This is a genomic window from Pseudomonas sp. A-RE-19, from assembly GCF_019956555.1.
Lineage (GTDB): Bacteria > Pseudomonadota > Gammaproteobacteria > Pseudomonadales > Pseudomonadaceae > Aquipseudomonas.
Genome location: NZ_JAHBDQ010000010.1, coordinates 112,607 through 157,013, shown reverse-complemented (window position 1 = coordinate 157,013; position 44,407 = coordinate 112,607). Strand labels below are relative to the sequence as shown.

At 59.6% G+C, this 44,407-nt stretch carries 36 protein-coding genes and 1 pseudogene (1 of these 37 only partly in view); 13 read left to right on the top strand and 24 right to left on the bottom strand.

Annotation, left to right across the window (positions count from 1 at the left end; translation table 11 throughout):
* The first annotated feature begins 208 nt into the window (after positions 1 to 208).
* Positions 209 to 1,096, top strand: a complete 888-nt coding sequence (rarD, locus tag KGB14_RS08080) for an EamA family transporter RarD (protein WP_223485523.1) — start codon at positions 209 to 211, stop codon at positions 1,094 to 1,096.
* Positions 1,097 to 1,311: 215 nt separating this feature from the next.
* On the opposite strand, the gene KGB14_RS08075 is transcribed toward rarD, so the two are convergent.
* Together KGB14_RS08075 and KGB14_RS08070 are read right to left on the bottom strand one after the other, a co-directional pair.
* On the bottom strand, positions 1,312 to 1,830 hold the full coding sequence (locus KGB14_RS08075) for a glycine cleavage system protein R (protein ID WP_223485521.1): 519 nt from the start codon (positions 1,828 to 1,830) through the stop codon (positions 1,312 to 1,314).
* 331 nt (positions 1,831 to 2,161) lie between these two features.
* Positions 2,162 to 2,434 carry a hypothetical protein gene (locus tag KGB14_RS08070; protein WP_223485519.1) on the bottom strand — a complete coding sequence of 91 codons (273 nt, stop codon included), beginning with the start codon at positions 2,432 to 2,434 and terminating at the stop codon, positions 2,162 to 2,164.
* Between KGB14_RS08070 and KGB14_RS08065 the strand changes: the two genes are divergently transcribed.
* Entirely contained in the window at positions 2,417 to 4,594 is a 2,178-nt protein-coding gene (locus KGB14_RS08065) for a malate synthase G (RefSeq protein WP_223485517.1), read from the top strand. The two genes, KGB14_RS08070 and KGB14_RS08065, sit on opposite strands and share 18 nt — an antisense overlap.
* A gap of 140 nt (positions 4,595 to 4,734) precedes the next feature.
* Here KGB14_RS08065 and KGB14_RS08060 read toward each other — a convergent pair whose 3' ends face one another.
* Complete coding sequence (locus tag KGB14_RS08060) at positions 4,735 to 5,181, bottom strand: response regulator (RefSeq protein ID WP_223485515.1); 447 nt, start codon at positions 5,179 to 5,181, stop codon at positions 4,735 to 4,737.
* A gap of 266 nt (positions 5,182 to 5,447) precedes the next feature.
* On the opposite strand from KGB14_RS08060, the gene KGB14_RS08055 reads away from it, so the two are divergent.
* From KGB14_RS08055 to KGB14_RS08045, 3 genes are all read left to right on the top strand, one after another.
* Positions 5,448 to 7,388 carry a putative nucleotidyltransferase substrate binding domain-containing protein gene (locus KGB14_RS08055; RefSeq protein WP_223485513.1) on the top strand — a complete coding sequence of 647 codons (1,941 nt, stop codon included), beginning with the start codon at positions 5,448 to 5,450 and terminating at the stop codon, positions 7,386 to 7,388.
* The gene (locus tag KGB14_RS08050; RefSeq protein ID WP_223485511.1) at positions 7,385 to 8,092 is read left to right on the top strand and encodes a PolC-type DNA polymerase III; all 708 of its coding nucleotides are present in this window, start codon (positions 7,385 to 7,387) and stop codon (positions 8,090 to 8,092) included. Before KGB14_RS08055 ends, KGB14_RS08050 begins: the two co-directional genes overlap by 4 nt.
* A gap of 202 nt (positions 8,093 to 8,294) precedes the next feature.
* On the top strand, positions 8,295 to 8,924 hold the full coding sequence (locus KGB14_RS08045; protein WP_223485509.1) for a glutathione S-transferase: 630 nt from the start codon (positions 8,295 to 8,297) through the stop codon (positions 8,922 to 8,924).
* A 210-nt stretch (positions 8,925 to 9,134) separates the two neighbouring features.
* On the opposite strand, the gene creD is transcribed toward KGB14_RS08045, so the two are convergent.
* The 4 genes from creD to KGB14_RS08025 form a co-directional block, all read right to left on the bottom strand.
* The gene (creD, locus tag KGB14_RS08040; RefSeq protein WP_223485507.1) at positions 9,135 to 10,505 is read right to left on the bottom strand and encodes a cell envelope integrity protein CreD; all 1,371 of its coding nucleotides are present in this window, start codon (positions 10,503 to 10,505) and stop codon (positions 9,135 to 9,137) included.
* A 114-nt stretch (positions 10,506 to 10,619) separates the two neighbouring features.
* The gene (gene creC, locus KGB14_RS08035) at positions 10,620 to 12,038 is read right to left on the bottom strand and encodes a two-component system sensor histidine kinase CreC (RefSeq protein ID WP_223485505.1); all 1,419 of its coding nucleotides are present in this window, start codon (positions 12,036 to 12,038) and stop codon (positions 10,620 to 10,622) included.
* On the bottom strand, positions 12,038 to 12,718 hold the full coding sequence (gene creB / locus KGB14_RS08030) for a two-component system response regulator CreB (RefSeq protein WP_223485503.1): 681 nt from the start codon (positions 12,716 to 12,718) through the stop codon (positions 12,038 to 12,040). The genes creC and creB overlap by 1 nt, the downstream gene beginning before the upstream one ends.
* A gap of 59 nt (positions 12,719 to 12,777) precedes the next feature.
* Positions 12,778 to 13,284, bottom strand: coding sequence for an ATP-dependent zinc protease (locus KGB14_RS08025; RefSeq protein WP_223485501.1), 507 nt, complete (start codon positions 13,282 to 13,284; stop codon positions 12,778 to 12,780).
* A gap of 256 nt (positions 13,285 to 13,540) precedes the next feature.
* Between KGB14_RS08025 and KGB14_RS08020 the strand changes: the two genes are divergently transcribed.
* On the top strand, positions 13,541 to 14,425 hold the full coding sequence (locus KGB14_RS08020) for an acyltransferase (protein ID WP_223485499.1): 885 nt from the start codon (positions 13,541 to 13,543) through the stop codon (positions 14,423 to 14,425).
* Between the two features lies 1 nt (position 14,426).
* On the opposite strand, the gene KGB14_RS08015 is transcribed toward KGB14_RS08020, so the two are convergent.
* Positions 14,427 to 15,035 carry a DUF2780 domain-containing protein gene (locus KGB14_RS08015; protein ID WP_223485497.1) on the bottom strand — a complete coding sequence of 203 codons (609 nt, stop codon included), beginning with the start codon at positions 15,033 to 15,035 and terminating at the stop codon, positions 14,427 to 14,429.
* Positions 15,036 to 15,262: 227 nt separating this feature from the next.
* On the opposite strand from KGB14_RS08015, the gene KGB14_RS08010 reads away from it, so the two are divergent.
* Positions 15,263 to 15,685 carry a DUF3757 domain-containing protein gene (locus KGB14_RS08010; RefSeq protein ID WP_223485496.1) on the top strand — a complete coding sequence of 141 codons (423 nt, stop codon included), beginning with the start codon at positions 15,263 to 15,265 and terminating at the stop codon, positions 15,683 to 15,685.
* Positions 15,686 to 15,749: 64 nt separating this feature from the next.
* Here KGB14_RS08010 and fdhA read toward each other — a convergent pair whose 3' ends face one another.
* The 8 genes from fdhA to KGB14_RS07970 all read right to left on the bottom strand — a co-directional run bounded on the left by fdhA (position 15,750) and on the right by KGB14_RS07970 (position 25,919).
* Entirely contained in the window at positions 15,750 to 16,949 is a 1,200-nt protein-coding gene (gene fdhA, locus KGB14_RS08005; protein WP_123719614.1) for a formaldehyde dehydrogenase, glutathione-independent, read from the bottom strand.
* Between the two features lie 167 nt (positions 16,950 to 17,116).
* Positions 17,117 to 17,974, bottom strand: coding sequence for a formyltetrahydrofolate deformylase (purU, locus tag KGB14_RS08000; RefSeq protein WP_223485493.1), 858 nt, complete (start codon positions 17,972 to 17,974; stop codon positions 17,117 to 17,119).
* 156 nt (positions 17,975 to 18,130) lie between these two features.
* Positions 18,131 to 18,763 (bottom strand): sarcosine oxidase subunit gamma, encoded by a 633-nt coding sequence (locus KGB14_RS07995; protein ID WP_223485491.1) that lies wholly within the window; start codon positions 18,761 to 18,763, stop codon positions 18,131 to 18,133.
* 165 nt (positions 18,764 to 18,928) lie between these two features.
* Complete coding sequence (locus KGB14_RS07990) at positions 18,929 to 21,946, bottom strand: sarcosine oxidase subunit alpha (protein WP_223485489.1); 3,018 nt, start codon at positions 21,944 to 21,946, stop codon at positions 18,929 to 18,931.
* Positions 21,943 to 22,272 carry a sarcosine oxidase subunit delta gene (locus tag KGB14_RS07985; RefSeq protein WP_033053963.1) on the bottom strand — a complete coding sequence of 110 codons (330 nt, stop codon included), beginning with the start codon at positions 22,270 to 22,272 and terminating at the stop codon, positions 21,943 to 21,945. Before KGB14_RS07985 ends, KGB14_RS07990 begins: the two co-directional genes overlap by 4 nt.
* A 14-nt stretch (positions 22,273 to 22,286) precedes the next feature.
* Positions 22,287 to 23,537: a sarcosine oxidase subunit beta gene (locus KGB14_RS07980; RefSeq protein ID WP_007947735.1), complete on the bottom strand. Its 1,251-nt coding sequence runs from the start codon at positions 23,535 to 23,537 to the stop codon at positions 22,287 to 22,289.
* 23 nt (positions 23,538 to 23,560) lie between these two features.
* Entirely contained in the window at positions 23,561 to 24,814 is a 1,254-nt protein-coding gene (glyA, locus tag KGB14_RS07975) for a serine hydroxymethyltransferase (protein WP_223485487.1), read from the bottom strand.
* A 388-nt stretch (positions 24,815 to 25,202) separates the two neighbouring features.
* Entirely contained in the window at positions 25,203 to 25,919 is a 717-nt protein-coding gene (locus KGB14_RS07970) for a TraX family protein (RefSeq protein WP_223485485.1), read from the bottom strand.
* A gap of 131 nt (positions 25,920 to 26,050) precedes the next feature.
* Between KGB14_RS07970 and KGB14_RS07965 the strand changes: the two genes are divergently transcribed.
* The 5 genes and pseudogenes from KGB14_RS07965 to KGB14_RS07945 all read left to right on the top strand — a co-directional run bounded on the left by KGB14_RS07965 (position 26,051) and on the right by KGB14_RS07945 (position 30,648).
* Positions 26,051 to 27,091: a low specificity L-threonine aldolase gene (locus KGB14_RS07965; RefSeq protein ID WP_223485483.1), complete on the top strand. Its 1,041-nt coding sequence runs from the start codon at positions 26,051 to 26,053 to the stop codon at positions 27,089 to 27,091.
* 229 nt (positions 27,092 to 27,320) lie between these two features.
* Positions 27,321 to 28,145, top strand: a complete 825-nt coding sequence (locus KGB14_RS07960; RefSeq protein WP_223485481.1) for an SDR family oxidoreductase — start codon at positions 27,321 to 27,323, stop codon at positions 28,143 to 28,145.
* Positions 28,146 to 28,314: 169 nt separating this feature from the next.
* Positions 28,315 to 28,799: pseudogene (locus KGB14_RS07955) on the top strand (Hcp family type VI secretion system effector).
* A gap of 104 nt (positions 28,800 to 28,903) precedes the next feature.
* Positions 28,904 to 30,265: a hypothetical protein gene (locus KGB14_RS07950; RefSeq protein WP_223485478.1), complete on the top strand. Its 1,362-nt coding sequence runs from the start codon at positions 28,904 to 28,906 to the stop codon at positions 30,263 to 30,265.
* Positions 30,262 to 30,648 (top strand): hypothetical protein, encoded by a 387-nt coding sequence (locus tag KGB14_RS07945; RefSeq protein WP_223485476.1) that lies wholly within the window; start codon positions 30,262 to 30,264, stop codon positions 30,646 to 30,648. Before KGB14_RS07950 ends, KGB14_RS07945 begins: the two co-directional genes overlap by 4 nt.
* A gap of 505 nt (positions 30,649 to 31,153) precedes the next feature.
* Here KGB14_RS07945 and gbcB read toward each other — a convergent pair.
* Positions 31,154 to 32,254, bottom strand: coding sequence for a glycine-betaine demethylase subunit GbcB (gbcB, locus tag KGB14_RS07940; RefSeq protein ID WP_223485474.1), 1,101 nt, complete (start codon positions 32,252 to 32,254; stop codon positions 31,154 to 31,156).
* Between the two features lie 282 nt (positions 32,255 to 32,536).
* Between gbcB and gbcA the strand changes: the two genes are divergently transcribed.
* Positions 32,537 to 33,832, top strand: coding sequence for a glycine-betaine demethylase subunit GbcA (gbcA, locus tag KGB14_RS07935; RefSeq protein WP_223485472.1), 1,296 nt, complete (start codon positions 32,537 to 32,539; stop codon positions 33,830 to 33,832).
* A gap of 108 nt (positions 33,833 to 33,940) precedes the next feature.
* Here the strand turns inward: gbcA and KGB14_RS07930 are convergent, their stop codons facing one another.
* The gene (locus KGB14_RS07930; RefSeq protein WP_223485470.1) at positions 33,941 to 35,191 is read right to left on the bottom strand and encodes a metallophosphoesterase family protein; all 1,251 of its coding nucleotides are present in this window, start codon (positions 35,189 to 35,191) and stop codon (positions 33,941 to 33,943) included.
* Between the two features lie 26 nt (positions 35,192 to 35,217).
* Complete coding sequence (locus KGB14_RS07925) at positions 35,218 to 37,086, bottom strand: hypothetical protein (RefSeq protein ID WP_223485468.1); 1,869 nt, start codon at positions 37,084 to 37,086, stop codon at positions 35,218 to 35,220.
* Positions 37,087 to 37,226: 140 nt separating this feature from the next.
* On the bottom strand, positions 37,227 to 40,679 hold the full coding sequence (locus KGB14_RS07920) for a GMC family oxidoreductase N-terminal domain-containing protein (protein ID WP_223485466.1): 3,453 nt from the start codon (positions 40,677 to 40,679) through the stop codon (positions 37,227 to 37,229).
* A gap of 1,009 nt (positions 40,680 to 41,688) precedes the next feature.
* A complete protein-coding gene (locus KGB14_RS07915) occupies positions 41,689 to 42,255 on the bottom strand; it encodes a GNAT family N-acetyltransferase (RefSeq protein ID WP_223485464.1) in 567 nt (188 codons plus the stop codon).
* A 145-nt stretch (positions 42,256 to 42,400) separates the two neighbouring features.
* A complete protein-coding gene (locus KGB14_RS07910) occupies positions 42,401 to 43,171 on the bottom strand; it encodes an electron transfer flavoprotein subunit beta (RefSeq protein WP_223485462.1) in 771 nt (256 codons plus the stop codon).
* Positions 43,172 to 43,186: 15 nt separating this feature from the next.
* Positions 43,187 to 44,407 carry an electron transfer flavoprotein subunit alpha/FixB family protein gene (locus KGB14_RS07905; RefSeq protein ID WP_223485460.1) on the bottom strand — a complete coding sequence of 407 codons (1,221 nt, stop codon included), beginning with the start codon at positions 44,405 to 44,407 and terminating at the stop codon, positions 43,187 to 43,189.
* On the bottom strand, position 44,407 holds a 1-nt sliver of the coding sequence (gene dgcB / locus KGB14_RS07900) for a dimethylglycine demethylation protein DgcB (protein ID WP_223485458.1). The gene runs 1,949 nt beyond the window's last position; only 1 of the gene's 1,950 nt is visible here; its start codon lies beyond the right edge, outside the window; the stop codon is cut by the window's right edge — 1 of its three bases falls inside, at position 44,407. Before dgcB ends, KGB14_RS07905 begins: the two co-directional genes overlap by 1 nt.

The window sequence follows — 44,407 nt, the reverse complement described above, 5'->3', positions numbered from 1 at the left end:
CGGGAATAGGCTGGTCTGGTTTCGTGGTTCACCTTGGATATACGCCACAGCAAAAATGCCCCGTATCTTTCAATACGGGGCATTTTCTTGAATCGTTGCGCAAATGGCTAGGTTTTCACACAGTCTGGAAGGCTGCGATCTTTTTGCTTTTCAAACACGACACATCTATACAATCCCCTCTTTGTTAGCTGCCTAAGCAAGGATTCTCATGCAAGCCGCCAACCTGCGTCGCGGGTACATTCTGGGCCTGAGTGCCTACATCATCTGGGGACTGTTCCCGCTCTACTTCAAAGCCATCGCCAGCGTGCCCGCCGTGGAGATCATCATCCACCGAGTACTCTGGTCCGCGCTGTTCGGCTCTTTGCTGCTGCTCGTCTGGAAGCATCCCGGCTGGTGGCGCGAGCTGCGTGAGAACCCGCGACGGTTGGCGATCCTGGCGCTGAGCGGCACGCTGATCGCGGCCAACTGGCTGACCTACGTCTGGTCGGTGAACAACGGGCGCATGGTCGAAGCCAGCCTCGGTTACTACATCAACCCGCTGGTAAACGTGTTGTTGGGGATGCTGATCCTCGGCGAACGGCTGCGGCGCATGCAATGGATCGCGGTGGGTCTGGCGGCGGTCGGTGTTGCGCAGCAAGTGTGGCAAGTCGGTAGCCTGCCGTGGGTGTCGCTGGTGCTGGCATTGACCTTCGGCGTCTACGGACTGATCCGCAAGCAGGCACCGGTCAAGGCGCTGCCAGGGCTGGTGGTGGAAACCTGGATGCTGGTACCGATTGCCGTCGCCTGGCTGCTGTTCAACCCGACCGCGACCAGCGCGCAAGCCGCATTCTGGACCAGTTCCGAAGCCTGGTGGCTGGTGGCGGCCGGTCCGGTGACGCTGGTGCCGCTGGTGTGTTTCAACGCCGCCGCCCGGCACTTGCCCTACACCACCCTCGGTTTTCTCCAGTACCTGGCACCGACGCTGGTGTTGTTGCAGGCCGTTCTGCTGTTTGGCGAACATTTGTCGTCCAGCACGCTGGTGGCGTTCATCTTTATCTGGGCAGGTCTGGCGGTTTACAGCGTCGACGCGTGGATAAGTCTGCGCCGCCGTCGCTGATCAGAAAACATACAACCCCCTACAGGCCACGTCTCCCGTGGCCTGCATCCATTCTTCCCAAGGTTATCCACAGTGTGATCCCCGGCGTTTGTGCGCAAGTCACTGAAACTGCTGGTTTTTTGATCAGATCCTGAAGAGCCCCGACCGGCGTGGGCTGGCGGGGAGTCTCTACAGGTTATCCACAGGCAGGTGCACGTATAACTTGGATAACCTTTTCAAGGTTCGCTGCGCAGCACCAGTTCGACCATCAGATCATCCGCCAGGGTTTCCAGACGCGACTGCAGCACGTCCAGAGACAAGGTCAGTGGCACCGCAAGAATCGCCTCGGCATGGAACAGCGGCTCGCTGCTCATCGGCGCCGGACGCACTTCGGTCACCAGCCGCTCCAGGTTCACGCCCTGCTCACTCAGCAGACGCGTAATGTCTCGCACAATGCCCGGCCGATCATTGCCCACCAGTTCCATGGCAATCGGCTTCCAGGTGCAGGACTGTTCAATGCCGCTTTCGGCGATCAGTACGCGGATGCCCTGGACCGACAGTCCTTGCAGGGCGTCTACCAGTTCATCGTAGGCTTCGGCCGGCACACCCACCCGCAGAATCCCGGCGAACTGCCCGGCCATGCGCGACATGCGGCTCTCCAGCCAGTTGCCGCCGTGCTCGGCAATGCATTGGGCAATGCGCTCGACCTGCCCGGGTTTGTCCGGAGCGAATACAGTGAGTACGAGATGGTTCATGGCGCAGCCCTCTGGTCATGACTTTTGTTATAGAAAAACAAGTATAGGCAAGGGTTGATCTTGCGCTGACTCGGCTGACGTCTTCGCGGGCAAGCCTCGCTCCTACAGGGTCGAGGTAATCCACAATCATGGAAACGACGCGGACCTGTAGGAGCGAGCGGTGCGGCGATCCGACTTGCCCGCGAATGGGACGCCACCAATCATCCTGCCAAACCATAAATCGTGTACAAGTTTTTATATTTAACTGGAACAATCCAATAGTTTTTTGAGAACATCCCGTGCCCCGACGTGACCGCAATGCGTCATGGGGTCGCAGAACGACGTAATTAGTCTAATTTTCACAACCGCAATTCATCATGTAGTATGCCGCAGCGCACACTACATAACGCTGGATCGATGTCTGCCGCAGGTGCCGCCGCAACCCTGAAAGCCCTGTCAGCAAGGCCGCAAAGCCGTTGATCGGATCGAACCCAGCCGCCAGCAATGGCATGTACTGGTAGAAGGGTTTGTGGTTTAAATGGCCAGAGGCTTCATTGTTAAATTGAAGAGCTGAAAAGCGAAATAGCTGAGCAGAGTGAGGCAAGCAATGACTGAACACGTTCAAGTCGGTGGCCTGCAGGTCGCCAAAGTCCTGTTCGACTTCGTGAACAACGAAGCCATTCCCGGTACCGGCCTCACCGCCGATAAGTTCTGGGCCGGTGCCGACAAGGTCATCCATGACCTGGCACCGAAGAACAAAGCCCTACTCGCCAAACGCGATGATTTCCAGGCACGTATCGATGCCTGGCACCAGGCTCGTGCAGGTGTTGCGCACGATGCGGTGGCCTACAAAGCCTTCCTGCAAGACATCGGTTATCTGCTGCCAGAAGCGGCTGATTTCCAGGCAACGACGCAAAACGTCGATGACGAAATCGCCCGCATGGCCGGTCCACAATTGGTGGTACCGGTGATGAACGCGCGCTTCGCGCTCAACGCCTCGAACGCCCGCTGGGGTTCGCTGTATGACGCGCTCTACGGCACCGACGCCATCAGCGAAGCGGATGGCGCGGAAAAAGGCAAAGGCTACAACAAGGTTCGCGGTGACAAGGTCATTGCCTTCGCCCGTGCGTTCCTCGACGAAGCGGCGCCATTGGCTGCCGGCTCCCATGTCGACTCCACCGGCTACAAGATCATTGATGGCAAACTGGTTATCGCGCTCAAGGGCGGCAGCAATACCGGCCTGCGCAACGATGCCCAACTGGTCGGTTTCCACGGCGATGCAGCTGCACCGACCGCGATCCTGCTGAAGAATAATGGCCTGCACTTCGAAATCCAGATCGATGCCAGCACCCCGGTCGGCCAGACCGACGCGGCCGGCGTCAAAGACATCCTGATGGAAGCCGCGCTGACCACCATCATGGACTGCGAAGACTCGGTCGCCGCCGTCGATGCCGATGACAAAGTGGTGATCTACCGCAATTGGCTCGGCCTGATGAAAGGCGATCTGTCGGAAGAAGTCTCCAAGGGCGGTCAGACCTTTACCCGCACCATGAACGCCGATCGCACTTACACCGCCCTCGATGGCAGTGAGCTGAGCCTGCACGGTCGCTCTCTGTTGTTCGTGCGCAACGTCGGTCACCTGATGACCATCGACGCGATCCTCGATAAGGATGGCAACGAAGTACCGGAAGGCATCCTCGACGGTCTGGTCACCAGCCTCGCGGCGATCCACAGCCTCAACGGCAACAGCTCGCGCAAGAACAGTCGTACCGGCTCGGTCTATATCGTGAAGCCGAAGATGCACGGCCCGGAAGAAGCTGCGTTCACCAACGAGCTGTTCGGTCGCATCGAAGAAGTACTCGGTCTGGCGCGCAACACTTTGAAAGTCGGGATCATGGACGAGGAACGCCGTACCACGGTGAACCTCAAGGCCTGCATCAAGGCTGCCAGCGAGCGCGTGGTGTTCATCAACACTGGCTTCCTCGACCGTACCGGCGATGAAATCCACACCTCCATGGAAGCCGGCCCGATGGTGCGCAAGGCCGACATGAAGGCTGAGAAGTGGATCAGCGCCTACGAGAACTGGAACGTCGACATCGGTTTGAGCACTGGCCTGCAAGGTCGCGCCCAGATCGGTAAAGGCATGTGGGCCATGCCAGACCTGATGGCCGCGATGCTCGAACAGAAAATCGCTCACCCGATGGCCGGCGCCAACACCGCCTGGGTTCCCTCGCCGACCGCCGCCGCGTTGCACGCGCTGCACTATCACAAGGTTGACGTGTTCGCCCGTCAGGCCGAGCTGGCCAAGCGTGCTCGTGCTTCGGTGGACGACATCCTGACCATTCCGTTGGCGGTGAACCCGCAGTGGACTGCGGAACAGATCAAGAACGAACTGGACAACAACGCCCAGGGCATTCTCGGTTACGTGGTGCGCTGGATCGACCAGGGTGTGGGCTGTTCGAAAGTGCCGGACATCAACGACGTCGGCCTGATGGAAGACCGCGCGACGCTGCGTATTTCCAGCCAGCACATCGCCAACTGGCTGCGCCATGACATCGTCACCCAAGACCAGGTCATGGAAAGCCTCAAGCGCATGGCGCCGGTGGTTGACCGTCAGAACGCCAGCGACCCGCTGTACCGCCCACTGGCGCCAAACTTCGACAGCAATATCGCCTTCCAGGCGGCGGTCGAACTGGTGATCGAAGGCACCAGACAGCCGAACGGCTACACCGAGCCGGTTCTGCACCGTCGTCGTCGTGAGTTCAAGGCTGCCAATGGCCTTTGAGTAAACGCTGACGTCGGACATGAAAAAGCCCTGATCGAGAGATCAGGGCTTTTTATTTGAAGCAAAAGCAAAAGATCGCAGCCTTCGGCAGCTCCTACGTGCCCGTTGGGCGCTGCCGCAGGCTGCGATCCTTTAGCGGTTCACACATCCATCCCCAGCTCATGCTTGACCAGCTCAAGCAGTTTGCCGCTATCGATGGGCTTGAGCAGAAAGTCCACCACATGCAAATGCATGGCTTCGATCGCGTCTTTCACGTCAGCGTCGCCAGAGACGATGATGATCGGCATCGCCGCACGCACCGACTCCCGCACCTGACGGATCAAATCCAGACCATCGACGTGCCCCATTCGCAGGTCGGTAATCACCAGCCCGATCGATGGCTTCGTCTCCAGCAGTTTGAGCGCCGTTTCGCCACTGGCGGCCGTCATGCAGTGAATGCCATCCAGCCCCAGAATCTCCGACAGCAATTCCCTGGAGTCCTTATCGTCGTCGACGATCAGTACCCGCTGCGGCGGCAAGTCTGGTTCCAACATGACGGCACTGAGCGCCTCGCGCTCGGCATCACTCAAAATATCGTGATCGGACATGGCTTTCTCAACGTTTTCGATTCGATCCCCGGCACAGTGGTCAGACATCGCTCGGCAGAGCTTCAATGTGCACTTCGTCGGAAACTATTCCAATAGACAATGTAGGAGGTTTTTCCCACAGTTGTGTCAGACATTTCCCATATTTCGGCGGCTGCACTGCCTACCTAGACTTACGTCCAATGGGCACCCTGCCCTCAGGGGCCGACCATGCCCTGTAACGATCTGACACAACGATCCGACACAACAATCAGAAAAAGACTGCGGTAATGGTTATGAGTAAAGCGGACGCCTTCACCCAGGCAGGGAAAACCGCGGTGTTGCAGAACATCCAGGGCACTGTGCAATTCCTACAGCGCTTCCCGCCGTTCAATCAGATGGAAAACGCCCACCTGGCCTATCTGGTCGAGCAATGTCAGCTGCGTTTTTATGCCCCCGGCGAGAGCATCATCAAACCGGCGGACGGCCCGGTGGAGCATTTCTACATCGTCAAACAAGGCCGAGTCGTGGGCGAACGTCCGCACACTGCCAAGGGCGGGACCGAAACCACCTTCGAAATCACCACCGGCGAGTGTTTTCCCCTCGCCGCGCTGCTGGGTGAGCGAGCGACCCGCACCGAACATCTGGCGGCCGAAGATACCTTTTGCCTACAGCTGAACAAGCTGGCGTTCATCAAGCTGTTCGCACTTTCCAGCCCGTTTCGCGACTTTGCCCTACGCGGCGTCAGCAGTTTGCTGGATCAGGTCAACCAGCAAGTCCAGCAAAAAGCCGTGGAAACCCTCGGCACTCAATACTCGCTCAATACCCGGCTGGGTGAATTGGCCATGCGTCACCCCGTGACTTGCAGCCCGATCACCCCCCTGCGTGAAGCCGTGACGCTGATGCACGACCAGCAAGTCGGCAGCATTGTGGTGGTCGATGAGCAAAAAGCGCCGCTGGGCATTTTCACCCTGCGCGACTTGCGACATGTGGTGGCCAACGGCACCAGCGATTTCAATGAAGCCATCGAAGGGCACATGACCCGGGCGCCGTTTTATCTGACGCCGGACCACAGCGCCTTCGACGCCGCGATTGCCATGACTGAGCGCCACATCGCCCACGTCTGCCTGGTCAAGGATCAGCGCCTGTGCGGCGTGGTCTCGGAACGCGACCTGTTTTCCCTGCAAAGGGTCGATCTGGTGCATCTGGCGCGGACTATTCGCAGTGCCCACAAGCTGGAAAACCTGGTGGCGATGCGCGGCGAGATCGGTCAATTGGTGGAGCGGATGCTGGCCCACGGCGCGTCCTCGACCCAGATCACCCACATCATCACCCTGCTCAACGACCATACCGTGTGCCGGGTGATCGAACTGGTGCTCGCCGAGAAAGGCGATCCCGGCGTGCCGTTCAGTTGGCTGTGTTTCGGTAGCGAAGGCCGCCGCGAGCAGACGCTGCACACCGATCAGGACAACGGCATTCTGTTCGAAGCCCGAGACGCGGCCCACGCCGCCGAGATTCGCGGCAAGTTGCTGCCCATCGCCCAGCAGATCAATCAGAACCTGGCGCTGTGTGGTTTCACTTTGTGCAAGGGCAACATCATGGCTGGCAACCCCGAGCTGTGTTTGTCCCGGGCCGAATGGGCGCGACGCTTTGCGGCATTTATCCGCGAGGCGACACCGGAAAACCTGCTGGGGTCGAGCATCTACTTCGACCTGCGCGTGGTCTGGGGCGACGAGCGAGGCTGCGAGCAACTGCGCCGGGGGATTCTCGATCAGGTCGGCGACAACCGGTTGTTCCAACGCATGATGGCCGAAAACGCCCTGCGCAACCGTCCACCCGTGGGACGCTTCCGCGAATTCGTCCTGGCGCGCAAAAATGGCGAGAAAGCCACGCTCGACCTGAAGCTTCAGGGCCTGACCCCTTTCGTCGACGGTGCTCGCGTGCTGGCCCTGGCCCACGGTATCGACGCCAACAATACCCTGGAGCGCTTTCGCCAATTGGTGGACAAAGAGGTCATCGAACGGTTGGACGGCGCCGCCTATGAAGAGGCGTATCACTTCATCCAGCAAACCCGCATGCAGCAACATCAGCTACAGACCCGAGAGAATTTGCCCTACTCCAACCGCGTCGATCCCGACAGCCTCAATCATCTGGACCGACGCATCCTGCGTGAATCCCTGCGCCAGGCCCAACGCCTGCAAAGCAGCCTGACCCTGCGGTATCAGTTATGAGCCTGTTTTCATGGCTGCGGCCGGCAAGCCCTGTTTTGCCCGGCGAACTGCAACAGCGTCTGGAGCGCTTGCCTGCCGCGGCCGATCTGGGCGATTGCAGCCTGCGCGAGCAACGCTGGGTGGTACTCGACCTGGAAACCACCGGGCTGAACCTGAACAAGGATCGGCTGCTGTCCATCGGCGCGGTAGTGATCGAGGACGGGGCGATCGATTTCAGCCAGCAGTTCGAACGCACGCTGCAATGCAGTGAACTCAAACTCGGCCCCAGCGTGTTGATTCACGGTCTGGGCCCAAGCGCCATTGCCGCCGGCAGCGACCCCGCGCAGGCCTTGCTCGAATTCATGGAGTTTGTCGGCGACAGTCCGGTGCTGGCCTTTCATGCACCGTTCGACCAGCACATGCTGGGGCGCGCGCTGAAGGAGCATCTGGGCTACAAGTTGCAGCATCCGTTTCTGGACGTGGCGGACATCGCACCGCTGCTGTGCCCCCAGGCGCACTTTCGCGAGGCCGGGCTGGACGAGTGGATCGACTGGTTCAAGCTGGAGGTCTTCGAGCGGCATAACGCCAGTGCCGATGCCTTGGCGACGGCGGAACTGGTGTTGATTTTGTTCAGCCGGGCACGGCAGCAGCAGATTCATAGCCCGTTGAATTTGCAGCAGCGGCTGAGTCAGTGGAAGCGGCGGCGGCAAGCCCCGTCTTTTTAAGTTTTATGGCGCCTGTTCTGGCGCCTTCGCGGGCAAGCCTCGCGCCTACAGGTTGTGTGTCGTGCGCCAATTTCGTGAACGACACAAAAACCTGTGGGAGCAAACTCCTACACTTCGTTCCATGCTCAGCCGTGAGCTTGCGCTTGAGCTCAAGCATTAAAGCGCTATGCTGCCGACACTGCCCATGATCGAGATCGTCGCCATGTCCGTCCCCAGCATGACCTTGTTCCACAACCCCGCGTCGCCCTTCGTTCGCAAAGTCATGGTGCTGCTGCACGAAACCGGGCAAACGAACCGCGTGGCGCTGCAAGCCAGCCAGCTCACGCCGGTCAGCCCGGATCCGGCCCTCAATAAAGATAACCCGCTCGGCAAGATTCCAGCCCTGCGCCTGGCCGACGGCAATGTGATCTATGACAGCCGGGTAATCCTCGACTACCTCGATCACCAGCACGTGGGCAATCCGCTGATTCCTCGCGACGGCTCGGCACGCTGGCGGCGCCTGACCCTGGCCTCTCTGGCTGACGGGATCATGGATGCCGCAGTGATGATTCGTTATGAAGTGGCCCTGCGCGTCCCGGAAAAGCACTGGGACGAGTGGCTCGACGGACAGCGCGACAAGATTCGCCGCGCCCTGGCACTGCTGGAGGCCGACGCGATTGCCGAGCTGACCAGCCATTTCGATGTCGCGGCGATCAGTGTGGCCTGTGCCTTGGGTTACCTGGATCTGCGCCATCCGGATCTGGAATGGCGCAAAGAGAATCCGAAGCTGGCAGAGTGGTATTTCGAAGTGAGTCAGCGGCCTTCGATGATTGCGACGATGCCCAAGGTTTAGATTCTCGGCAACTGTGTAAACCTCATCGCGAGCAGGCTCGCTCCCACATTTGATCTTTGGTATGCACAACCTTTGTGTTCACTGGAGATCTTTTGTGGGAGCGAGCCTGCTCGCGATGGCACCACACCGGATCCAACGGAAACAACCCCGCAATCCGCGTCGCCAACACCTCACCCACCCGCTGATCCTCGCGCAACCCCAATGACCGGCTCATTCCACGGCTCCAATATCAAAGGCCAGCGGCTTGACGGTTTTCTGCCCGATCCCGTACCAGTCCAGCTTGCGGGTCAGCACCATGAACACGCCCAGCAACCCGAATAACAGCAGCGAGCCCATCAACAGCGCGTAATCCTCGGCACTCAGCAAGCCATAGAGCAAGCCATACAACGCCGCCAATCCTGCCGAAAAACTCAAACCGTGACGCACGCTGCGCAGCACATGGCAGACATAAAAACCGATCAACAACACACAGCCACTCGCCGACAGCAGATACGCCAGGGCAAAGCCGATGTGCTCGGACAGCGACAGCAGCAACAGGTAGAAAAACGCCAGCGCCACGCCCACCAGTGCGTATTGCACCGGGTGTACCGCCTGGCTTTTCAGCACTTCGAAGAGGAAGAAACCGGCGAAGGTCAGGACGATGAACAGCAACGCGTATTTGATCGCCCGGTCGCTTTTCAGGTATTGGTCCACCGGGTCGATGAAACTCACGCCGAAGCTGCGACCGTTGAACGCCTTGCACTGGCCGCCAGACACGCAACTGTTCAACGCTTCTTGCAGGTTGGTGGAGAAAAACGAGGTCTGCCAATTGGCGGTGAAGCCCTGATCGGTGATTTCACGCTGGGCCGGCAGGTAGTTACCGATGAAGCTTGGATGAGGCCAATTGGCGGCCAGTGAAACCTTGCTGGTCTTGCCCACCGGGAGAATCTGCAACTGGCCGGTGCCTTGCAGGCGCAAGTCGAAACCGAAGGCCAATTCCGTAGCCTGTTGGGTGTTCAGCGCTGGCAGCGTCACGTGTACACCCTCACCCAACCAGCCCACCTGGCTACCCGGTACAAAATCCAGGCTCTGGCCATTGAGTTCGAGTTTCAGCGCATTCTCGATACCGCGAATGTCACTGATGCCAACGGCCAGGAACGGTTGATCGAAGCGGTAATCAGCAAAATCCTCCTTGATGCCCAGTTGCGCCGGGACCGAGAAATGCCCGCTGATGCGGTTGTCGGCGTGAAACAACCGCGCCTCGTAGATACCCCGGGCGCGCAGCTCGGTCTGGACCTGGCCGTCCAGCTCGAAGCGCTCCGGCAGGAAATACAAACGCCCGCGCTCCTCGCCGACATCCTGGTAACGCTGGTTGGTTTTTTCGTTGGTTTTCCAGGTGCGCACTGTTTTGCGATAGGGCACCACCATCAGTGGACCGCTCAGTTGCTGGCTATAGCTGGAACTGCGGGCGATGTCTTCGAGCACACCGTCGCGCAGTTGTTGCCGCTCCTGGATCACGCCATTGATCATCAGCAACGGGATCAGCAGCAACAGAATCAAAAGGGCAATCGCCCCGAGTTTTAGGGTCAGGCTACGGTTCATGGGACTCTCCCTGTTTGGATGGGGCGAGTCTGGAGTCGGTGTGTGGGAGATTTATGGGGGGAATGTGGAGAGTGTGTGGAGACTGGGCCTGCTCGCGATGGCCGCGACTCGGTCCTAAGGCAGGCGCAACATGACCTCTACACCGCCGTCGACATTACCGATACTCATCACCCCGCCATGCAACTTGACCACCTCTTCAACGAAGTTAAGCCCCAACCCCGTACTTTTACGCCCACTGTCCGGACGCGGCAGTGAGTAGAAACGCTCACTCAAGCGTGGCAACGCATAGTCGGGAATCGCCTCGGCCTGATTGAACAGCCTGAATTCAATCTGCTCACCGACTCGTTCGGCGCGCAGGCGCAGCACACCGCGAGTCGGGGTGAAGTCCAAGGCATTGTCCAGCAGATTGCCCAGCGCCTGGCGCAACAGAAACGGCTCGCCGAGCAGATTCAGATCCGCTGCAATGTGCTGTTCCACACGCAATTGCTTGCCTTCGATTCGCGCAGCCTGCGCGCTCAACAGCTCATCTACCAAACCCGCCAACGGCACCGCCACCCGCTCTTCCAGCCCTTGGCGCTGTTCCACCTGCGCCAGGTTCAACAGTCGTTCGATCAACTGCTGCATACGCGCGCTTTCGCTGTCGATGTTGCTGACGAAACGCTGCTGCTGGGCTGGCGGCATCTCACCTTGCAGCAACTCCGCCGCGCCACGAATCGCCGCCAGCGGACTTTTCAATTCATGGGTCAGGGTGTGTACATAACGCTCGACGTAGGCCTTGCCCTCGAGCTGGGTGCGCATCTGCTCCACCGCCGTGGCCAGTTGCTCCAGCTCGCCGCCACGATAATGCGGCACCTCGACCCGCCGGCCTTCACTGACTGCCTGGGCATACGCCGTCAACCGCCGCAGCGCCGCGCTCAGCCACCAGGACAACAGCGCACCGAACAGCAAACCGAGGCCAATCAGCCCGGCGCCATAAGCCAGCAATCGCCGTTCGGTGCGATCAACGTAAGGCTGCAGCGAGCTGTTGGGCTTGGCCACCGTCACCACGCCGATGATCTGGCCGTTGTCGCGAATCGGTGCCCCGACGTGCATCACCGATGAGTTCGAATCATCCGGGTTGCTACGCGTCGAACGAGCGCCATACTCGCCGCGCAGGGTCAGGTAGACGTCGTTCCAGCGCGAGTAGTCCTGGCCCACCGCGACGCCGCTGGAATCCAGCACCACGATGCCCTTGGCATCGGTGACGTAAATGCGGTGGTTGACCTGATTCTTCGGCAGGCCCCAGATTTTCGCCTTCGGTTGCCGTTCACCGTAAGCCTTGAGCAACTCGGGCCAGCGGTTCTGGCTGAGGGCGCCGGCCTTGAAGTCGTCCCGCAGGATCTCGGCCATCAGGTTGGCGGTGTCCACCAGGGTTTCTTCGGTGGACTGGCGCACACCGGGGCGGATTTCTTCCATCACGGTATTGAGCACGAAATAGCCGGTCAGGCCGATGAACAGCACGTAGACCAGAAAAATCCGGATCCCCAGTGGCATCAGCTGTGCCCCGGGCTATAGCTGTAACCGAGACCGCGATGGGTCTGGATCGGCTCGGCGTCGGCTTTCACCTGGCGCAACTTGGCGCGCACGCTCTTGATGTGACTGTCGATGCTGCGCTCGTAACCGGCATCGGCGGCCACGCCCAGCGCATCGAGCAATTGCTCGCGGCTGAAGACTCGCTCGGGTTGTTCCAGCAGGCATTGCAGCAAACGAAACTCATGGCGAGTCAGGCTCAGCGACTGGCTGCGATAGCTGATCTGCACCCGTTCGCTGTCGATACGAAACAGCACTGAAGCCGCCTCCACCACAGGTCTTGGTGCCATGCGCTTGAGAATCGCCCGGACCCGCGCCGCCACTTCCCGGGGGCTGAACGGTTTGACCACGTAATCGTCGGCGCCGATCTCCAGGCCCACCACGCGGTCGATCTCGGCGTCACGGGCGCTGAGAAACATCACCGGCACGTCGCTGAAACGCCGCAATTGCTTGCAGGTCTCGAAGCCGCTGATGTCTGGCAGGCCGATATCGAGAATGATCAAGTCCGCCGGCGTGGCGCGCTGGTGTTCAAGCGCCGCCGCGCCAAGGCTCAACCAGGTGGTGGTGAAGCCCTCGCCCTGCAAGGCGAAAATCAGGGTGTCGGCAATCGCCGCTTCGTCTTCGACAATCAGGATATGAGGCATGGCGTCCGCGCCCGGAAGTTAAGTCGCCGAACGGTGCCCCAAGGCTTATTCGCCGTCAATCAGCAGTCGGGTTTGTCTGCCGTGAAACGCCGTGCCGGGTTCACCGCCGCGCCAAATTCACGCAGTGCCTTGGCGCCGATCAACAGCGGGTAATTGAAGCTGCTGCGGTCGGTGAGGTTGACCTCGACGGTACGCTTGACGTTGCCCAGGCACAGTTCCAGATCAACCACCGGGCGCTTGGTGGGTGCGATCACTTCCTTGTCATCGTCTTCTTCTTCGGAGCGGGTCTTGATCTTGCTGATCCGTGCGACCTTGTGTTCGTAGACCTTGTTGCTCGCGCCTTTGGTGGCGAGGCGGAAACGCACCCACTCGTCGCCGTCACGGGTGAAGGTTTCGATGTCTTTGGCTGACAGCGACGCGGTCAGGGCGCCGGTGTCCATTTTGGCCTTGAGGACTTCGCCGCCGATTTCCGGCAACGCGATGTATTCGTAACGCCCGTAAAGAGTCGGCTCAGCGGCCAGAACCGGCAGGGTCACGAGGGCAAGCAGTGCAAGGAGAGATTTCACGTAAGGGGTTTCCTTGGAGAGTGGGCGGCGGAATTTTAGAACCGCTGCCTTTGAATTCGTTCGGCGTATTCAAGATCAAAAGATCGCAGCCTTCGGCAGCTCCACGGCATGCTTTTGTAGGAGCTGCCGAAGGCTGCGATCTTTTCCACCGGCACGCAGCATACCGCTGCCAAGGTGAAACATTCGTCACCACCGATTTGGCCTGCCAACCGAAGCTGCTTATCATGGCGCGCCCAAACGCTTTCAAGAGTTACCTATGCGCCGCCTGCTCACCGGCTGTTTCGTTACCCTGCTGCTGTTGCTCAATACCCTGGTGCTGTTCGGGCCGTTAATGGTGTTCGCCCTGCTGAAACTGCTCCTGCCCGGGCGCTTGCGCGATTACGCCTCCTGGACAGTGATGTGGATTGCCGAAACCTGGGCCGAGATCGACAAACTGATCTTCCGGCTGTGCATCCCCACGCAATGGGACATTCGCGGCGGCGATGAACTGCGCCGCGACACGTCGTATCTGGTGATCGGCAACCATCAGTCCTGGGTCGATATTCCGGCACTGATCCAGGCGCTTAACCGGCGCACGCCGTTCTTCAAGTTCTTCCTCAAGAAAGAACTGATCTGGGTACCGTTCCTGGGCCTGGCCTGGTGGGCGTTGGACTATCCGTTCATGAAGCGCTACACCAAGGCGTTTCTGGAAAAAAAACCGGAACTGGCCGGCAAGGACCTGGAGATCACCAAACAAGCCTGCGAGCTGTACAAGCGTCAGCCGGTGACGGTGGTCAATTATCTGGAAGGCACTCGATACACCTCAGCGAAAAGCACTCAGCAGCAGTCACCCTTCACCCACTTGCTCAAGCCCAAGGCTGGCGGCGTGGCTTTTGTGCTGGCGGCAATGGGTGAACAGCTGGATGCCATTCTCGATGTGACGGTGGTGTATCCGCAGCAGAAGATTCCGGGGTTCTGGGATTTGATCAGCGGTCGCGTGCCGAGGGTCATCATCGACATCCAGACCCGCGAACTGGACCCGGCGCTGTGGCAAGGCGATTACGAAAACGATGCGGCGTTTCGCGAAAAGCTCCAGAACTGGGTCAACCAGCTCTGGATCGAGAAGGACCGGCGCATCAAGGCGCTACACGCCGAAGGCTGACTCAGCTACCGGCGCCTGCGCCCCAGATCCCGCCGAGGTTTTGCAGCAGCGAACCGGCGACGCCTTGCTGACCGAGGTATTGCAGGATCACCGGGGCAAACTGGCCGATCATGCCACTGTCCATGCCCAGGGCGCTGAAGGCGTTGTTCAGGTCGCTGGTGTCCTTGACGTTACCCAGCAAGCCATCGAGCAACGCATTCTTGTCCGAACCGGCGCCGAGCAGCCCACCTAATCCATTCAGGCCACTGATCGCGCTGTTGCCGGCGATCTGAGCGAGGCCCGGCACGTTTTTACTCAGCTCGGAGAAGTCTTGGCCGCTGAGCTGATTCCTCGCCAGCCCCAGCATCGCGCCGGCGCCGCCGATGGCCTGTTCCGGGGTGATGTCGAGCTGCGAGCCCAGGGTATTGAGCAAACCGGCCGCCTTGGGCGCCGCCGCCACGATGCCATCGGCATCATCGCCTTCATCATTGCCCTCGTCGCCCTGCATCGCCGAAACCGCTTTGGCCGCATCAACGAGACTGAACTGCGCAAAGGCCGGGCTGGCAGCCAGCGTCGTCAACGAAGCGACAGCCATGAGCGATGCCAGTGCAAAACCGCGTGAAACGTTCATCCAGACATCCTCTTGTGCCATGAAAACCACCCGGTAACGGGCGGTAAAACTGCCGATTTGACCGGGTATCTGCCGGCATGTTCCTTGACTTGTGCGCTTATTTCGCATTCGCATAATTAAGCTCGTAACGATTCAAAACCAACATAAAGAACTATCAAGTTTGACAGTAGGCACAAGAAGGGAAGCCCATCAGCATTGGCACTCCAATTTCGTAATGGAGTACAACAATGAAAATCAAGATGGCGGTGGGTGTAGTTGCAGTGATCGGACTCATGGGTAATGCGTATGCGGCTACCGCAACGTGCCCGTCAATTGACAAAATCTCGCAAAAACCAATGGCCGGGGGAGGTTTCGAGTACTTTGCGCAGGGGCCAACCGGATCAACGCAGAAGTGGACAGGTGAAAACCAGCAAGCCCAAGAAAGTTACCTTAAGGATTCAACATTCACAGATGCCAACTACAAAGAAAGCACCAAAGCTGTGATCTGTACTTACGAGGGCGAGGGTGATGCTGGCGTAAGGGTGGTGCTGAAAGAGTTCAATGACTTCAAGCCTGCAACTAACTCCTGGAACGCTGAGTTCTGCAAAAACGCAGACATCACGAAATGCCAATTCAAGTACTCCACACTGACAGAACCCCAAAAATCGTAGGTCACTGCTTCCCATAAAAAAGGGCGACATCACTGTCGCCCTTTTTTCCGTCTTGCTCCAGGCCTTACGCCGCGCTGAACAGCTTGTGCGGATCGATCACAAACTTCTTCGGCACGCCCGCATCGAACTCGCCATAACCCCGTGGCGCGTCATCCAGGCTGATGACTTCAACACCCACGATGTCGGCAATCTTGATGCGGTCCCACATGATCGCCTGCATCAGCTGGCGGTTGTACTTCATCACTGGCGTCTGGCCGGTGTGGAAGCTGTGGGATTTGGCCCAGCCCAGACCGAAGCGAATGCTCAGGCTGCCCATTTTCGCGGCCGCATCCACAGCACCTGGATCTTCGGTCACGTACAGGCCGGGGATGCCGATTTTGCCGGCCACGCGAACCACGCCCATCAGCGAGTTGAGCACGGTGGCCGGCGCTTCGTGTTTCACGCCGTCATGGCCGTGACCACGGGCTTCGAAGCCCACCGCATCGACGGCGCAATCCACTTCCGGCTCGCCCAACAGCGCAGCGATCTGTTCGTGCAGTGGGGTGTCCAGGGACAGGTCGGCGATTTCGAAACCTTGAGCCTTGGCGTGCGCCAGGCGGACGGTGTTGACGTCACCGATGATCACCACTGCAGCGCCCAACAGGCGAGCAGAAGCGGCAGCGGCCAGACCGACCGGACCAGCGCCGGCGATGTATACGGTGCTGCCCGGGCCAACGCCGGCCGTCACTGCGCCGTGGTAACCGGTCGGCAGGATGTCGGAGAGGCAGGTCAGGTCGCGGATTTTTTCCATCGCGCGATCGCGATCCGGGAGTTTGAGCAGGTTGAAGTCCGCGTACGGCACCATCGCGTATTCAGCCTGGCCACCGGTCCAGTCGCCCATGTCGACATAACCGTAAGCACCGCCCGGACGCGCCGGGTTGACGCTCAGGCAGACACCGGTGTGCATCTCTTTGCAGGAACGGCAGCGCCCGCAAGCTACGTTGAACGGTACGGACACCAGGTCGCCGATTTGCAGGTTCTCGACGTCGCTGCCCTTCTCGATGACTTCGCCGGTGATCTCGTGGCCGAGTACCAGACCGGTCTGAGCAGTGGTACGGCCGCGCACCATGTGCTGGTCGGAACCACAGATGTTGGTGGAAACCACACGCAGGATGACGGCGTGGTTAATCTTCCTGCCGCGCGGGTCCTGCATTTTCGGATAGTCGATTTTCTGTATTTCGACTTTGCCATTGCCGAGATACACCACACCACGATTGCCAGACATGCTTTCACCTCGCTGTTGTTTTTATGTAGCGGTCGCGTCGCCATGGATCGGCGGCGCGTTGATTGCTCGGTAAATCAAAAGATCGCAGCCTTCGGCAGCTCCTACAGGGATATGCGATCGGCGTAGGAGCTGCCGAAGGCTGCGATCTTTTCAGGCAGTAAAAACTGCTAGAGGACTACTGTTCTGTTCGCGTTAAGGAACACGCGTCGTTCGATGTGATAACCAACGGCCCGCGCCAGTGTCAGCCCTTCGATATCCCGCCCCTTGGCGATCAAATCTTCGGGGTAATGACTGTGATCCACGGCCTCCACGCCCTGGGCGATGATCGGGCCTTCGTCCAGGTCGTTGTTGATGTAATGCGCCGTGGCGCCAACCAGTTTCACGCCCTTGTTGTAGGCCTGGTGATAGGGCTTGGCACCTTTGAAACCCGGCAGCAGGGAGTGGTGGATATTGATCGCCTTGCCGTCGAGTTTGCGGCACAGCTCTGGCGACAGAACCTGCATGTAACGGGCAAGAATCACCAGCTCGGCGCCGGACTCTTCGATCACCTGCCAGACCTGACGCTCCTGGGACGGCTTGTCGTTCGGGTCCAGCGGAAAGTGGTAGTACGGAATCTGGTGCCAGTCGGCCAACGGCTTGAGGTCCGGGTGGTTGGAGACCACAGCGGCCACGTCCATCGACAACTGGCCGATACGCTGGCGATAGAGCAAATCGTTGAGGCAGTGATCGGCCTTGGAGACCATGATCACCACTTTTGGCCGGTAGTTCGGCGGGGTCAGCTCGAAGACCATCCCGAAGGCGTTACCACGCTCTGCCAAACCTGCGCGAAAGGCTTGTTCGTCGAAGCCATCAGGCTGACGGAATTCCACGCGAATGAAGAAACGGCCCGAGAGCCGGTCATCGAAGGAGTGGTGCTCGGTGACGTAGCAGCCCTGCTCGAACAAAAAGCGGGTCACCGCATCCACGGTGCCGAGGACGCTAGGGCAGTCGGCGGTCAGAATCCATGTGTCTGGGGCGCGGCTCATAGTGCGGTGACTCCTGTTGTTATGGGCAACCGCTTCGCGGTTGTTCGCGGGCAAGCCTCGCTCCTGCAGGGTTGATGTCGGCCATGAAATAACGGGGCAACACGGTCAACTGTAGGAGCGAGCGGGCGGCGATCCGACTTGCCCGCGAAGGCAATCTCAAGCCTGGACGCTAAGCCCGTACTCAGCCGCTGCATCCTGCAACCACAACCACCAGTAATCCGAGAAGCTGCGGCGGATCAGCAGTTCCCAGGTGTCTTCGGCGGTATGGCGGATCACCAGTTGCGACTTGGCAAACACGGTGCCGACAGCCTTGCCCACCGGGAAGTTGTTGGGGTGCACGTCGTAGCTGGTGGATTTCATCAGCACCTGACGCACGTTCGGGCCGCTCAGTTCGAGGATCTGCTGGCCGCCGCTGACGTTGACGATCTGGATGTGCAGGTCGCCCAGCGCCTCACGCAGCTTTTGCTCGGCGGCGAATTCTTCACCGGTCGGCACGATCAGCAACCATTCATCCGGCCCCATCCATTGCAGGCTGGTTTCGCCTTTGACGATGACGGTCAGTGCACCCGGCAATTCGATGCCAAGCGCTTTGTGCACGCCAGCGGCGAACGCCGCATCGTGGCCATCGCCACGAATGGTCAGGTGACCGAGGAGTTTTTTCTCACGCACGATCACGCCGGCGTTCTTGCGACCCTTGCCCACCAGGCTGGCGAGGTCGGCATGATGCAGCGACGACTCGGCCTTGGCCCCGGTGGTTGGGCGTTGTTGGTAAACATTGGCTGCGGTCATAAAGCACCTGTCTTGAATTCTGTTGGTTCTGGCCCTTGTGGTGGCTGTGCCGCCGCCTTCGCGAGCAAGCCCGCTCCCACATTCGACCGCGTCCCCCTGTGGGAGCGGGCTTGCTCGCGAATCAGACGACTCGGTGCAACTGCCCGTCCACAGGACCCGAGGCCATTAAACGTTCTGGCGATCACCTTTCGGATCGAAGAACACCGAAGAAACGATTTCCGCCTCGATCACGCTGCCGTCGGCCAGCGGTGCGAACACCCGCTCACCCATGCGCTTCAGCCCCCCCTTGACCACACCCATGGCAAACGAATAGCCGAGGGAGTTGTGCAGGTAGCTGGAAGTCACGTGACCGACCATGGTCATCGGGATGGTTTGCTTGGTGTTGAACACCAGTTGCGCACCTTCCGGCAGCCATTTGGTTGGATCGATCGGCTTCAGACCGACCAGCTGTTTGCGCTGATCACGCACGCAGTCTTCGCGGTTCATGCCGCGCCAGCCGATCCACGAGAACGGTTTGGTGCGACCGACACACCAGCCCATGTTCAGGTCGTCCGGAGTCATCGAGCTGTCAGTGTCCTGACCGACGATGATGAAGCCCTTCTCGGCCCGCAGTACGTGCATGGTTTCAGTGCCGTACGGAGTCAGGTTGTACTTCTTCCCGGCCTCGACGATTTTTTCGAGTACGCCCATGGCGTAGTCGGCCTGCACGTTGACTTCGTACGACAGCTCACCGGTAAACGAAATCCGGAAAATCCGCGCCGGCACGCCACCGACCAGAGCTTCTTTCCAGGTCATGAACGGGAACGCTTCATTGGCCAGATCGACGTCGGTGACTTCGCTGAGCAGCTTGCGGCTGTTCGGCCCGGACAGGGTCATGGTTGCCCAGTGATCCGTCACGGAAGTGAAGTACACCTTCAGGTCTGGCCATTCAGTCTGATGGTAAATCTCCAGCCATTGCAGCACGCGTGCAGCGCCGCCGGTGGTGGTGGTCATCACGAAGTGGTTATCGGCCAGGCATGCAGTCACGCCGTCGTCGAACACCATGCCGTCTTCTTTACACATCAGGCCGTAACGCGCCTTGCCCACATCGAGCTTGGTCCAGGCGTTGGTGTAGATGCGGTTGAGGAACTCACGCGAATCCGGGCCCTGGATGTCGATCTTGCCCAGGGTCGAAGCGTCCAGCAGGCCGACGCTGTCGCGCACGGCTTTGCATTCGCGCTTCACGGCGGCGTGCAGGTCTTCACCGTTCTTCGGGAAGTACCAAGGACGCTTCCACTGACCGACGTCTTCGAACTCGGCGCCGTTCTTCACGTGCCAATGATGCAGCGCGGTGAAACGAACCGGCTCGAAGATGTGCCCACAGTGACGACCGGCCACGGCGCCGAAGGTCACCGGCGTGTAGTTCGGACGGAACATGGTGGTGCCCATCTGCGGGATGGTCACGTTCAGCGAACGGGCGGCGATGGCCAGACCGTTGACGTTGCCGAGCTTGCCCTGATCGGTGCCGAAGCCCAGCGCGGTGTAGCGTTTGACGTGCTCGACCGACTCGAAGCCTTCGCGGGTCGCCAGTTCAATGGCGGCAGCGGTGACGTCGTTCTGCAGGTCGACGAATTGCTTCGGCGCCCGTGCGGTGGCTTTTTCGTGAGGCACCTGGAACAGCGCCAGCGTCGGCTCTTCCAGACGGCTCAGGGCTTTGGGCAATACGCCTTCGACCTTGCTGAAACCGGCTTCGCTGGCGGCGCGAGCACCGCCTTCAAAACCGTCGGCCAGCGAATCGCCGAGGCTGTAGACGCCGTTGATGCCACCGACGCACACGCGTTTTTGCGGTGCTTCGCCCGGCACAAAGCCGAGGATGTCTTCACGCCAGATCGGCTTGCCACCCAAGTGCGACGCCAGGTGAACCACCGGGCTGTAACCGCCGGAACTGGCGACCAGGTCGCAATCGAGCCACTCGCCCGGGCTGGTCACGGTGTGTGCTTTTACATCAATCGCGGCAACGCGAGCGGCGGTGACGTGCTTGCTGCCACGGGCCTCGATCACGGCGCTGCCGGTCAGGATGCGGATGCCTTTGGCGCGAGCTTCTTCCACCAGCGCACCGCGAGGGTTGCTGCGGGCATCGGCGATCGCCACCACTTGCAGACTGGCATCGAGCCAATCCAGCGCTACGCGGTAAGCGTGATCGTTGTTGGTCGACAGCACGAGCTTTTTGCCCGGTGCCACGCCGTAACGGCGAACATAAGTCGACACAGCGCCAGCGAGCATGTTGCCCGGCACGTCGTTGTTGCCGTAAACCAGTGGACGCTCGTGGCTGCCTGTCGCCAGCACCACACGCTTGGCGCGAACCCGATGGATGCGCTGACGCACCTGGCCAATCGGGGCACGGTCGCCGAGGTGATCGGTGAGGCGCTCGTGAATGGTCAGGAAGTTATGGTCGTGGTAACCGTTGACCGTGGCGCGCGGCAACAGCAGCACGTCCGGGGTGTTTTTCAGCTCGGCGATGACGCTGGCGACCCACTCGGTAGCAGGTTTGCCATCGAGGCTTTCGCGGGAATCGAGCAGGCTGCCGCCGAACTCTTCCTGCTCATCGGCCAGGATCACGCGCGCACCGCTACGGGCAGCCGCCAGTGCAGCCGCCAGACCCGCAGGGCCAGCGCCGACGATCAGCACGTCGCAGTGCTGGTTCATGTAGTCGTAGGTATCCGGATCGTTTTCGGTCGGCGAGCGGCCGAGGCCGGCGGCCTTACGAATGTACTTCTCGTAGGTCATCCAGAACGATTGCGGGTACATGAAGGTTTTGTAGTAGAAGCCCGGCGGCATCAGCTTGCCGCCGACCTTGCCGAGAATCCCCATCATGTCGTTGTTCACGCTCGGCCAGCCGTTGGTGCTGGTGGCGACCAGGCCTTGATACAGCGCTTGTTGCGTGGCGCGTACGTTCGGGATCTGCGTGGCTTCGGTCGCACCGATCTGCAGCACAGCGTTCGGCTCTTCGGCACCGGCGGCGAAGATGCCGCGCGGGCGCGAGTACTTGAAGCTGCGGCCGATGATGTCGACACCGTTGGCCAGCAAGGCAGCGGCCAGGGAATCGCCTTCAAAGCCTTTGTAGACCTGGCCGTTGAAGGTGAAGCTCAGCACTTTGTTACGGTCGATCCGTCCGCCGTTGGACAGGCGATTGATCTGGCTCATACCTTCTCTCCCAGAGCCGTGGCGGCCGCTTTCGGGCTGTCGGTCTTGTCGGTGAACTGCGGCTTGGCGCCGATCTTGTAGGTTTCGAGAATCTCGTAGGTCACGGTGTCGCGGGTGGCGTTGAAGTACTGACGGCAACCGGCGACGTGATCCCACAGTTCGTGGTGCAGACCGCGAGGGTTATCGCGGAAGAACATGTAGTCGCCCCACTCCTCGTCAGTGCAGCTGTTCGGATCCAGTGGGCGCGGGATGTGCGCCTGGCCGGATGCATGGAATTCCTCTTCGGAGCGCAGTTCGCCGCAGTGAGGACAGAAGATATGCAACATGGGGATTTCTCCTGTTAGTGGGCAACCGCAGCAGCGCCGTGTTCGTCGATCAACGCACCGTTGTGGAAACGGTCGATGGAGAAAGGTGCGGCCAGTGGGTGCATTTCACCCTTGGCCAGGCTTGCGGCAAACACGTTGCCCGAGCCAGGTGTTGCCTTGAAGCCGCCGGTACCCCAACCGCAGTTGAAGAACATGTTCGGGACCGGGGTTTTCGAAATGATCGGGCACGCATCCGGCGTGGTGTCGACGATGCCGCCCCACTGACGGTTCATGCGTACGCGGGACAACACCGGGAACATCTCGACGATGGCCTGAATGGTGTGCTCGATCACCGGGTACGAACCACGCTGGCCGTAGCCGTTGTAGCCGTCGATACCGGCGCCGATCACCAGGTCGCCCTTGTCGGACTGGCTGATGTAACCGTGTACGGCGTTGGACATGATCACGCTGTCGATAATCGGCTTGATCGGCTCGGACACCAGCGCTTGCAGCGGGTGCGATTCGATCGGCAGACGGAAACCGGCGAGTTTGGCCATGTGCCCGGAGTTACCGGCGGTGACCACGCCGACGCGCTTGGCGCCGATGAAGCCCTTGTTGGTTTCAACGCCGATGCACACGCCGTTTTCCTTGCGGAAACCGATCACTTCGGTCTGTTGAATCAGGTCCACGCCCAAGGCGTCGGCGGCACGGGCAAAGCCCCATGCCACGGCATCGTGACGGGCCACGCCGCCGCGACGCTGGACGGTGGCGCCCATCACCGGGTAGCGAGTGTTCTTCGAGCAGTCGAGGTACGGAATCTCGTCAGCCACTTGTTTGGCATCGAGCAGTTCGCCGTCCACGCCGTTGAGGCGGTTGGCGCTGACCCGACGCTCGGAATCACGGATGTCCTGCAGGGTGTGGCACAGGTTGTAGACGCCACGCTGGGAGAACATCACGTTGTAGTTCAGGTCCTGGGACAGGCCTTCCCACAATTTCATCGCGTGTTCGTACAGGTGCGCCGACTCGTCCCACAGGTAGTTGGAGCGAACGATGGTGGTGTTGCGCGCGGTGTTACCGCCGCCCAGCCAGCCTTTCTCGACCACGGCCACGTTGGTGATGCCGTGCTCCTTGGCCAGGTAGTAGGCGGTCGCCAGACCATGCCCGCCACCGCCGACGATGACCACGTCATAGACCTTTTTAGGGGTCGGCGTGCGCCACATCTTCTGCCAGTTTTCGTGATGGCTGAGGGAGTGTTTGAAGAGGCCGAAGCCCGAATAGCGTTGCATAGTCATTTACTCCAAAACCGCGCTCAGCGATAAACCGGGAAGTCCGCGCACAGGGCTGCCACTTGCTGCGCGACATTGGCCTCGACATCGGCGTCGCCGAGGTTGTCGAGGATGTCGCAGATCCAGCCGGCAAGCGTGACGCACTGGGTAACCTTGAAGCCGCGAGTGGTCACCGCCGGGGTGCCGATACGCAGGCCGGAGGTCACGAACGGCGACTGTGGATCGTTCGGGACAGCGTTCTTGTTCACAGTGATGTGGGCGCGACCGAGTGCTGCGTCCGCCTCTTTGCCGGTGAGGCCCTGACGGATCAGGCTGACCAGGAACAGGTGGTTATCGGTGCCGCCGGACACTACATCGTAGCCGCGTTTGATAAATACGCCGGCCATGGCCTGGGCGTTATCGATCACTTGTTGCTGGTAAGCCTTGAAGCCAGGCTCCAACGCTTCCTTGAAGCACACTGCCTTACCGGCGATCACGTGCATCAGCGGGCCACCCTGGGCACCCGGGAAAACCGCAGCGTTGAGCTTTTTCTCGATTTCTTCGTTGGCCTTGGCCAGGATCAGGCCGCCACGCGGACCGCGCAGGGTCTTGTGGGTGGTGGTGGTCACCACGTCGGCGTAAGGCAGCGGATTCGGGTACAGGCCAGCAGCGACTAAACCTGCGACGTGAGCCATGTCGACGAATAGCAGAGCACCGACCTTGTCGGCGATCTGACGGAAGCGTGGGAAGTCGAGGGTCTTGGAGTAGGCCGAGAACCCGGCAACGATCATTTTCGGCTTGCACTCGACCGCCAGGCGCTCGACTTCGTCGTAATCGATCAGCCCGGTTTTGGTGTCGATGCCGTACTGCACGGCGTTGTACAGTTTGCCCGAGGACGACACTTTGGCGCCGTGGGTCAGGTGACCGCCATGGGCCAGGCTCATGCCGAGGATGGTGTCGCCGGCTTGCAGCAGGGCCAGGTACACGGCGCTGTTGGCCGAGGAACCGGAGTGCGGCTGGACGTTGGCGTAATCGGCGCCGAACAGTTGCTTGGCGCGTTCGATCGCCAGCGCTTCAACTTTATCGACGTGCTCGCAGCCACCGTAGTAGCGCTTGCCCGGATAGCCTTCGGCGTATTTGTTGGTCAGGCCGCTGCCCTGCGCTTCCATCACGCGCTTGCTGGTGTAGTTCTCTGACGCGATCAGCTCGATGTGATCTTCCTGGCGTTGCTCCTCGGCATTCATCGCCGCCAGCAGTGCATCGTCGTAACCCTTGATCTGGTCTTGCTTGCTGAACATCGCGTCTCTCCCAGCGGCATCTATGCGCCATTCGTCTCGGTAAGGCACTGGCGTTTCGGCAGTGCCCTTTGGATGCGATGGTATGACCGGCGCAGACAGGTCAAATGCCTACGGACGCCACGCAAAGGTGCGTTTACGACATGAGCCGAAAAGCCTGACCGGACACAATCTTAAAATCAGAATGGATCCCTTGTGGGAGCGGGCTTGCCCGCGATGGCGGCATCACATCGAGCATGATGTCAGCTGACCCACCGCTATCGCGGGCAAGCCCGCTCCCACAGGGTTTTGCGCCCCTCTGTAGGAGCTGCCGAAGGCTGCGATCTTTTGATCCTCTAAAAGCCAAAGTCAAAAGATCGCAGCCTTCGGCAGCTCCTACAGGAGTCAGGGGTCAAGCGATGAGTGGGCGCAAGGTCAGAAGCACGAGGAAATGCGCGGGATAGAGCGTGTAAGCCCAGCGGCGCATCGGCAGTGGCCGGATGCCTTGGGCGAATCGCAATAACAGCAGCCCCAGCAATGGCGCTATCAGACAAGCGGCAATGCCGAAAATCGCCGTACGGTTGCCGAGCCGGGCGGCGTAATACAGCACTTGCCACTGATTGGCCGCCAGGCAGACCAACCCCGGCAGCAGGCTCAAATACCAGGGCCGCCTGATCACCAGCAACATCGCCAGCGGCAACAATACGCCGAAGAAACCGAACATCAATCGCTCCGCGAACAGTGCCGCCAGCAACAAGGCACCCGCCGCCAATAGTCGCGATTGAAGCCCACTCTGCTGCCAGCCACGGGCGACCAACAGCCCCAGAACCAACGTGGGCAACACATTCAAGGTGTCGTGATCAGGAATGTACATCCGGTAGGGGATTTCACTCAGAGCGCTAAACAGCAACAACCAGCCGAGGTAACGCCACTGACCGTCGGTGGTGATTGCGTGGGCTCGCGTCAGGTTCGCCGCCATCGCCAGGCAGAACCACGGGAACGCCAATCTACCCGGCACATACAGCAGATCGATGGAGAAACCGACATATCGCAGGTGATCGAGCACCATGCTCAGCAGCGCCAACCACTTGAGCAGATCCAGCGCCCCATCCCGTTGAGTCATGTGCATAATTGCCCGTCAACCGTGTATTTTTCTGACAGCAACATCCCGTGTGCCCCCCGGACGATCTTCGGTAAAGTGCGCACCATCATTGACCACGAAGCTCTTCACCATAAGAGCCTCGATTACGGAAGCCGGCCATGACCGACAAGAGCCAACAATTCGCCAGCGACAACTATTCCGGTATCTGCCCTGAAGCCTGGGCCGCCATGGAACAGGCCAACCACGGCCACCAGCGCGCTTACGGCGACGATGAATGGACCGCACGCGCGGCCGATCAATTTCGCAAGCTGTTCGAAACCGACTGCGAAGTGTTCTTCGCCTTCAATGGCACCGCCGCCAACTCGCTGGCCCTGTCGTCACTGTGCCAGAGTTACCACAGCGTGATCTGCTCGGAAACCGCCCACGTCGAAACCGACGAATGCGGCGCGCCGGAGTTTTTCTCCAACGGTTCCAAGCTGCTGATCGCCCGCACCGAAAACGGCAAGCTGACGCCGGAATCGATCCGCGAAATCGCCCTCAAGCGCCAGGATATCCACTACCCGAAACCGCGCGTCGTCACCCTGACCCAGGCCACCGAAGTCGGCAGCGTGTACACACCGGAAGAAATCCGCGCCATCAGCGTCACCTGTAAAGAACTGGGCCTGAACCTGCACATGGACGGCGCACGTTTCTCCAATGCCTGCGCGTACCTTGGCTGCTCGCCAGCCGACCTGACCTGGAAGGCGGGCGTCGACGTGTTGTGCTTCGGCGGCACGAAAAACGGCATGGCGGTGGGCGAAGCGATTCTGTTCTTCAACCACAAACTGGCCGAAGACTTCGATTACCGCTGCAAGCAGGCCGGGCAACTGGCGTCGAAAATGCGCTTCCTTTCGGCGCCGTGGGTCGGGATCCTGGAAAACGACGCCTGGCTCAAATACGCCCGCCACGCCAACCACTGCGCGCAGTTGCTGGCCGAACTGGTGAGCGATATTCCGGGCGTGGAACTGATGTTCCCGGTGCAGGCCAACGGCGTGTTCCTGCAACTGTCGGAACCGGCCATTGCCGCACTGACCGCCAAGGGCTGGCGCTTCTACACCTTCATCGGCAACGGCGGTGCACGGTTCATGTGCTCGTGGGACACCGAAGAAGAACGTGTGCGCGAATTGGCGGCAGATATTCGGGAAGTGATGAGCGCCTAATCTTTACCTGTAGGAGCTGCCGAAGGCTGCGATCTTTTGACTTGGCTTTTAGAAGATCAAAAGATCGCAGCCTTCGGCAGCTCCTACAGAGACCGCACCTTCTTGAGCAAACCTCCTAACCACCAGAGCCTTCTCCCCCCTTCTGATCATTCGCCCCGCAAGAGTTGGTCTACATTGACTGGCGAGCCGTTATCGATGCGCTCAGATAACAACAATCGGGAGCGTACGCATGTCATTGAAAGGCAAAACCCTGTTCATCACCGGCGCCAGTCGCGGGATCGGTCGTGAAATTGCGCTACGGGCAGCAAAGGACGGGGCCAACATCGTGATTGCCGCCAAAAGTGCCACCCCTCATCCCAAACTGCCCGGCACCATCTTCAGCGTGGCGGCGGAAGTCGAAGCCGCGGGCGGCAAGGCGCTGGCCTTGCAGGTGGATGTGCGTGATGAAATGGCCGTGCGCCAGGCCATGGCCGATGCCTGTGAGCATTTCGGCGGCATCGATGCGCTGATCAACAATGCCGGGGCGATCAAGCTGACCGGCGTGCAACACATCGAGCTCAAGCGCTTCGACCTGATGCATCAGATCAACACCCGCGCCGTGCTGCTGTGCAGCCAGGCCGCCCTGCCCTATCTGAAAAAAACCGCCGGCCACATCCTCAACCTGTCACCACCGCTGAACCTGGCCACCAAGTGGTTCGCCCAGTACAGCCCTTACACGGTGACCAAGTACGGCATGAGCATGCTCACCCTGGGCATGAGCGAGGAATTCGCCTCCTACGGCATCAGCGTCAACTCCCTGTGGCCACAGACGATGATCGCCACTGCGGCGATCGAGTTTCAGCTCGGCTCACGCGAATCGTTCAAGCATGCGCGCACCCCCGCGATCATGGCGGATGCCGCCCACGTTATTCTGAACAGCAGCGGTCGCAGCATGACCGGTCGGCTGCTGATTGATGAAGAGGTACTGAAAGAACACGGGGTAACGGAATTTGAGCACTATCGGTTCGCGCCTGATTCAACCGAGACGCTGATGCCGGATCTGTTTATTGACTGACACTGTCCCCGCGAAGACGTCGATCCTGTCCTACGGGCGGGATCGGCGCAGACGCTCTCAAATTGTTTCAATCGCCGTTTTTCAGAAACGGCCTACTCCAGGGACTACATAACCCGGGAAGCCCTCGTCCTAGACTGCCGAATCCTATTTCAAGCAAGGAATGGCAGCGATGGCGAATCCCGGCTACATGACGATCACCGGCAAGACACAAGGCCTGATTTCAGCGGGCTGCTCGACCCCGGAGTCGGTTGGCAACAGGTATCAGGCGGCGCACACCGATGAAATCATGGTGCTCGCCTACAGCCACAACCTGACCAACGATGGCAACCTCGGCAAGCCCACCCATTTTCCGGTCATCGTCACCAAAAATGTCGACAAATCCTCGCCGCTGCTGACCCAGGCTCTCGCAAACAGAGAAGAGCTCGACTGCACGATCAGTTTCTATCGCACATCCGCCATGGGGCTGCAGGAAAAGTACTTCACCGTCTCCCTCGACGGGGCCGTTGTCGCCAACCTGACGCAGGATGTACCCCATGTGATTCTGCAAAACGACGCCGAGCCTCAGGAGTTGCTGGCGTTGCGATATCGGGGCATCAGTTGGGTTCACCACACGGCCGGCACCACGGGTACGCCTCGTGGGGCGAAGAGGGGTGACGCTCGAGCGCCACGACCTCTGGGACGTCCAAAGCGCCGCCGCCAAACTGATAGGGCATGCCCACTCGATCAGCGCCCGCCACCTGGCGTTCGGCACGGCCCGCGTGCGTTTCAACCAGCAAGCCGCCGATTACGCCAAGCGCATCGCCGATGAAGTCAGCTCAGGCCACAAGACTCCGGAACAAGGGATACGCGCGCTGGTTCAGGAACAGCACAACCTCTTGAACCAGTCCCGATTCTTGATGTTGAAGAAGCACGGCGCGATCCCCGAAGCGGTCAAACGGACGCCGCTGTCGATGCTCGCGCTAGCCGCGCCGCAACCCGACCCGGAGCGCCTGTTGCGGGCCGTGCATGCGCAGAATCTCAAAGCCCTGAACACGAGTGTCAAAAACACCACTCACGCCCCTCGTCCAGCGTCCCGTGTTCCCGGTTTTTTCCCTCAGGAACGTTGGCCGGTGGAGGTTCCAGCACCAGAGGAGCCGGGGTTTTACATCGTGCCCAAAAGCATTTCAGCCGAGAAACTTGAGGCGCAACTATTCCCGTCTCCCAACCCGAGCGTCATCGCTAAATTCAGAACTTTGAATCCGAACCTGGATCTGGTGAAAGCCGGATCGATGATTGTCCTGAGCGACCCGGACAATCAGCAATGTACGTATGAAGAATCGCTGCTGATGCAAACCGCTCAGATCGTCAGCACAGCGCTGGAGCCGTTGACGGTGGAGGAAGCGGATTTTATGGCGCTGCACTATGGCGTTATTCAGACCGCGCTCTCGGATGAATCGAAAGTGATTGGCGTCACCACAGCCATGGCGGCCAATCATCTGGATGGCATAAAAACCATTCTGAAAGACATTGAGAACCTGCATACCAATACCCTCGAGGCAAATGGCAGCCTGAATTCAAAGAAATTCAAAAAACAGCGTGCCCGCCTGCTCAAAAATCTGGACGGCCAACTCACCAAGTTAACCAAGAAAACCATCGGCCTCCCTGATTATCCAAACCTTAAAACCGCCCTTGGCATTGATCACCCTCACCTTGTGCACCGCTGGAGAAAAGCCGGCGGCATCGGCCAGATTCCCGGTTATGCCACTCATATTCAGGCCGTCACCAAAGCATCGCAATACGTCAAATATGGCGGTTGGATTGGCACAGCTGTGGGCGGTGGAGCGTCAGCCATGAAGGTTCAGGATGTTTGCAGACATGGAAGTACCGAGGCGTGTGAAAAGGTAAAGTTCACGGAGGCTGGAAGCTTCATTGGCGGGGTGGGTGGCGGTGCCCTTGCCAGCGGTATTTTGACTTCGACCACAACTACGGCGATTTGCGTGGGCGTTGGTGTCTCGACAGCTGGCGTCGGAATTCTTCTATGCGGAATTTTTGTCGCGGGAGCTGGCTCCTTCGCTGGCGGGTACGTCGGCGAAAAATTGACTGAATACGTGGCCGAGTCTATCTACGAGAACACAAAATGAGCCTTGGTACTGCAGAAAATATTTTCATGATTGCGGGCGTTATAGTTATCGTCGGAATTTTCATCCTTCTCGGCTTCATGCTCTACATAGCAAAAACCAAGATGGATATCATCTTGAACAGCCTTCAGAACAGCCCTTTTTCCATAACCCTTATAACACTATGGCACGGAGGCCCGGGGGGGCGAATACGTATGGTTGGGGAAGTTTGCGGCATTCTGTGGAGGCCCGAATACCACATTCAAAGCGGCTTGCTAGACCCTCAAGACATTGAAAATTTCCCGCCAGAACTTAAACGCCAGTTGCTGCTGACACGTAAGCTCATGATTTATTTTGGAGCGGCAATGGTGTGCTTATGGCTAACCGCTGAACTCGGCCTAGTCTAAAATTATTTAAACCTACAGCAGACAGCATCACATGAATACAAACAACTCCGACATACCAGCAAAAAAGACCCACAAGAACAAAAAATTCAGAAATAAAAATTACGCACCTAAAGACAAAATGACACCAAAAGCACAAATTAGATTTGTGTTGATATTTAACACAATCGCATTAATTTTTATCGGGATCGCGATACGAGCTATATACAATCAAAAAATCGCCATGCCTTATCTAGGCCGACACGTACCTTGGCACGAATTTACAGGGCTAAGTTTGTTTTTCCCGGTATCTATTCTTCTTTTATTCGCGGCATGCCTGATATCACTCGCAGTGCTCACCGCAAGGTACAACATCAAATACGATTCAAGCCTGTATAGAAAGATCTGCTTTTACAGTTTTATCACAGGAGTTTTCCTGCATCAGGTATCTCTTTTTTTCGGCGTTAGCCTGAAATAACCATACATCAACCGATCTCCCACGCGGCAGATCGGCTATTTCACATGTCTCTCAAAACTCAATCCGTACATCCCCCTTCGGCACACTGCAGCACGACAGGATGTAACCCTCGGCTTCGTCTTCCTCGGTAATCCCGCCGTTGTGGTCCATTTCGACCTCGCCCCCCAGCTTCATCACCTTGCACGTCCCGCAGATCCCCATCCCGCAAGCTTTCGGAATCAGCAGGCCAAGCTTGGCTGCCGCCGCATGCACAGTTTCACCCGGTGCCACGCGAATGCTTTTGCCGGAGGCGGTGAATTCCACTTGATGCAGATCCGCTGCATCGACTTCCGGTGCGTCCGCTGCGATTTCGGCTTGCTCCACCGCATCGGCACGGGCTTCCGGCGGCGTCGCGCCGAAGGATTCCTCGTGATAACGCGACATGTCGAAACCCGCCGTCTCGAGCATGCGCTTGACCGCGTTCATGTACGGGGTCGGGCCGCAGCAGAAGACTTCACGCTCAAGGAAGTCCGGCGCCATCAGTTCGAGCATCTTGTGGTTCAGGTAACCGCGATAACCGGCCCACGGCTCGCCCAGGCCATGCTTCTCGCAGATCAGGTGCAGGCTGAAGTTGTCGATCCGCGACGCCATGTGTTCCAGCTCGCGGTGATAAATGATGTCTTTGGGCGAACGGGCGCTGTGGATAAACACCATGTCGACGTTGCCGTTGGTGTCGTAGAACCAGCGTGCCATGGACATGACCGGGGTGATGCCGACACCGCCGCTGAGGTAGAGCACTTTCGGCGCGGTGAAGTCCATGGCGTTGAACAGCCCGACCGGCCCGTGCACCGCCAGCTCCTGGCCTTCATGTAGAGTGTCGTGCAGCCAGTTGGAGACCTTGCCCCCCGGCACGCGCTTGATGGTCACCGAAAAGCTGTACGGCACCGACGGCGAACTGGAAATGGTGTAGGAGCGCATGATCGGCACGCCGTCGATTTCCAGCTCCAGGGTGACGAACTGCCCGGGCTTGAAGAAGAACAGGATCGGCTGGTCGGCCATAAAGCAGAAGGTGCGCACATCCCAGGTTTCCTGGATGACTTTGACGCAACGGACTATGTGTCGACCATTGGCCCAGGTCTGGGTGGTTACCGGGTTCAGGAAGCTGTTGGACATGCTGATCTCCACGGCCGACTACCGGCCTTCATGTTGGCGATTCTGCGTATAGCGCAGCCCCTCCATTTACCTATCTGCGACATTCACATACTTATCGCGACCAGCCCCCAATTACCGGGGGTTGCGCGTCGGGAACAGATTGGGCCATGTCGCCCATGGATAAGGTTCTGGCGAGCGCCGGCCCCACACTCGCCCCATACCAAGACACAATCTTTACACCTTGCGTAGCAAACCTGATCAGCCACTTTCGCGGCCACGCAGATGGCCTTGAGGAAACACACGATGGACGTCACCACTACACTGAGCCTGGGCGATCCACTGGAACCCGCACGCAAGGCCACCGCGCAGATGCTGCAAGAACGCGAGCGCACTTTCTCGCTGCCGCAGCCGTTTTACTCTGACGAGCGGCTGTTTGATATCGATATGCAGGAGATCTTCCAGAAAGAGTGGTTGATCGCCGGCATGACCTGCGAAATCCCGACCAAGGGCAACTACCTGACCCTGCAAGTCGGCAAGAACCCGATCATCGTGATTCGCGGCGCCGACGGCGTGGTGCATGCATTCCACAACGTCTGCCGCCACCGTGGTTCACGGCTGTGCACCAGTGAAAAAGGCAAAGTCGCCAAACTGGTCTGCCACTACCACCAGTGGACGTATGAGCTGGACGGTCGCCTGCTGTTCGCCGGCACCGAAATGGGCGCCGACTTCGACATGAAGCAATACGGCCTCAAGCCAGTGAACGTGAAGACCGCTGGCGGTTACATCTTCATCAGCCTGTCGGAGAACCCGCCGGCCATCGATGACTTCCTGTCGACGCTCAACCATTACATGGAACCGTACGACATGGAGAACACCAAGGTGGCGGTGCAAACCACCTTGATGGAGAAAGCCAACTGGAAACTGGTGCTGGAAAACAACCGCGAGTGCTACCACTGCAACGCGTCGCACCCGGAACTGCTGAAAACCCTGCTGGAATGGGACGACGTCACCGACCCGCGTGCCGACCAGGCCTTCAAGGACCACGTCGCTGCTTCGGCCGCTGCCTGGGAAGCCGAGAAGATTCCTTACGCCCACGCCAGTTTCGGCCTGCGTAACCGCATCGTGCGCATGCCGCTGCTCAAGGGCACTGTGTCGATGACCATGGACGGCAAACAGGGCTGCGCCAAACTCATGGGCCGCATCAAGAACCCGGACCTGGGCTCGATGCGCATCCTGCACCTGCCGCACTCGTGGAACCACTGCATGGGCGACCACATCATCGTGTTCACCGTGTGGCCGATCAGTGCTCAGGAAACCATGGTCACCACCAAGTGGATCGTCCACAAGGACGCGGTCGAAGGCGTGGACTACGACGTGGAGCGCATGCGCCAGGTCTGGGATGCGACCAACGACCAGGACCGTCGCCTGGCCGAAGAAAACCAGCGCGGAATCAACTCCACCGCGTACCAGCCAGGGCCTTACTCCAAGACCTATGAGTTTGGTGTGGTGAACTTCGTGGATTGGTACAGCGAGCGCCTGCTGAACAACCTTGGGGCCGAGCCTGCGCCGTACCTCAAAGGGGTTCCGGTTCAAGGCTAAGAACAAAAACATCGCGAGCAGGCTCGCTCCCACACTGGATCTATGTGCAATGAAGATCCCTTGTGGGAGCGAGCCTGCTCGCGATGACGGCCTACCCGTCACCACAAATCAATGGGCTGATGAAGACCACCGCACCGACCCATCCTCGCCAATAAACGTCTCTTCGATGTTCTCCCCCACCAGCCGCACCTTCACATAACCGTTCAATACCCGATCCGGGTACGCCTCATCCCGCGCATTTTGCGTTTCCGACCACAGCACCCCCGCATGTCCGTTCAGTTCACTGGCATTGCCGTAGGGAATCGCCCCATGCCCGGCGCAACGCGCATGCAAGCCGCCTTGCGCGGCGTAGCAGATGCCATTGTGCAAATGCCCCCAATACCAGTAATCCGGCTCGCGCCCCAAGGCATCGCACACCGGCTTATACAGTGCCGTCTTGTTGTGCCCGGAAATATCGAAGCCCTGGTGATGACTGAGCACCATGATTTTCTTGCGCTGGGGCAGGTCTTTCATCCAGTCGATCTGCGCCTTGTTCAGCGCACCGTCCATGTACAGGTTGATCGCTTCCGAGGCGTAAGCCGTGTCGAGGCCGATCACCAGCCAGTCATCGTTGTACAACGCAAAATAACTGGTGCCCTGCTGCGTCGGGAAACGCTTGGCCAGTTCCTTGAAATAGCCATGGGCGCCGCTGTACATCTCGTGGTTGGAGTTGAGGGTGAACGAGCCGTGCTTGCCCATGGGCCAGCCGACCATGTCGACGTCTTCCTGGGAGCGGGTGCCGGCGTAATACACATCCCCCAGGTGAATGGTGAAGTCGGCCTCGGCCAGTTGCATCTGGTTGGCCACCGACACCGCCGGGGCATGGCTGTCGAACGGCCCCGTGCCCCAGTCGCCGGCAATGGCCAGGGTCACGTCACTGTCCATGCGCATCAGCGCCGGGTTGGTGGCGAATGGCGCGTGATGCCGCAGGTTCTCGATCCACTTGAGCAGCGCCTCGCTCCACAACAGATCCAGCAGCTCCCATTTGCGACAACCGAGCAGGCTGCCGTCCTTGAGCACTCGGGTTTGCAGTTCATCTGCCGATTGCGGCAAGGGGCTGGCGTTGCCGATGTGCAGGATCGACAGGCCGTGGGACAACTCCCACGGCACACTCGGTTGATCGTCTGGCATATCGCCGTGCTTGAGCACGTATTGCGCCTGATCGTGCCCCCGTTGCAACAGCGCGACGATGGCTTCGAACTCCTCCGGCTCAAGCTCGCTGACGAGCTTTTTCCAGGCCATTTCCAGGCGGGTGAACAGGCCGTGCACGCGTAGCTTGACCTTGTCGTACTCGTGTTCCAAATGGCTGACTAATGACATGTCGCTTTCCTCCATCCGTAGTGGAATCACAGGGTTTTCATGAACTCGATGAGCGCCCGCTTATCGAGTTCCGACAACTGCGTGCCGTACAGGTGGCCGCCGTTGTGGTTGCCCTCCAGACGGGTGTCGTATTTGAAGTCCGCCGAGGCCTTCATCTGCTCGCCACTGGTGACGAAGCCGACCTTGTCCTGGTCGTACACATCGGAGCCGGTGAAGAACACCTGCGGCCTCTTTTCCGGTGGTTGCAGCAAATCCCACAGGGTCGGCACCGAACCGTTGTGCAAGTACGGCGCGCGCAGCCAGACGCCGTCGGTCGGTGTGTTGCTGTAGCTCTGGGTCTTGCGGTAGGCGCCAAAGTCGAACGGCGATTTCTTGAAGCCATGGAAAGCCGTCACCAAACCGGTGGTGAACGAGTTAAGCCGATGGGGATCGGTGCCCAGTTCATCAATGTTAGTGGTGACCTGACCGGTGTCGGTGCGGCCGAAATCATGGCAACCGGCGCAGTTGTGCTCCCAGACGGGCTTGCCCCGGGCGACTTTGGCCTGATCCAGCGCGAATGGCCAGGCTGGCGCCTTGTGGCCCAGCAGCCAGTTGGTCACCCGATTGAAACTGGCCGGCAGCACCGACTCCGGCGTCGCGCCCACGGCCATGGCCGCCGCGTAGTTGCGCTCATGGATGTCGTTGTTGTTGCCGTCCCAGTGCAGGTACAGCGACTCTCGGGGTTTCTGGTTCCAGACTTGCGGCAAGTCGACGGTGCCGATGGTCGAGTCATCCGGGAAACCGAACACCACCATTTTCGTCGGGTTGAAGGTGTCGGTGCGCCCCGGCCCTTGCGGGGCGCGCAGTTGCTGCCAGGCATAGGCCTGCTTCTGCTTGATCAGCGCACTGGTGGCCATCGGGATGATCAGATAACGGTTGTACAACCGCTCGAAAAACCCGAGCTGGAACTTGCTGTTGATCGCGGTCATCACCGCGTCGGTGGTGAATCTCGGGTCGCTGGCGCAATCGTAGGCGAACCACTGAAAGGCCTGCAGTTGCAGGGTATTGGCCGGCGCGGTGGCTACCGGGATGGCGACATCGCTGGCATTGGCCCGGTAGGAACCGGTGTGGCACAGGGCGCAATTGGGCTCCACGGTCGGGTAGCCGATCTGCCGCTTGGCCATGCCGATCGGCAGGTCCTTGCCGTTCTCGTAGAGGAAACCGAACACTTCGTAACCGCCGGGCTTTGGCAGTTTATCCGGGCACATCTGCGGCAATACGGCGAACAGGTAATAGGGAATCCGCGCTTCGATGCCCAGGCCGATGGCGGCGTATTTGTAATGGTCCTCATCGGAGGCGAATTGCTCGGCCGGCACCACCCGCAGCATCTGGTACCAGGTTTCATAGCCGATAAACCCCAGCGCCAGCACCACGACCAGCGTAGCGACCTTGAAGCTGTGCCGCTGCCAGCGTCGCGCCCAGGCTGCGCGCCACTCACGCCAGCCGTCGCCAAGCAACGCCAAGGGCCGATTGGCCGGAGCGCTGCCCAGGAACAGCAGAATCCCGAGGATCAGGAACATACTCAGATCGCCCACCAGCATGGGCACGAACACCTGGGCCTGGTTGCTGGTGTTGATCAGGTAGATCCAGAACGCCACGGCGACCAGTCGCGACAACACGCACAGCCACGAATGCACGACGTATCTTGGTGCGTTGAAGCCTGATGGCATGTAGAACAGGCTGATCCCCACCAGCAGCATGCCGGCGTTTTCCAGCCACGGATCGGAGAGTTGCGGTGGCATCCCGAGCATCGAGGTCAGCAATGCCGGCGCGAACAGCGCCGGAATCGCGAAGACCATGTTCATTACAATGCCTAGCCAGATGAAGCGTTGAAACCAGCGGATGTAACTGTCCATGGCATCCCTTTCCTTGTGCGTGACCCGCGAGGTGTAGCGCCTGGTAGATCGCCTTCGCGGGCAAGCCTCGCTCCTACAAAAGCAGCGCGAAACCTGTAGGAGCGAGGCTTGCCCGCGAAGAAGCCGCCTCGGTCTAACGACTAGCCGAGGGCCGTTTTCTCCAGGTGTTGCAGGATGATCGGGTACACATCGACCACCGCATTCTTGCCAAACATGCAGTCGATATGCCCGTAACCCGGCACCACATGCCGGCTGTAGCGCTCCGGTCCATGGACTTTGCACACGCGCTCATACGTCTTGAGCGTGCTTTCCGGCAGGTAGCATTGGTTGTCTTCGCCGCTGATGAAGCAGATCGGCATGGTCAGTCGGTCGAAGTGCGGCATGTAGACGTCCTGGCCCTTGAAGTCCACCAGATGGCCTTTGCGCAGGATCAGCGCCAAGTGCTCGAAAGTCTGCATGTTCGATTCGCCGAACAGCTCATGCAGGTTGTCATGCAGGGTCTCGTTGAGTGTGTCGTGGCGGTACAGCGACGCGTACATGAAGGTGATGCGATGGCACACCGGGTTGGTGCAATAGCCCTGGGCTTCGATGCGGGCATACCCGTTGAGGGCCTTGTCGTAGAGTTTGTTGAACCAGCTCTCCTTGTTGTCGGCATACGCGGTGAGGGATTTGATGCCGATGGCGTCGAGCATCCCCGGCAAATGCAGACCGGCCTTGAGCCCCGTTGCCGTGGCGACCACCGTATCCGCGGCAATCTGCGAACAGACCACCGAACGCACGCCCTGCAAGCCGGCCAGCAGCGACATAAAGAACGTCGTAGCGCCGTAGCAATGCACCACGCACTGCACGTCTGCGGCCTTGGTTACTTGCTGGATCTGCGCGATGGCGGCCTTGAAGTCGTATTTGGCGATCTGGTCGCCGTTCCATTCCTTCTTGCTCGCGGGCAGCAGAATGCTCACCCGCAAATCCAGCAGCCAGACGTCATACTTGTTCTTGCACAGGTACTCCAGCAGGTTGGTCTGGATGGTGTCGGTGGAGAAAATATTCGAGCCCACGCCCAAGCCATGCACCAACATCACCGGCCCTTTGCTGCCGCCCTGATAGCGGGTCAGGCGTAGCTGGACGTTGTCTTCGGTCTGGAAGAAATGCACGCTCGGGGTCGGCGCATCCAGTGGGCGTTTCTGCCGGGGCGGTGCATCGGGATTGAAGTAAATGTCGCCGGCGAACACGCCGCCATAGCTCTCCCACAAGATGCCGGCGAAGAACTTGCCGAACCGCGCCAGCCCTTCGACCCGCTCGCGTTCGTTGCGCGCGTTGAGCACCTTCATGGTGGTCATCTGCTTGGCGAAATCGGCCGGATGAATGTGCATCACCCCAGAGCCAATCACCTCACCGGTCTTGTCCGGCCCGCGATACAGCGTCACGTAAAGCGTGCTGGTGTCGTGCCAGACGTTCAGCACACCGTTGTCTTCGGGCACGGTCTTGAACGCGCTGAAGTAATAATCGCTGCCGTCCTCGGCGGTCAGTTTCATGTCGTAATTCATGTGCCGCACGCCGACCTGTTCCTGATACTCCTCGAACAGGTTGAACACGCCATTGCTGGCAGTCAGCGGTTCTGGCGACAGGCCCGGCGCATCGAGGGTGCCAACCAGCGTCGCGGCGTGCTCAGGCTCCTTGATCATGCGGTTGAGGTCGTTGGCGGTGATGGTCAGGGTGAACTCGATCGGCGAGTTCTCGGACTCGCCACGTTTGGCCGCCGCCTCGTAGAGCTTGAGGTCAGTGCCTTGAGGCTGGGTGAAGTCTTTGGAGAAATAGCCCTTCATGGTTTCGGTGAACTGCACGCCGAGGGTCGGCGGCGCTACCTGTTTGCGCGGTGCCGAGGGCAGCGTGTAATCGATGTGCCAACCGCGATCGGCGGCCAGCAGGCCCATGTTGCGCTCGCTCACGGCGGAGATGGTCAGCAGCGGATTGACCGCCAGGGAGGTCGGAATCACCGCGCCGTCGGTCACGTACAACCCGGCATAGACATCGGTGCCACTGACGCCGCTGAACACCTGGCCCTTGTGGTTGACCACGCCCTGCACCGCGTCCTCACCCATCACGCAACCGCCCAACGGGTGAACGGAAACGATGCTGTGTTTGAGCAGCTTGGTCCAGATCGGGTTCTCGACCCAGATCCCGCCCAGGGCTTTGGTGCTCTGGTGCAGGCGTTCGTTACCGAGTTTGACGTTTTCCTGCTCGCCAACGCCCGGCCAGTCGATACGCAGCTGATCCTTGCTGTCGAGCACCATGCGCCCCTTGCCATCGTCGTGGCTCATGATCAGATAGGTCTGCATGTTGTGCAGCGCGCCGTGATACGGCCCGCGCAGGAAGCTGTCGGCTTCGCGCTCCGCGTACTTGAGCTTGCCGGTGAAACTGTCATCGGTAGGCTTGCCGATCAACCCGGCGAACGCGGCCATGCTCGGCACCATCGGCCGGCCGAGCGCGCCGGGGATCGAGCCTTCTTCGATGACCATGCGGCTGCGCCAGTCGCCTTCGGTGCGCATATCGATGATCGAGGTGATGCACGGGCCTACCGGTTTCATCTCCTTGGCAGGATGGGCACCGAAACCGATGCCGTTGATCGTTTCATCGCAGTTGTGGCCGAAACCGAGGATGTCGCCGTTGCCGCTCATGTTTTCGCCGAGCTGATTGGACGTCGCCAGACCTTTGTCCCTGGATCGCAGGAGGATTTCGGTGGAGCCCAGGGTGCCCGCCGAAACCACGACGATGTCAGCCTTGACGAACAGCGTCGGCGCCGAAAACTTCTCACGCCCGCTGTCCAGGTATTGGAAATGCACGATCCAGCCGTCGCCATCGCGCTCCAGGTGCCGCACCTCGGCCTGGCAGAAAATCTCTGCGCCATGGTTCCAGGCATCCGGCAGGTAATTCATCAGCGTGGTGTTCTTGGCCTTGTTGTTACAGCCCGACACGCAGTCGCCGCAGTGGTTGCACGGTAGCTGCTCGACGCCGACATGGTTGAGGTTGTTCGGCAGTTTGTCGAACGTCACGTTGATCGGCGGCTTGTAGAAATGCGCACCCTGCTTCAGGTAATCAGCGGACTTTTTGTTGGCGTCCAGCTTGGGCAGGTTCGGTGCGGTAATCGGGTATGGATTGGGCTTGAGCATTTCCCGCGCCCGGGCGTAACCGTCCTTGAGCAAGGTGTCGCGATGCTCGCGCACCGCCAGTGGCCAGCGCGGATCGTCGAACACGCCGGGCTCCGGTTCCAGCGCAACGTTGGCGTTGATCAGTGACGTACCGCCCAGGCCGCAACCGACCACCACGTTCTGCTGGGCGTTGACGTGCAAGTCGAACAACCCGGTACGCGAACCGATGTGCCCGTCCGGGTCATGAACTTGCAGTTCCTCAGTGGCCGCCAACATCGTATTGGGGTATTCGCCGGGCTGGATTTCCCGGCCTCGCTCCAGCAGGCACACCCGCTTGCCGGCCCGGGACAGGCGCGACGCCGCGATCCCGCCACCGTAACCGGAGCCGATAACGATCACGTCGTAATGTTCCTTGATGTCACTGATGGGCGTGGCGATCCGTGTCATGGGTCATTTCCTCTCAGGCAGATGGGCAACTCTGTGGTTGCCTGCAATCGATAGAGAACGAACGCCTGGTCACCGGGCACGGTCAGGCCTCAATGGCAGCGGCGTTATGGCATGGGATAAAGGTCGCTATAGGCGAGCACGCTGATTAGCGGCGCGACGATGGATCCGTTTACGCAGCAAGGTGGCGGGTGTCGGTACACAGGTTATGCAGGGGCTGGGTTGCGAATGTGGCTGCGAGCGATGTGGCTGGCTATCCATCACGCGTTCTCCCTGAACCAGATGTGGATAAGTGACGGTTGTCCTTGTGCCATGAGAGTGAAGACAGGTGAAAGATCGAAGTCAAGGAAGTGCCTTAGAACTGTATGAAATCTGATCTATCGCGTTCCAGCCTATGCGGGCCGTGGCTTTCCGGGTTTAGCGAACAAGTTATCCACATCTCCATCCCCAGCTAATGGGGACAACTGTGGATGACGGGCCAGTTTTCTTCACAAAAACCGAAGAAAAACCGTGACTTATCCCGAAGCAGGGTTTTAGCCAGGCATTGACTGTTTTTTGATCATAACCCTGAAGAGCACGTTTTATATGGCGTACAGAGGATGACGAACACCTTATCCACAGAAGCGCCAACAGACTTTGGGGGCAACTTTGCAGGTTCTGTGGAAAACCGCTCAAAGCCGCGAGAATTCAGGGTTTTCGGGAGGATTAGTGAAGGGAAAGGCTGAATTGAACATTATTTGATCAACTCAATGAAAGGCACGGTTTATATGGGCTGCAGCTGACAGCGAACATCTTATCCACAGAAGCGCCAACAGAGATTGGGGGCAAGTATGGGCCCGCGAGCAAAGTTACTCTGTGGAAAAAGCTCGAAAAAACCGTGGGTTAGGCTGGTTGTTTTTTGTACGAAGGGCTGGAGGGCTTGATAGGCATGGGGTGTAGCGAGGGGCGAACATGTTATCCACAGAAGCGCTAACAGGGATTGTGGGTAACCCGATGTCCACCCGTTGAAACTTTAAGGCCGATGCATGAGATAGGCGTCACCTGTCACCCGAATCATCGGATGGGGGACGACCTGGCAGGTTTTGACGATGCTGAAACCGTGGCGCTCATAAAAGCGCCGGGCCCCGGTATTCGCTTCATAGTCGATCAGGCTCAGTCCTTTGAGTTCCAGTTGATCGGCGCGCCGTTGAGCGTGCTCTAGAAAGCGCACACCCAGCCCTTTGTTTCGCCACCCCTCATGCAGGGCCAGGCTCGAAATATAGAGGGTATCGGGGACTTCCATGTCGGCGTAAGGCGCCAGAACCGGATCAGTCACGGGAGCCGCCTGCGGATCGTGACGCGTCACGTAACTGTGCATCATGCCGATGACCCGCCCCTGTGCCTGTGCGATCAGGCAGTTCTGCCAGGAGAAATCGACGTCTTCACGGGCGTAACGAATGGCCCCCACCTCCAACAGATCCTGCCCGGGCTGCGCCAGTTGGCTCCAGATGTAATCCGAAGCACCCTCTGACGAAATCTGGAACAAACGAGCGATCTCGCGCGCATCCGTGCGCAGGGCTGAACGAAATTCAACGGTCATTGCTTCCCCATAAATGTCGGTGACACGAGCACCCTGTGGGAGCGAGCCTGCTCGCGAAAGCGGTGGATCAGTCGCCGGAGATGTTGACTGACACACGGCTTTCGCGAGCAGGCTCGCTCCCACATTAGATTTGTGTTGATACCTGTTAGCGAACCACGCCTTCTTCAATCAGCAACTTGAGGATGGCTTCAGCGCCCACCTGAGCGGTCACGCCCTTGAGCACTTGCCCGCCGCCGCCACTGGCCTTGGCCGTTGCGGCTTTCATGCGGTCTGCACCGCTCTTGGCCTTGATCACTTTCAAGCGTTTGGGCCGTGGCTTGGCCGGTTGCAGCGTGGCCACCGCCAGCAGTTCATCGTCGATCACCTCGACTTCATCCGCCTGCAACACCCCGCGACGTGCCGGACCGTAAGCGCTCTGGCGAGGCTTGGGCGCCGCGTTATCCACAGTCGCCAGAAACGGCAGGCGTACTTTCAAGCGACGACGCTGCCCGCGCGGCAACGCCTGCAGCACCAGCGCCGAACCACCGTCGATGGATTCGACCTGCGCCAAACCCACCACCAGCGGCCAGCCAAGGCTTTCCGCCAGCAGGAACGGCAACATGCCCGAGCCTTCACCGGTTTCGGCCTGGCTGCCAGTCAGCACCACCTGAGCTCCGGCATCGCGCAAATAAGCGGTCAACGCCGGCAACGCGTCAGCACCTTCCGGTTGCTCCAGCACATGCAACTGTTCCAGGCCCATGCCCAGATAAGCGCGCAGTGCCGGTTCCGCGACGTCGCCGGCATGCAGCACTTGCAGGTTATCCCCAGCCAGTTGCAAACCCAGTTCAACCGCCCGCGCATCCTGCTCGGCGCGACGTGGCCGGCCGGAGGTCGGGTGGGCGCCGATGGACACCAGGCTGATGATTTTCGTGCTCATAACCCTTTCCTTTCCTTAAGCCGCATCGCGCTTGGCTTCATTGCGGTAAGCCTCTACCGCATCGATCAAGGCTTGAAGAATCTCGGCACTCTCACCGATCACCGACAGGTCGGCTCGTTTGATCATGTCGCAACCAGGGTCGAGGTTGATTGCCACCACCTTGTCGCAGGCACCGATGCCTTGCAGGTGCTGGATCGCCCCGGAAATCCCCACCGCCACGTAAACCCGTGCCGTGACCCAGGTGCCGGACGCACCGACCTGACGGTCGCGCGCCATGAAGCCATCGTCCACCGCCACTCGCGATGCGCCTTCGGTCGCGCCCAATGCTTCGGCCGTCCTGTGGAAAAGTCCCCAGTCCTTGACCCCGTTGCCACCCGAGAAGATGAACTCCGCTTCGGCCATGGGAATCGCCGCCGGGTCCACCGCCACCGCGCCCAAATCCTCGATGCGCGACAAGCTGCGTGCGACCGCTGTGGATAACTCCACCGGCAAGGCCTCGTGACGGGTTTCGCTGACCGGTTCTGCGCATTCGGCAGCGGCCAGAATCAAGCGAGCCACGGGACGCGCAAGGTCTTGCAAACCCGCACCGGCGCGGCCGATGCATTCCTGATCCTTGACCTGCCAGACCCGCGTGGCCGGGCGTTCGCCCAATGCGGCGGCAAAGCGTCGACCGAGTTCGCCGCCACCGCTGCGGCTGTCCGGCAGCAACCAATGGCGTGGGCTGAACTGGTTATCCACAGCCCGCAGGCCCTGGACCCGTTGTTCCGGTGCATAACCGCTGAACTCGTCGCCTTCCAGCACCAGCAAGCGATCCACGCCAGCCGTGGCGAAAGCGTTTTCCTTGTGCTCACCGAAGACCACGGCCAGCACCGCGCCGTCGTTGCCGGCCAGCTGATGAGCCAAGCCAAGCAAATCGCGGTCGTGGCTGCTCAAGCGACCGCCAACCATGTCCGGCACCACGCTGATGTAGAACGCAGGTGCAGCCACTTGATGCAGCGGCAATTGCACTTCAACGGCGGCCGAGCGTTTGGTCGCCCCGCCCTGCTGAGCGCCGCTGCGGTCGATTCGTTTGATGCCGTTGGGGCCGATAAAACCGATCCCGTGAGGATTCTTGCGGATGAGGCCGTTAGGCCCCATCCAGCTGTGTTGCGCCGGTTGCATGGCCGCATGCAGCGGGTGCAGACGGTTGCGGGCGATCCATTCGGCGCGTGGGTCGCGGCGGATAATGTCGCTCAT

Bases quoted from the DNA above. Each gene is read 5' to 3' on its own strand.
- rarD (WP_223485523.1), top strand. From the start codon at position 209: ATGCAAGCCGCCAACCTGCGTCGCGGGTACATTCTGGGCCTGAGTGCC.
- KGB14_RS08075 (WP_223485521.1), bottom strand. From the start codon at position 1,830: ATGAACCATCTCGTACTCACTGTATTCGCTCCGGACAAACCCGGGCAG.
- KGB14_RS08065 (WP_223485517.1), top strand. From the start codon at position 2,417: ATGACTGAACACGTTCAAGTCGGTGGCCTGCAGGTCGCCAAAGTCCTG.
- KGB14_RS08060 (WP_223485515.1), bottom strand. From the start codon at position 5,181: ATGTCCGATCACGATATTTTGAGTGATGCCGAGCGCGAGGCGCTCAGT.
- KGB14_RS08055 (WP_223485513.1), top strand. From the start codon at position 5,448: ATGGTTATGAGTAAAGCGGACGCCTTCACCCAGGCAGGGAAAACCGCG.
- KGB14_RS08050 (WP_223485511.1), top strand. From the start codon at position 7,385: ATGAGCCTGTTTTCATGGCTGCGGCCGGCAAGCCCTGTTTTGCCCGGC.
- KGB14_RS08045 (WP_223485509.1), top strand. From the start codon at position 8,295: ATGTCCGTCCCCAGCATGACCTTGTTCCACAACCCCGCGTCGCCCTTC.
- creD (WP_223485507.1), bottom strand. From the start codon at position 10,505: ATGAACCGTAGCCTGACCCTAAAACTCGGGGCGATTGCCCTTTTGATT.
- creC (WP_223485505.1), bottom strand. From the start codon at position 12,038: ATGCCACTGGGGATCCGGATTTTTCTGGTCTACGTGCTGTTCATCGGC.
- creB (WP_223485503.1), bottom strand. From the start codon at position 12,718: ATGCCTCATATCCTGATTGTCGAAGACGAAGCGGCGATTGCCGACACC.
- KGB14_RS08020 (WP_223485499.1), top strand. From the start codon at position 13,541: ATGCGCCGCCTGCTCACCGGCTGTTTCGTTACCCTGCTGCTGTTGCTC.
- KGB14_RS08015 (WP_223485497.1), bottom strand. From the start codon at position 15,035: ATGAACGTTTCACGCGGTTTTGCACTGGCATCGCTCATGGCTGTCGCT.
- KGB14_RS08010 (WP_223485496.1), top strand. From the start codon at position 15,263: ATGAAAATCAAGATGGCGGTGGGTGTAGTTGCAGTGATCGGACTCATG.
- fdhA (WP_123719614.1), bottom strand. From the start codon at position 16,949: ATGTCTGGCAATCGTGGTGTGGTGTATCTCGGCAATGGCAAAGTCGAA.
- purU (WP_223485493.1), bottom strand. From the start codon at position 17,974: ATGAGCCGCGCCCCAGACACATGGATTCTGACCGCCGACTGCCCTAGC.
- KGB14_RS07995 (WP_223485491.1), bottom strand. From the start codon at position 18,763: ATGACCGCAGCCAATGTTTACCAACAACGCCCAACCACCGGGGCCAAG.
- KGB14_RS07990 (WP_223485489.1), bottom strand. From the start codon at position 21,946: ATGAGCCAGATCAATCGCCTGTCCAACGGCGGACGGATCGACCGTAAC.
- KGB14_RS07985 (WP_033053963.1), bottom strand. From the start codon at position 22,272: ATGTTGCATATCTTCTGTCCTCACTGCGGCGAACTGCGCTCCGAAGAG.
- KGB14_RS07980 (WP_007947735.1), bottom strand. From the start codon at position 23,537: ATGCAACGCTATTCGGGCTTCGGCCTCTTCAAACACTCCCTCAGCCAT.
- glyA (WP_223485487.1), bottom strand. From the start codon at position 24,814: ATGTTCAGCAAGCAAGACCAGATCAAGGGTTACGACGATGCACTGCTG.
- KGB14_RS07970 (WP_223485485.1), bottom strand. From the start codon at position 25,919: ATGCACATGACTCAACGGGATGGGGCGCTGGATCTGCTCAAGTGGTTG.
- KGB14_RS07965 (WP_223485483.1), top strand. From the start codon at position 26,051: ATGACCGACAAGAGCCAACAATTCGCCAGCGACAACTATTCCGGTATC.
- KGB14_RS07960 (WP_223485481.1), top strand. From the start codon at position 27,321: ATGTCATTGAAAGGCAAAACCCTGTTCATCACCGGCGCCAGTCGCGGG.
- KGB14_RS07945 (WP_223485476.1), top strand. From the start codon at position 30,262: ATGAGCCTTGGTACTGCAGAAAATATTTTCATGATTGCGGGCGTTATA.
- gbcB (WP_223485474.1), bottom strand. From the start codon at position 32,254: ATGTCCAACAGCTTCCTGAACCCGGTAACCACCCAGACCTGGGCCAAT.
- gbcA (WP_223485472.1), top strand. From the start codon at position 32,537: ATGGACGTCACCACTACACTGAGCCTGGGCGATCCACTGGAACCCGCA.
- KGB14_RS07930 (WP_223485470.1), bottom strand. From the start codon at position 35,191: ATGTCATTAGTCAGCCATTTGGAACACGAGTACGACAAGGTCAAGCTA.
- KGB14_RS07925 (WP_223485468.1), bottom strand. From the start codon at position 37,086: ATGGACAGTTACATCCGCTGGTTTCAACGCTTCATCTGGCTAGGCATT.
- KGB14_RS07920 (WP_223485466.1), bottom strand. From the start codon at position 40,679: ATGACACGGATCGCCACGCCCATCAGTGACATCAAGGAACATTACGAC.
- KGB14_RS07915 (WP_223485464.1), bottom strand. From the start codon at position 42,255: ATGACCGTTGAATTTCGTTCAGCCCTGCGCACGGATGCGCGCGAGATC.
- KGB14_RS07910 (WP_223485462.1), bottom strand. From the start codon at position 43,171: ATGAGCACGAAAATCATCAGCCTGGTGTCCATCGGCGCCCACCCGACC.
- KGB14_RS07905 (WP_223485460.1), bottom strand. From the start codon at position 44,407: ATGAGCGACATTATCCGCCGCGACCCACGCGCCGAATGGATCGCCCGC.